At 70.9% G+C, this 55,914-nt stretch carries 55 protein-coding genes and 1 pseudogene (1 of these 56 only partly in view); 37 read left to right on the plus strand and 19 right to left on the minus strand.

Translation table 11 applies throughout. The annotated features are described in order from the left end of the window. Positions 1 to 338 (plus strand): annotated as a pseudogene (locus AC1DYG_RS11085) (hypothetical protein); the annotation flags it as partial. Between the two features lie 153 nt (positions 339 to 491). On the opposite strand, the gene AC1DYG_RS11090 reads toward AC1DYG_RS11085, so the two are convergent. From AC1DYG_RS11090 to AC1DYG_RS11100, 3 genes are all read right to left on the minus strand, one after another. Beyond that, the gene (locus tag AC1DYG_RS11090; protein WP_477639923.1) at positions 492 to 1,544 is read right to left on the minus strand and encodes a DUF695 domain-containing protein; all 1,053 of its coding nucleotides are present in this window, start codon (positions 1,542 to 1,544) and stop codon (positions 492 to 494) included. A gap of 95 nt (positions 1,545 to 1,639) precedes the next feature. Further along, positions 1,640 to 2,863, minus strand: coding sequence for an acetyl-CoA C-acetyltransferase (locus AC1DYG_RS11095; RefSeq protein ID WP_477639924.1), 1,224 nt, complete (start codon positions 2,861 to 2,863; stop codon positions 1,640 to 1,642). A gap of 41 nt (positions 2,864 to 2,904) precedes the next feature. Beyond that, entirely contained in the window at positions 2,905 to 4,182 is a 1,278-nt protein-coding gene (locus AC1DYG_RS11100; protein ID WP_477639925.1) for an SGNH/GDSL hydrolase family protein, read from the minus strand. Between the two features lie 141 nt (positions 4,183 to 4,323). On the opposite strand from AC1DYG_RS11100, the gene AC1DYG_RS11105 reads away from it, so the two are divergent. Beyond that, the gene (locus tag AC1DYG_RS11105; protein ID WP_477639926.1) at positions 4,324 to 5,700 is read left to right on the plus strand and encodes a cystathionine beta-synthase; all 1,377 of its coding nucleotides are present in this window, start codon (positions 4,324 to 4,326) and stop codon (positions 5,698 to 5,700) included. A gap of 52 nt (positions 5,701 to 5,752) precedes the next feature. On the opposite strand, the gene AC1DYG_RS11110 is transcribed toward AC1DYG_RS11105, so the two are convergent. After that, complete coding sequence (locus AC1DYG_RS11110) at positions 5,753 to 6,643, minus strand: cobalamin-binding protein (RefSeq protein ID WP_477639927.1); 891 nt, start codon at positions 6,641 to 6,643, stop codon at positions 5,753 to 5,755. Between the two features lie 178 nt (positions 6,644 to 6,821). Between AC1DYG_RS11110 and AC1DYG_RS11115 the strand changes: the two genes are divergently transcribed. The 3 genes from AC1DYG_RS11115 (at position 6,822) to AC1DYG_RS11125 (ending at position 9,460) form a co-directional block, all read left to right on the plus strand. Further along, entirely contained in the window at positions 6,822 to 8,297 is a 1,476-nt protein-coding gene (locus AC1DYG_RS11115; protein ID WP_477639928.1) for an MFS transporter, read from the plus strand. Between the two features lie 11 nt (positions 8,298 to 8,308). Then, positions 8,309 to 8,872, plus strand: a complete 564-nt coding sequence (locus tag AC1DYG_RS11120; RefSeq protein ID WP_477639929.1) for a universal stress protein — start codon at positions 8,309 to 8,311, stop codon at positions 8,870 to 8,872. A 63-nt stretch (positions 8,873 to 8,935) separates the two neighbouring features. Then, positions 8,936 to 9,460 (plus strand): DnaJ family domain-containing protein, encoded by a 525-nt coding sequence (locus AC1DYG_RS11125; protein WP_477639930.1) that lies wholly within the window; start codon positions 8,936 to 8,938, stop codon positions 9,458 to 9,460. Here the strand turns inward: AC1DYG_RS11125 and AC1DYG_RS11130 are convergent. Further along, positions 9,375 to 9,863, minus strand: a complete 489-nt coding sequence (locus tag AC1DYG_RS11130; RefSeq protein ID WP_477639931.1) for an N-acetyltransferase family protein — start codon at positions 9,861 to 9,863, stop codon at positions 9,375 to 9,377. The genes AC1DYG_RS11125 and AC1DYG_RS11130 overlap by 86 nt on opposite strands. A 194-nt stretch (positions 9,864 to 10,057) precedes the next feature. Beyond that, complete coding sequence (gene msrA, locus AC1DYG_RS11135) at positions 10,058 to 10,780, minus strand: peptide-methionine (S)-S-oxide reductase MsrA (RefSeq protein ID WP_477640261.1); 723 nt, start codon at positions 10,778 to 10,780, stop codon at positions 10,058 to 10,060. 119 nt (positions 10,781 to 10,899) lie between these two features. Here msrA and AC1DYG_RS11140 point away from each other — a divergent pair, with 119 nt between their 5' ends. From AC1DYG_RS11140 to ilvA, 6 genes are all read left to right on the plus strand, one after another. Next, positions 10,900 to 11,403 carry an MOSC domain-containing protein gene (locus tag AC1DYG_RS11140; protein ID WP_477639932.1) on the plus strand — a complete coding sequence of 168 codons (504 nt, stop codon included), beginning with the start codon at positions 10,900 to 10,902 and terminating at the stop codon, positions 11,401 to 11,403. A gap of 21 nt (positions 11,404 to 11,424) precedes the next feature. Beyond that, positions 11,425 to 12,612, plus strand: coding sequence for a cystathionine gamma-synthase (locus AC1DYG_RS11145; RefSeq protein WP_477639933.1), 1,188 nt, complete (start codon positions 11,425 to 11,427; stop codon positions 12,610 to 12,612). Positions 12,613 to 12,689: 77 nt separating this feature from the next. Beyond that, entirely contained in the window at positions 12,690 to 14,009 is a 1,320-nt protein-coding gene (locus AC1DYG_RS11150) for a glutamate mutase L (protein WP_477639934.1), read from the plus strand. Between the two features lie 181 nt (positions 14,010 to 14,190). Next, a complete protein-coding gene (locus AC1DYG_RS11155; RefSeq protein ID WP_477639935.1) occupies positions 14,191 to 15,165 on the plus strand; it encodes an ATP-binding cassette domain-containing protein in 975 nt (324 codons plus the stop codon). Continuing rightward, positions 15,162 to 16,019, plus strand: coding sequence for an ABC transporter permease (locus tag AC1DYG_RS11160; RefSeq protein WP_477639936.1), 858 nt, complete (start codon positions 15,162 to 15,164; stop codon positions 16,017 to 16,019). The genes AC1DYG_RS11155 and AC1DYG_RS11160 overlap by 4 nt, the downstream gene beginning before the upstream one ends. Positions 16,020 to 16,081: 62 nt before the next feature. Beyond that, entirely contained in the window at positions 16,082 to 17,308 is a 1,227-nt protein-coding gene (ilvA, locus tag AC1DYG_RS11165) for a threonine ammonia-lyase (protein ID WP_477639937.1), read from the plus strand. 12 nt (positions 17,309 to 17,320) lie between these two features. Here the strand turns inward: ilvA and greA are convergent, their stop codons facing one another. Next, a complete protein-coding gene (gene greA / locus AC1DYG_RS11170; protein WP_477639938.1) occupies positions 17,321 to 17,815 on the minus strand; it encodes a transcription elongation factor GreA in 495 nt (164 codons plus the stop codon). A gap of 293 nt (positions 17,816 to 18,108) precedes the next feature. On the opposite strand from greA, the gene AC1DYG_RS11175 reads away from it, so the two are divergent. Beyond that, complete coding sequence (locus AC1DYG_RS11175) at positions 18,109 to 18,555, plus strand: hypothetical protein (RefSeq protein ID WP_477639939.1); 447 nt, start codon at positions 18,109 to 18,111, stop codon at positions 18,553 to 18,555. Here AC1DYG_RS11175 and AC1DYG_RS11180 read toward each other — a convergent pair. Next, positions 18,511 to 18,876, minus strand: coding sequence for a DUF4307 domain-containing protein (locus tag AC1DYG_RS11180; protein ID WP_477639940.1), 366 nt, complete (start codon positions 18,874 to 18,876; stop codon positions 18,511 to 18,513). The two genes, AC1DYG_RS11175 and AC1DYG_RS11180, sit on opposite strands and share 45 nt — an antisense overlap. Before the next feature lie 96 nt (positions 18,877 to 18,972). On the opposite strand from AC1DYG_RS11180, the gene mca reads away from it, so the two are divergent. The 3 genes from mca to AC1DYG_RS11195 are packed head-to-tail and all read left to right on the plus strand — an operon-like array spanning position 18,973 to position 20,632. Beyond that, on the plus strand, positions 18,973 to 19,908 hold the full coding sequence (mca, locus tag AC1DYG_RS11185) for a mycothiol conjugate amidase Mca (protein ID WP_477639941.1): 936 nt from the start codon (positions 18,973 to 18,975) through the stop codon (positions 19,906 to 19,908). Then, the gene (locus AC1DYG_RS11190; RefSeq protein ID WP_477639942.1) at positions 19,905 to 20,207 is read left to right on the plus strand and encodes a hypothetical protein; all 303 of its coding nucleotides are present in this window, start codon (positions 19,905 to 19,907) and stop codon (positions 20,205 to 20,207) included. The genes mca and AC1DYG_RS11190 overlap by 4 nt, the downstream gene beginning before the upstream one ends. A gap of 41 nt (positions 20,208 to 20,248) precedes the next feature. Next, the gene (locus AC1DYG_RS11195) at positions 20,249 to 20,632 is read left to right on the plus strand and encodes a VOC family protein (RefSeq protein ID WP_477639943.1); all 384 of its coding nucleotides are present in this window, start codon (positions 20,249 to 20,251) and stop codon (positions 20,630 to 20,632) included. Between the two features lie 26 nt (positions 20,633 to 20,658). Here AC1DYG_RS11195 and AC1DYG_RS11200 read toward each other — a convergent pair whose 3' ends face one another. After that, positions 20,659 to 21,585, minus strand: coding sequence for a helix-turn-helix transcriptional regulator (locus AC1DYG_RS11200; RefSeq protein WP_477639944.1), 927 nt, complete (start codon positions 21,583 to 21,585; stop codon positions 20,659 to 20,661). Positions 21,586 to 21,742: 157 nt separating this feature from the next. Here AC1DYG_RS11200 and AC1DYG_RS11205 point away from each other — a divergent pair, with 157 nt between their 5' ends. After that, on the plus strand, positions 21,743 to 22,729 hold the full coding sequence (locus tag AC1DYG_RS11205) for an aldo/keto reductase (RefSeq protein WP_477639945.1): 987 nt from the start codon (positions 21,743 to 21,745) through the stop codon (positions 22,727 to 22,729). A 60-nt stretch (positions 22,730 to 22,789) separates the two neighbouring features. Here the strand turns inward: AC1DYG_RS11205 and trhA are convergent, their stop codons facing one another. Beyond that, complete coding sequence (gene trhA, locus AC1DYG_RS11210) at positions 22,790 to 23,488, minus strand: PAQR family membrane homeostasis protein TrhA (protein ID WP_477639946.1); 699 nt, start codon at positions 23,486 to 23,488, stop codon at positions 22,790 to 22,792. An 89-nt stretch (positions 23,489 to 23,577) separates the two neighbouring features. Then, positions 23,578 to 24,384 (minus strand): thioesterase family protein, encoded by an 807-nt coding sequence (locus AC1DYG_RS11215; RefSeq protein ID WP_477639947.1) that lies wholly within the window; start codon positions 24,382 to 24,384, stop codon positions 23,578 to 23,580. A 99-nt stretch (positions 24,385 to 24,483) separates the two neighbouring features. Here AC1DYG_RS11215 and AC1DYG_RS11220 point away from each other — a divergent pair, with 99 nt between their 5' ends. The 3 genes from AC1DYG_RS11220 to AC1DYG_RS11230 all read left to right on the plus strand — a co-directional run bounded on the left by AC1DYG_RS11220 (position 24,484) and on the right by AC1DYG_RS11230 (position 28,003). Further along, entirely contained in the window at positions 24,484 to 25,245 is a 762-nt protein-coding gene (locus AC1DYG_RS11220; RefSeq protein WP_477639948.1) for an isoprenyl transferase, read from the plus strand. A 383-nt stretch (positions 25,246 to 25,628) separates the two neighbouring features. Next, positions 25,629 to 26,957, plus strand: coding sequence for a PhoH family protein (locus AC1DYG_RS11225; RefSeq protein WP_477640262.1), 1,329 nt, complete (start codon positions 25,629 to 25,631; stop codon positions 26,955 to 26,957). Between the two features lie 395 nt (positions 26,958 to 27,352). Continuing rightward, complete coding sequence (locus AC1DYG_RS11230) at positions 27,353 to 28,003, plus strand: aggregation-promoting factor C-terminal-like domain-containing protein (protein ID WP_477639949.1); 651 nt, start codon at positions 27,353 to 27,355, stop codon at positions 28,001 to 28,003. Between the two features lie 107 nt (positions 28,004 to 28,110). Here AC1DYG_RS11230 and AC1DYG_RS11235 read toward each other — a convergent pair whose 3' ends face one another. Both AC1DYG_RS11235 and coaA read right to left on the minus strand, forming a co-directional pair. After that, positions 28,111 to 29,535, minus strand: a complete 1,425-nt coding sequence (locus tag AC1DYG_RS11235; protein ID WP_477640263.1) for a class II fumarate hydratase — start codon at positions 29,533 to 29,535, stop codon at positions 28,111 to 28,113. A gap of 71 nt (positions 29,536 to 29,606) precedes the next feature. Continuing rightward, a complete protein-coding gene (coaA, locus tag AC1DYG_RS11240; RefSeq protein WP_477639950.1) occupies positions 29,607 to 30,578 on the minus strand; it encodes a type I pantothenate kinase in 972 nt (323 codons plus the stop codon). Between the two features lie 91 nt (positions 30,579 to 30,669). Here coaA and glmS point away from each other — a divergent pair, with 91 nt between their 5' ends. From glmS to tsaD, 9 genes are all read left to right on the plus strand, one after another. Beyond that, on the plus strand, positions 30,670 to 32,529 hold the full coding sequence (gene glmS / locus AC1DYG_RS11245; protein WP_477639951.1) for a glutamine--fructose-6-phosphate transaminase (isomerizing): 1,860 nt from the start codon (positions 30,670 to 30,672) through the stop codon (positions 32,527 to 32,529). Between the two features lie 30 nt (positions 32,530 to 32,559). Beyond that, complete coding sequence (locus AC1DYG_RS11250) at positions 32,560 to 32,910, plus strand: holo-ACP synthase (RefSeq protein ID WP_477633092.1); 351 nt, start codon at positions 32,560 to 32,562, stop codon at positions 32,908 to 32,910. A 37-nt stretch (positions 32,911 to 32,947) separates the two neighbouring features. After that, complete coding sequence (locus AC1DYG_RS11255) at positions 32,948 to 34,405, plus strand: bifunctional ADP-dependent NAD(P)H-hydrate dehydratase/NAD(P)H-hydrate epimerase (protein WP_477639952.1); 1,458 nt, start codon at positions 32,948 to 32,950, stop codon at positions 34,403 to 34,405. Between the two features lie 162 nt (positions 34,406 to 34,567). Continuing rightward, positions 34,568 to 35,746, plus strand: a complete 1,179-nt coding sequence (gene alr / locus AC1DYG_RS11260; protein WP_477639953.1) for an alanine racemase — start codon at positions 34,568 to 34,570, stop codon at positions 35,744 to 35,746. Continuing rightward, positions 35,743 to 36,915, plus strand: a complete 1,173-nt coding sequence (locus tag AC1DYG_RS11265; RefSeq protein ID WP_477639954.1) for an alpha/beta fold hydrolase — start codon at positions 35,743 to 35,745, stop codon at positions 36,913 to 36,915. Before alr ends, AC1DYG_RS11265 begins: the two co-directional genes overlap by 4 nt. Beyond that, positions 36,908 to 37,381 carry a tRNA (adenosine(37)-N6)-threonylcarbamoyltransferase complex ATPase subunit type 1 TsaE gene (gene tsaE / locus AC1DYG_RS11270; protein WP_477639955.1) on the plus strand — a complete coding sequence of 158 codons (474 nt, stop codon included), beginning with the start codon at positions 36,908 to 36,910 and terminating at the stop codon, positions 37,379 to 37,381. Before AC1DYG_RS11265 ends, tsaE begins: the two co-directional genes overlap by 8 nt. Further along, positions 37,381 to 38,037, plus strand: a complete 657-nt coding sequence (gene tsaB / locus AC1DYG_RS11275) for a tRNA (adenosine(37)-N6)-threonylcarbamoyltransferase complex dimerization subunit type 1 TsaB (RefSeq protein ID WP_477639956.1) — start codon at positions 37,381 to 37,383, stop codon at positions 38,035 to 38,037. The genes tsaE and tsaB overlap by 1 nt, the downstream gene beginning before the upstream one ends. Beyond that, positions 38,034 to 38,486, plus strand: coding sequence for a ribosomal protein S18-alanine N-acetyltransferase (gene rimI, locus AC1DYG_RS11280; protein WP_477639957.1), 453 nt, complete (start codon positions 38,034 to 38,036; stop codon positions 38,484 to 38,486). Before tsaB ends, rimI begins: the two co-directional genes overlap by 4 nt. After that, positions 38,483 to 39,532: a tRNA (adenosine(37)-N6)-threonylcarbamoyltransferase complex transferase subunit TsaD gene (gene tsaD, locus AC1DYG_RS11285; RefSeq protein ID WP_477639958.1), complete on the plus strand. Its 1,050-nt coding sequence runs from the start codon at positions 38,483 to 38,485 to the stop codon at positions 39,530 to 39,532. Before rimI ends, tsaD begins: the two co-directional genes overlap by 4 nt. A gap of 6 nt (positions 39,533 to 39,538) precedes the next feature. Here tsaD and AC1DYG_RS11290 read toward each other — a convergent pair whose 3' ends face one another. Further along, complete coding sequence (locus AC1DYG_RS11290) at positions 39,539 to 40,789, minus strand: glycoside hydrolase family 3 N-terminal domain-containing protein (protein WP_477639959.1); 1,251 nt, start codon at positions 40,787 to 40,789, stop codon at positions 39,539 to 39,541. 82 nt (positions 40,790 to 40,871) lie between these two features. Between AC1DYG_RS11290 and AC1DYG_RS11295 the strand changes: the two genes are divergently transcribed. Both AC1DYG_RS11295 and AC1DYG_RS11300 read left to right on the plus strand, forming a co-directional pair. Beyond that, the gene (locus AC1DYG_RS11295) at positions 40,872 to 41,855 is read left to right on the plus strand and encodes a nucleoside hydrolase (RefSeq protein ID WP_477639960.1); all 984 of its coding nucleotides are present in this window, start codon (positions 40,872 to 40,874) and stop codon (positions 41,853 to 41,855) included. Next, positions 41,855 to 42,694, plus strand: a complete 840-nt coding sequence (locus tag AC1DYG_RS11300) for a ribokinase (RefSeq protein ID WP_477639961.1) — start codon at positions 41,855 to 41,857, stop codon at positions 42,692 to 42,694. The genes AC1DYG_RS11295 and AC1DYG_RS11300 overlap by 1 nt, the downstream gene beginning before the upstream one ends. On the opposite strand, the gene AC1DYG_RS11305 is transcribed toward AC1DYG_RS11300, so the two are convergent. From AC1DYG_RS11305 to AC1DYG_RS11315, 3 genes are all read right to left on the minus strand, one after another. Beyond that, complete coding sequence (locus AC1DYG_RS11305; RefSeq protein ID WP_477639962.1) at positions 42,691 to 43,398, minus strand: VldE C-terminal domain-containing protein; 708 nt, start codon at positions 43,396 to 43,398, stop codon at positions 42,691 to 42,693. The genes AC1DYG_RS11300 and AC1DYG_RS11305 overlap by 4 nt on opposite strands. A gap of 162 nt (positions 43,399 to 43,560) precedes the next feature. Continuing rightward, positions 43,561 to 44,793, minus strand: a complete 1,233-nt coding sequence (locus tag AC1DYG_RS11310; protein WP_477639963.1) for a class I SAM-dependent methyltransferase — start codon at positions 44,791 to 44,793, stop codon at positions 43,561 to 43,563. A gap of 115 nt (positions 44,794 to 44,908) precedes the next feature. Then, entirely contained in the window at positions 44,909 to 45,712 is an 804-nt protein-coding gene (locus tag AC1DYG_RS11315) for a GNAT family N-acetyltransferase (RefSeq protein ID WP_477640264.1), read from the minus strand. A gap of 377 nt (positions 45,713 to 46,089) precedes the next feature. Between AC1DYG_RS11315 and groES the strand changes: the two genes are divergently transcribed. The 3 genes from groES to AC1DYG_RS11330 all read left to right on the plus strand — a co-directional run bounded on the left by groES (position 46,090) and on the right by AC1DYG_RS11330 (position 49,723). Beyond that, on the plus strand, positions 46,090 to 46,383 hold the full coding sequence (gene groES / locus AC1DYG_RS11320) for a co-chaperone GroES (protein ID WP_056916628.1): 294 nt from the start codon (positions 46,090 to 46,092) through the stop codon (positions 46,381 to 46,383). 103 nt (positions 46,384 to 46,486) lie between these two features. After that, on the plus strand, positions 46,487 to 48,106 hold the full coding sequence (groL, locus tag AC1DYG_RS11325; protein WP_477639964.1) for a chaperonin GroEL: 1,620 nt from the start codon (positions 46,487 to 46,489) through the stop codon (positions 48,104 to 48,106). Between the two features lie 108 nt (positions 48,107 to 48,214). Further along, on the plus strand, positions 48,215 to 49,723 hold the full coding sequence (locus AC1DYG_RS11330; RefSeq protein ID WP_477639965.1) for an RNA polymerase sigma factor: 1,509 nt from the start codon (positions 48,215 to 48,217) through the stop codon (positions 49,721 to 49,723). A 9-nt stretch (positions 49,724 to 49,732) separates the two neighbouring features. Here the strand turns inward: AC1DYG_RS11330 and AC1DYG_RS11335 are convergent, their stop codons facing one another. Together AC1DYG_RS11335 and AC1DYG_RS11340 are read right to left on the minus strand one after the other, a co-directional pair. Beyond that, entirely contained in the window at positions 49,733 to 49,957 is a 225-nt protein-coding gene (locus AC1DYG_RS11335) for an RNA-binding S4 domain-containing protein (protein WP_477639966.1), read from the minus strand. Positions 49,958 to 49,976: 19 nt separating this feature from the next. Further along, positions 49,977 to 50,270, minus strand: coding sequence for a WhiB family transcriptional regulator (locus tag AC1DYG_RS11340; protein ID WP_477614773.1), 294 nt, complete (start codon positions 50,268 to 50,270; stop codon positions 49,977 to 49,979). Positions 50,271 to 50,483: 213 nt separating this feature from the next. Here AC1DYG_RS11340 and guaB point away from each other — a divergent pair, with 213 nt between their 5' ends. From guaB to AC1DYG_RS11360, 4 genes are all read left to right on the plus strand, one after another. After that, positions 50,484 to 52,067 carry an IMP dehydrogenase gene (gene guaB / locus AC1DYG_RS11345; RefSeq protein WP_477639967.1) on the plus strand — a complete coding sequence of 528 codons (1,584 nt, stop codon included), beginning with the start codon at positions 50,484 to 50,486 and terminating at the stop codon, positions 52,065 to 52,067. Positions 52,068 to 52,214: 147 nt separating this feature from the next. Next, entirely contained in the window at positions 52,215 to 53,591 is a 1,377-nt protein-coding gene (locus tag AC1DYG_RS11350) for a S8 family peptidase (protein ID WP_477639968.1), read from the plus strand. 246 nt (positions 53,592 to 53,837) lie between these two features. Next, entirely contained in the window at positions 53,838 to 54,959 is a 1,122-nt protein-coding gene (locus AC1DYG_RS11355) for a GuaB3 family IMP dehydrogenase-related protein (RefSeq protein ID WP_477639969.1), read from the plus strand. Positions 54,960 to 55,083: 124 nt separating this feature from the next. After that, positions 55,084 to 55,914: the 5' portion of a succinic semialdehyde dehydrogenase gene (locus AC1DYG_RS11360; protein ID WP_477639970.1), read on the plus strand. The gene runs 762 nt beyond the window's last position; only the first 831 of its 1,593 coding nucleotides appear in the window; its start codon is at positions 55,084 to 55,086; its stop codon lies beyond the right edge, outside the window.

Raw genomic sequence — 55,914 nt, forward strand, 5'->3', positions numbered from 1 at the left:
ACGCCGCGTTGTTGTGCGGGCGGCACCACACGATCGTGCACAACAAGGGCTACCACGGCGAACTCGTCGACGGCCAGGTCCGGTGGGACCTGACCCCCGGCGCCTACGACCAGTGGCTGGCCAGCCGGACAGGCCCACCCCCGGACCCAGGCCCGGACTCAGGCCCGGACTCAGGCCCGGACTCAGGCCCGGACTCAGGCCCGGACTCAGGCTCGAGTCGTGGTTTCGGAACGCCACCGGCGATCAGGACCTACGACGTGTGGGACCAGCTCGAGACCGCCGCCGCCGGGCAGACACCCGCCGCGGGTTCGACCCCCGCCCCACCGTGGCAACCATGACCCCGCCCCACAGCCCGCCGCACCCGGCGGGCCCGCCGGCATGCCCTGCGGCGGATCGGCTAGTCGAGGAACTCTTCTCCGGCCGTTCACCGGCGCCTGGAACTGGCCTGACCGGCACGTGCGCCGCCCCGACCCAGCGCCGCGTGCGAGCTCTCAGGTGCGCAGGTGGGCGACGTTGGCCCACCCGGGATCCGGGGTGACCCGAATCCGCACGTCCTGCGGCCAGGGGTCGCAGATGCTCGCCAACAGCGGGACGGCGTCCGCGGCTCCGTCGAGGTAGACGTGCAGGACGCGGACCCCGGCCTGGGACTGGTGCGCGACCACCCTGCCCGTGTCGCCGAGGGCGTCGGTGATCGAGTCCTCGAGGGTCCGCAGCGCGGCCAGGGCGTCCTCTCCCGGAAGGCCCCGCTCGGTCTGGTCGTCGTAGGGGACGACGACGGCGGCATGGGTGTCGAGCTCGGGCGCGGTCGCCGACGCCAGCGGCACCTGGGTCATGGCAAGGACCGGCCCGCCGTCGCCGTCCCCGCTCAGGATCGCCCACCCCGGCCGGCCCTGTGCGTCGGTGTTCTCCGCCTTGAGGTCGCGCACGACGGCGCGCAGGCCGGCCAGCCCGAACCCGTCGAGGGGGGCGACCATCGCGGGCGAGACCTCTCCGACCCACAGCTCCACGTCGGTCTCGCCAAGGGCGTTGTCGAGGGCGAGGAACGTCACGGTGATCCGACCGTGTTCGTCCAGGGTGGGGAAAGCCGGGTGGTGGACGCTGACGTCGACGCGATGACCTTCTCGCCGCGCGCCGACCACGACGTCGGCGAAGGCGATGCGTTGTCCGCCGATCTCGAGCTCGAGCGCCTCTGCGTCCGGGTTGGCCTGTCGCGAGTCCGCGAACTCCCACGTGGCATCGGCGGCCGGAGCGGCCTTCAGCCAGCGACGGGCGGGGGCGCGAAGGGTTGCGTCCCCCTCGGGACTCACGACGAGGCAGTGTCTGGCCGCAGACCCGGGACTGAGCTCCCAGGCGAGGCCGGGATGGATGCCGGAGACCCCACGGCTCATCTGCGCCACCAGGGCGTCGTTGCCGCCGCCGCCGATGCTGTCCTCCGCCAGGGCCCTCCCCTCGGTGGCCCACCACGACCAGAAGCCTTCGATCGACTCCTGCGCGGCCTGCGCGCTGCGGTCGTCACGGTCCTTGCTGCGACGGAAGATCCCCATGAGGACAGTCTTGCGCGTGAGCGTAGGCGAGAGGCCCGGATTCCTTCCAAGTTCAGACTGGAACGTGGAAGGAACCCGGGCCTCTCGGCCGAACCTCAGCTGAGGCGTTCGTAGATGATGGCCATGCCCTGGCCACCGCCGACGCACATCGTCTCGAGACCGAACTGGCCGTCACGGGCAGCCAGGCCGTTGAGCAGCGTCGTGGTGATGCGCGCGCCGGTCGAGCCGAAAGGGTGGCCGAGCGCAATCGCGCCACCGTGGACGTTGAGCTTGTCGAAGTCCATGCCCAGGTCGTCGGCCGACGGCAGCACCTGCGCCGCGAACGCCTCGTTGATCTCGTAGAGGTCGAGGTCGCCGATCGTCATGCCGGCCCTGGCCAGCGCCTGGCGCGAGGCCTCGACCGGGCCCAGGCCCATGATCTCGGGGGACAGGCCGGAGACGCCGGTCGACACGACCCGGGCCAGTGGCGTCAGCCCGAGCTCCTTGGCCTTGGTGTCGCTCATGACCACGACGGCCGCGGCGCCGTCGTTGAGTGGGCAGCAGTTGCCGGCCGTGATCGTGCCCTGCTCGCGGAACACCGGGTTGAGCCCCTGCAGCGCCTCGAGCGTCACGCCTGCCCGCGGACCGTCGTCCTTGCTCACGACGCTTCCATCACCCAGGGTCACGGGAGCGATCTCGCGCTCGAAGAACCCGTCGGCGATGGCCTTCTCGGCGCGGTTCTGCGACGAGACGCCCCACTCGTCCTGGCGCTCGCGCGAGATGCCACGCAGGGTGGCGACGTTCTCGGCGGTCTGTCCCATCGACAGGTAGACGTCGGGCAGGAGGTCGTGCTCGCGCGGGTCGGTCCAGGTCTCGTTGCTCGTGGCGATCTGCTCGCTGCGGGCGGCAGACCCGGCGAACAGCGGGTTCTGGTCGTCACCCGACGAGCCGCCGGCCCCGGCCCAGTTGGTGTACTGCGAGACGCACTCGACCCCGCCGGAGATGAAGATGTCGCCCTCGCCGGCCTTGATCGCGTGGTAGGCCATCCGGGTCGTCTGCACCGACGACGCGCAGAACCGGTTGATCGTGGAGCCCGGCAGTCCGTCGAACCCCGCCAGCACGGCGATGACCCGAGCCATGTTGGACCCGTGTCGACCCGACGGCTCGGCGCAGCCCCAGTAGAGGTCCTCGACAAGGCGCGGGTCGAGCTCGGGGATCTTCGCCAACGCGGCACTGATCACCTGCACGGACAGGTCGTCGGGACGCATGTCCTTGAGCGAGCCCTTGAACGCCCGCCCGATGGGCGTGCGGGCAGTCGAGACGATGACGGCTTCGGTCACGGGATTCCTCCTCGTCGAGCGGCCGCGAGATAAGCGGTCGCTTAGTCAGCCTCGATGGTATGCCGTGTGGCTGGGTCGGTGGGTGTGTCCTTGCTCTCGCTCGAGTCGGCCACGAACGGGGTCGCAGCCGGAGCCGCAGCCGGAGCCGCAGCCGGAGCCGCAGCCGGAGCCGCGGACGGGTCGGAGGCCCGGGTCTCGACGTCGGTCGGGCTCTGCGCGGCGTCGTCGGTCGGGCCCCGCGTCGCGCCGGCCCCCTGCTCGTGGCGGTCCGGCACCGGGTTGTGGGGGCGACGCAGCAGCATCGCCCAGCGACCGCGGGGCCCGCGGCTCTGGCCGGCGATCTGGGTGGCGCTCACCTCGGTGCCGGGGTCGCGCACGGCATACACCGCTGCGACCGCCACCGGACCCACGCCCTCGCCGCGGCGGGTGTCTGGTGCACGGTCGTCGGACCGCTCGCCCGACCACACGCCCAAGGCGGCATAGACGCTGGGCAGCAGCGCGGAGGCGGCCCGGGCATAGCCGGCGGGGGAGGGGTGGAACCGGTCGGCGCTGAACATCTCGTGGGGGCGCTCGGCGAACTCGGGGCCGAGCAGGTCCCCGAGCGAGACGGTGCGACCACCAGCCTCGACCACGGCGACGGTCTGGGCGGCGGCCAGGTCGCGCGACCAGCGCCGTCCGATCAGCCGGAGGGGCTGCGGGATGGGCAGGATCGTCCCCAGGTCGGGGCAGGTGCCGACGACGACCTCGGTGCCGAGGGCCCGCAGCGCCCGCACCGTCGTCTCGAGGTGGCGGACCGCCACCGCCTTGTTGATGCGGTGCGTGACGTCGTTGGCGCCGATCATGATGACGGCGACGTGGGGACGCGCCACCTGGTCCAGGGCGTTGGCGAGCTGGAGCTCCAGCCCCGACGACTCGGAGCCCACGACGGCAGTGTTGGTGAGGCGGACGGGCCTGCCGGTCAGCGCGGAGACGCCGTTCGCGATGATCGCGCCGACCGTCTGGTAGCGGTTGTCCGCGCCCATGCCCGCGGCAGAGGAGTCGCCGAGGACGATGAGCTCGACCGGCTCGCCCACGCCGGCGCCGTAGGTGCCGTTGTCGTCGGGTGAGCCGTCGAAGGGCTGGCCGACGATCCGTCGGGCGACCTTGGCCTCTGCCTTGAGCACGCCATATCCCAACGCGCCCAGGGCCCCGATACCCGCAGCGAGGCCGCCACCGCCGTAGGCAGCAGTGGCCGCGATCTTGCGTGCGCGTCGAGCCCGGCCCATCGGCAGTCCTCTCTCCTCGCTGGTCTCCCTGACGTTAACGGCTGTCCCCGACATGGTGTGCCCCCTCCCCCTCCGATGGTGCGCCGGGGGTCTGCCCAAGGGCTCCACCAACTGTGGGAGATGACACCAGCAGAGGACGTGACGCCTCCCGCCCGGCCGTGCGGGGCGATGTCCAGCATCTGAGAGGATGGGCGGGTGAAGTACGCAGAGCACATCGCCGACCTCGTCGGGAACACGCCCCTCGTCAAGCTGAACTCGGTCACCGAAGGGGTCGCCGCGACGATCCTGGCCAAGATCGAGTACATGAACCCCGGTGGGTCCGTGAAGGACCGCATCGCGCTGAAGATGGTCGAGGCGGCCGAGGCCTCCGGCGAGCTCAAGCCCGGCGGCACCATCGTGGAGCCGACCTCCGGCAACACCGGCGTCGGCCTGGCGCTCGTGGCCCAGCGCAGGGGCTACAAGTGCGTGTTCGTGTGCCCCGACAAGGTCAGCCAGGACAAGCGCGACGTGCTGAAGGCCTACGGCGCCGAGGTCGTGGTCTGCCCGACCGCCGTGGCCCCTGACCACCCGGACTCCTACTACGAGACGTCCGATCGCCTCGTGCGCGAGATCGAGGGCGCCTGGAAGCCCAACCAGTACGCCAACCCCATGGGACCTGCCTCCCACTACGAGACCACCGGCCCCGAGATCTGGGACGACACCGACGGCCGGGTGACCCACTTCGTCGCCGGCGTCGGCACCGGCGGCACCATCACCGGCACGGGCCGCTACCTGCGTGAGGTCTCCGACACCCGCGAGGGCGGTCGTGTCCAGGTCATCGGTGCAGACCCCGAGGGTTCGGTCTACTCGGGCGGCACCGGGCGCCCCTACCTCGTCGAGGGCGTCGGTGAGGACTTCTGGCCGACGGCCTACGACCCCAAGGTCGTCGACGAGGTCATCGCGGTCAGCGACGCCGACTCGTTCGAGATGACGCGCCGCCTCGCCAAGGAGGAGGGCCTGCTCGTGGGTGGCTCCTGCGGCATGGCCGTCGTCGCCGCCCTGCGCGCGGCCAAGGACCTGCCCGCCGACGCCGTGGTCGTCGTGCTGCTGCCCGACAGCGGTCGCGGCTACATGTCCAAGATCTTCAACGACGACTGGATGAGCTCCTACGGCTTCATGCGGTCCGTCGACCAGAGCACCGTCGGCGAGCTCCTGCACAAGAAGGCCGGCGACATGCCCGCCCTCGTCCACACTCACCCCACCGAGACAGTGCGCGACGCCATCGAGATCCTGCACGAGTACTCCGTGTCGCAGATGCCGGTCGTCAAGGCCGAGCCCCCCGTGATGGCGGGCGAGGTGGCCGGGTCGGTCAGCGAGCGAGCGCTGCTCGAGGCGCTGTTCAACGGCTCCGCCCACCTCACCGACTCGGTCGGGAAGCACATGGAAGCCTCGCTGCCCCTCGTCGGTGCGGGCGAGCCCGTCTCGGTGGCCCGGCACGAGCTCGAGAAGTCCGACGCCATCATGGTGGTCGAGGACGGCAAGCCGGTCGGCGTGCTGACCCGCGCCGACCTGCTGATCGCCCTGGTCGACTAGCGCTCGGGTCCCGCGCGGACAGCCCTAGCGCAGCAGCACTACCGAAGCAGCCCTACCGCAGCCGTCGTGCCATCGCCTGGTGCGGCGGCTGCGTCGCGTCCGGGTGCAGGATGGCGGCCAGCGCCTCGACGCCGTCGACGAGGCGCGGTCCGGGCCGCGCGAAGCTCGCGTTCGCATCCACAGCCCAGACAGGTATGCCGGGCGGCAGCTCGCCGTCGTCGATCGCCTTGCGTGCCAACGCGACCGAGCCCTCCAGGTCGTAGCCGCAGGGTGCGCACACGACGACCTCCGGGGCGCTCGCCCGGACGGCGTCCCAGGTCACCCGGACCGACTTCTCGCCGGCGTCCCCGAGCGTGTTCAGGCCACCGGCCAGCGTCACCATCTCGGGCACCCAGTGCCCCGGGGCGAACGCGGGGTCGGTCCACTCGAGGACCAGCGCCCGCGGGCGGGGCATGTCGCGCACGGCCTGCTCCACGGCATACAGGCGCTGGCGCAGGCTGACCACGAGCCGGCCGGCGGTGCCCTCGCAGCCGGTGGCGGCGCCGAGGGTGGTGACGGAGTCGAGGACCTCGTCGAGGGTGTGCGGGTCGATCGTCAGGACCTCGGCGCGGCAGCCGAGGTAGGCGAGCGCGTCGTCGACGACCGAGACGTCGACCGCGCAGACGGCGCACAGGTCCTGGGTGACCACGAGGTCCGCGTCGAGGGCGCCCAGGGCTCCTGCGTCGAGGTGGTAGAGGTCTTCGCCGGCGGCCATCGCGCCGGTCACGAAGGCGTCGATGTCGCGGGGCGACAGGCCCTCCGGAATGGCCGTCGTCGAGACGATGGTGCGGCTGCGCGCCTCGACCGGGGTGTCGCACTCGAAGGTGACGCCGACGACCTGGTCGCCTGCCCCGATGGCGAAGAGGATCTCCGTCGTCGAGGGCAGCAGGGACACGATGCGCATGGACCAGACCCTACGCAGGGGGTCGCAGCAGGGGCGTCGGAGGCGGGTGCGAGGGAATCGCCGCGCCTGTTTGCGCAGGTCAGGACGTTGTTCAACATGCGAATCGGACGAACCGGGCGTAGGTTCTCCCGGCGGGTGTGTTGCGCAACCACCTGACGTGAACAGCGAGGAGTGACCGATGACGACAGCTTCAGTCCCGACCGAGTCCGAAGCGGTGCGGAGCCTGATCCCGTTCAGGATGGACCGGCTGCCCTGGGCTCGGTTCCACTGGCTGGTGGTGGTCGGTCTGGGCGTCTCCTGGATCCTCGACGGGCTCGAGATCCAGCTCGTGTCCAACGCGGGCTTCCAGGACAGCCTCCACATGAGTTCCACGGAGGTCGGCTTCGCCGGCACGATCTACCTCATCGGGCAGGTCGTCGGGGCACTCACCTTCGGCCGCCTCACCGACCGGCTCGGTCGCAAGAAGCTGTTCATCATCACGCTGGCGATCTACCTGATCGGATCCGGCATCGCGGGTCTCGCCTGGACGCCGTGGTTCCTCTACCTGTGGCGGTTCGTGGCGGGGCTGGGCATCGGTGGTGAGTACACCGCGATCAACTCCGCCATCGACGAGCTGATCCCCGCGAAGTACCGCGGCCGCGTCGACATCGCCGTCAACGGCACCTACTGGGCGGGGGCGCTCCTCGGTGCCTTCGCGAGCTTCTGGCTGCTGGACACCGACCACGTCGCCGAGAACGTCGGGTGGCGGGTGGCCTTCTTCATCGGACCGGTGATGGGCCTGGTCATCATCTGGCTGCGCCGGCACATCCCCGAGAGCCCGCGCTGGATGGTGACCCACGGGCAGGGTGAGGAGGCCGAGCGGATCGTCGACGAGATCGAGGCGTCGGTGCAGGCCCAGGGCAAGACCTTGGCCCCGGTCGACGAGGACAAGGCGATGAGCATCAAGGCCAGGGAGAGCATCCCCTTCCGTGACCTGCTCCACGTCTTCGTCAAGAAGTACCCGTCGCGCACGGTGCTCGGGCTGACGATGATGATCACCCAGAGCTTCCTCTACAACGCGATCTTCTTCACCTATGCGTTGGTGCTGCAGAACTTCTACCACCTGGACAAGTCTGCGGCCGCGATCTACTTCATCCCCTTCGCCGTCGGCAACCTCGCCGGGCCGCTGCTGCTCGGGCACCTCTTCGACACCATCGGCCGGCGCAAGATGATCTTCGCGACGTACATGATCGCCGGGCTGGTGCTGCTCGTGTCGGCGTTCCTGTTCAAGGCCGGCACGCTCAATGCGACGACCCACACGATCTTCTGGTGCGTGTCGTTCTTCTTCGCCTCGGCGGGAGCGTCCTCGGCCTACCTGACGGTGAGCGAGATCTTCCCGCTCGAGGTGCGGGGTCAGGCGATCTCCTACTTCTTCGCCATCGGCCAGATCTTCGGCGCCCTCGGACCGGTCCTCTTCGGCGCCCTCGTGGGAGAGGGCAAGGAGCGCACCCCGCTGTTCTGGGGCTACGTCCTGGCGTCGGCGATCATGCTCATCGGCGGCCTGGTGGCCATCCGGATCGGCGTCGACGCCGAGGGCAAGGGCCTGGAGGACATCGCCGAGCCGTTGAGCGCGGTCAGCGACGGCGACCCGCAGCCCGAACCGGTCCGCGCGTAGGAGGGGTCCTGATGGGAGTTCTCGACGAGATGCAGCCCTACACGATCGTGGTCGGCGTGAGCGCGACCTCCAAGTCGCCCACCGCGTTGCACTGGGCCGCCGAGCTCGCGGCCCTGCGAGGTGGGCGCGTCGTGGCGGTGCGCGCCTGGCGTGCCACCCCACCGCAGACCGCGTCACGGGTCACCCCGTCGCCGATCACCGAGGACGCCGGCGCCGCGCAGGAGCAGGCACTGGCGGACCTGCAGGCCGATGTCGCAGAGGTGCTCGGGGGCGGCCACGGCGTCGAGGTCCGGCTGGTCCACGGCGGCAAGCGAGCCGGCCTGCTCGCGGCGGCTGAGCACGCGGACCTGCTCGTCGTCGACGCACCCCGACGGCTGGACCTCACGGCACTGCCGGGGTTTGCCATGCGCCTGGTCAACAGCGCGAGCTGCCCCGTGGTGGTCATGCCCCCGAGAGTCTCGGGAGCGCCCCGCACGCCGCTCGAGCGCGCCGCCGAGAGTGTGGCCCGCAACGTCACCGAGGCGGCCGGCCGCGCTGGCCGGCCGGGTCTGAGCCATCCCGCCCCACCCACCTAGGCGAGGTATGCCACGTGGTCGCCGCGCGGCATGCCTCGTGTGTGCGCGAGTTAGGTTGGCACCATGGAGAACTGGGAATCTCCGGTGGAACGGGCCATCCGTGAGGCACAGGAGCGCGGGGAGTTCGACAACCTGCCCGGCACGGGGAAGCCGCTGCGCAGCCTCGGCGACCCGGAACGGGAGGACCCGGACTGGTGGGTCAGGCAGCTGGCCGAGCGCGAGCACCTCGACCTGTCGGGCGCGCTGTCGCCGCCGCTGGCGCTGCGCAAGGAGGCGGCTGCGTTTCCCGCGTCGCTGCTCGACCTGCGCACCGAGGCCAGCGTCCGCGCCGTGCTCGACGACTACAACCACCGCGTGAAGACCGACCGGCTCCGTCCGGGCGTCGGGCCGCGCTATCCGATCTGGGCGCCTCTGGTCGACGTCGACGACATGGTGGGGCAGTGGCGCGCGCTCCGTGAGGCGGCCCAGCAGGCTGTCGGGGTCGGCCCGGATCCCGCGGACGTCAGAGCTCCAGCAGCATCACGTGGAGGCCGACCCGGCCGTGCGTCCTGGATTCGAAGGCTGCTGGGATCGTCCCGAGGATCCTGAAGCCCAGGTCCTGCCACAGCTTGACCGCGGCGGTGTTGGTCTCGACCACGGCGTTGAACTGGATCGCGGCGAAGCCCTCGCCCCGGTGCCACTCGACCATGTCCTCGGCGAGTGCCCGCCCGACTCCACGGCCCCGCGCCGCCGGGCCCACCATGAAGCTCGCCGTGCCGATGTGTGAGCCGCGCCCAGGTCGGTTGGGCCCCATCTTGGCGCTGCCGAGCAGGGTGCCGTCGTCGTCGACCGCCACCACGGTGCGCCCCGGGGCGGCCTCGAACCACAGGTCGCGAATCGCGTCGTCGCCGAGCCCCGCGGGATAGGCGTAGGTCTCACCGGCCTCGACGATCTCGCGGAAGATCGGCACGAAGGCGTCGAGGTCGGCGTCGGTGATGTCACGGATCTGCACGGCACGACCGTAACCGGAGAGCCCACACGCCGCGGGACCAAACCCTTTGTCCGGGACCAGACCTCTTGTTCATGACCAGACCTTCCGTCGGGGACTGAACCTCGGGAAGCGAAACCAGCCTTCGCTTTTCCGAAGGCTGGTTTCGCTTCCCGGGCCTGCACTTGCCAACAGGGCTGGCACGCGCGGACGCCGGGTCAGCCGCTGAGGTCGCTGGAGTCGTTGACGCGCAGCACGCTCTCCTGCGAGGGCAGCTGGTCCTGCTTGACGAGGCCGACGGGGCAGGTCATGCCGTTGGGCCCGTGGTTGCAGTAGCCACCGGGGTTCTTGTAGAGGTACTGCTGGTGGTAGTCCTCGGCGTAGTAGAACGGGCCGGCATCCTGCGCAGACCGCAGCTCGGTCGTGATGGTGCCGAACCCGTTGTCCGACAGCACCTTCTGGAACGCCTCGCGGGTCGCCTCGGCTGCCCGCTCCTGGTCCCCGGTGGTCCAGTAGATGGCGGACCGGTAGGCCGTGCCGATGTCGTTGCCCTGCCGGTTGCCCTGGGTGGGGTCGTGGTTCTCCCAGAACTCCTTGAGCAGCAGCTCCGGCGTCGTCTGCTCGGGGTCGTAGGCGACCAGCACGGCCTCGGCGTGCCCGGTCAGGCCCGTGCAGGTCTCCTCGTAGGTCGGGTTCGGCGTGAGCCCGCCCAGGTAGCCGGCCGCGGTCGTGATGACGCCGGGCAGCCGCCAGAAGATGCGTTCGGCACCCCAGAAGCAGCCCATCGCGATGTAGAGCACCTCCGTGCCCTCCGGCCACGGACCCTCGAGCGGGGTGTGCAGGACGACGTGGTCGTCGGCGATGTGGAAGGGGCGCTGCTCGCGACCTCGCAGGGCGGTCTCGGCGGTGGGCAGGGTCGTCTTGGCACGCGATCCGAATATCACGACTGGTCCAACGCGGGTCACCCCACGACTGTTCCGGGGTCGGACCTTACGACCAGATGACGTGCCGTGGTGCAAAACCGCTGGCCCCGCCCCGTTCGCTCGGGGAAGGTGGAGCCATGGTCACCATCACCCTGATCGACGACCCGGTCGACGTCGACCTCGGCACAGTGCTCTCGATCCACGTCGCGAAGGCGACCAAGCTCCCGATGCGACCGGTCGAGTCGGTCGTCGCCGAGGCGGGGGCCGGGCTGGTGGGCGACCGCTACCACGGGTCCAAGCATCGCCACGTCACGGTGCAGTCGGTCGGGGCGCTCGCGGAGGCGAGCCAGGCGCTGGGGTCCGAAGTCGAGCCCGGAGCCACCCGTCGCAACATCACCGTCTCAGGTGGGCCGGTCCCCGGTCGACCGGGGACCCGGATCCGGATGGGGGAGGCCCTGCTCGAGGTCGTCCGACCCGCGGCGCCGTGCCGGCTGATGGACGACCTGATCGGGCCGGGGGCCATGAAGGCGCTGCACGCGAGGGGTGGCACGGTGTTCCGGATCCTCGAGGGCGGGGTGGTCCGGGTGGGCGACCCGGTGGTGCGGGAGGACCCTCGGGAGGGCCCCCGGGAGGGCCACTGAGCGGAGGCTAGCCTTGCGACCATGAGCGACCAGAACAACAACCACGGCTTCTCCACGCGTGCGATCCACGCGGGCCAGGAGCCCGACCTGGGGACCGGTGCGGTCATCACCCCGATCTTCCAGGTCTCCACCTACAAGCAGGACGGGATCGGTGGGTTCCGCGGCGGCTACGAGTACAGCCGCTCGGCCAACCCGACCCGCACAGCCCTCGAGGAGTGCTTCGCCGCGCTCGAGGGGGGCGTCCGCGGGTTCGCGTTCTCGTCGGGCCTCGCGGGGCAGGACACCGTCCTGCGCGCCCTGCTGCAGCCGGGTGACCACGTCGTCGTGCCGAGCGACGCCTACGGCGGCACGTACCGGTTGTTCAACACGGTCCTGGCAACCTGGGGCATCGAGCACACGATCGCCAAGATCGCCGACGTCGAGTCGGTGCGCGCGGCGATCCGCCCCGGGCTGACCAAGATCGTCTGGGTCGAGACGCCGACCAACCCGTTGCTCGGCATCGCCGACATCACCGCCCTCGCCGAGGTGGCGCACGAGGCGGGCGCACTGCTCGTCGTCGACAACACGTTCGCATCGCCGTACCTCCAGCAGCCGCTGTCACTGGGGGCCGACATCGTCACGCACTCCACGACCAAGTACTGCGGCGGCCACTCCGACGTCGTCGGTGGCGCCGTCGTCGTGGGCCACGACATCACGGTGCCCGGCTTCGAGGACGCGGTGGATCGCGTTGCAACCCACCAGAACTCGATGGGTGCAGTGGCCGGCCCGATGGACGCCTGGCTGGTCCTGAGGGGCCTCAAGACGCTCGCGCTGCGCATGGAGCGGCACAGCGACAACGCCGAGCGCGTCGTCGACTTCCTGCTCGGACACCCTGCCGTCAGTGCAGTCCACTACCCGGGCCTGGAGAGCCACCCGGGGCACGAGGTCGCCAAACGCCAGATGAAGCGGTTCGGCGGCATGATCTCGTTCCAGGTCAAGGCCGGCGAGGACGTCGCGGTCAAGGTCTGCGGCGAGACCCAGCTGTGGACCCTCGGCGAGTCCCTCGGCGGGGTCGAGTCCCTCATCGAGCACCCGGCCCGGATGACGCACGCCTCCGTCGCGGGCACCGAGCTCGAGGTGCCGGCCGACCTGATCCGCCTGTCGGTCGGCATCGAGGACGTCGAGGACCTCATCGCCGACCTCCAGCAGGCACTCGACCGGCTCGGCTGAGCCGACCGGGCGAGCGCAGACCGGGCGAGCGGGCACAGGGCGAGCGGACACAGGGCGAGCGGACAGGGGGGAACCACATGGTGCAGCTGCTCTGTGTCGACTTCGGGTCGACCTTCACCAAGGCGGTCCTCGTCGACGGACTGGGGTCGGTCGTCGCCACGGCCTCCACGCCGACGACGATCGGCACCGACGTCCTGGACGGCTACCGCACCCTGCGTGCAGAGCTCGCGATCCACGGCCCCGTCGACGAGGTGCTCGCCTGCTCGAGCGCGGGCGGCGGCCTGCGGCTGGCCGTCGTGGGCTACGAGCGCGACGTCACCGCCCAGGCCGGCCACCGCGTCGGGCTGAGCGCCGGCGCCCGGGTGTCCCACGTGACGTCGGGACCGTTGTCGGGTGCCGATGTCGCCGAGCTGAGGCACAGCCGCCCTGACCTCGTCCTCCTGGTGGGCGGCACCGACGGAGGCAACGCCGAAGTGTTGCTGCACAACGCATCTCGCCTCGCCAAGGCCCGGATCGGTGCACCCGTCGTCGTGGCCGGCAACGCCGACGTCCAGGCCGAGGTCGTCGCGATCCTGTCCTCGACCGGGCGCTCGTTCACCGTGGCCGACAACGTGCTGCCGGCCATCGGGGTCATCGTCCCAGAGCCGGCCCGCGCCGCGATCAGGCAGGTCTTCCTCGACCACGTCATCGGTGGCAAGGGCCTGTCCAAGGGGCCGGACTTCGCGGCGATGGTGCGAGCCCCCACACCGGACGCCGTCCTGGACGGGGTCGCGGTGCTGGCCGAACATCTCGACGGCGACGTCCTGGTGGTCGACATCGGCGGAGCGACCACCGACGTCTACTCCGCGCTGCGACCGCAGGGCGAGGACGCCGGACTGGCCAAGGACGTGGTCGCCCCGCTGTGGCACGCACGCACGGTGGAGGCGGACCTCGGCATGCGGTGGAACGCCGAGGGGATCGTCGAGGCCGCCCACCGTGAGCAGGTGCCCCTCCCCACAGGCATCGAGGGGTATGCCGCGCGCCTGGTCCGCGACACGGGTCACCTGCCGAAGGACAGCGACGAGTGGGCGATGGACCTGGCTCTGGCCCGGGCCGCCGCCGTCGTGGCGGCCCGGCGACACGCCCGACCGTCCGGGCCCGGCGCCGGCGCCCGACCGTTGGCCGACGTGCAGGTCGTGGTCGGCTCCGGAGGGGTGCTCCGGCACGCCACGACGGCCGGCCGCAGCGAGGTGCTCCAGTCGGTCGCCACCGACCACGCCGGCGGCTGGAAGGTTCCTCGGGAGGCCGCGCTGGTGACGGACACGGCCTACCTGCTCTTTGCTGTCGGCCTCCTGCGTGAGCGGCACTCTGTGGCCGCTCGGGCGCTGGCGAAGGCCGTTGTCGGTGGTGGGGCGTAGCGTCGTCAAGACCGGGGTGCGTGCTGCGGGGGTAGGTGCTGCGGGGGTAGTGGCTGCGGGGAGGGGTTGCGGGGTGGAAGACAGACGCGATATAACGTGTCTCGACAAACGCGATATAACGCGAATTGGAGGACTGGAAAATGACTGGTTGTGCGAGCAAACCCCGGCCTAGGGTCGAGGCATGACCTCCCTGGCGATCGAGGCCGAGCACCTCGTCAAGCGATTCGGTGACCAGACGGCCGTCGACGACGTGAGCTTCTCCGTGCCCGAGGGGTCCGTGCTGGGCCTGCTCGGCCCCAACGGCGCAGGCAAGACGACGACGGTGCGGATGATGACGACGCTCGCCAGGCCCACGAGCGGCACGGCCAGGGTCGCCGGGCACGACGTGCTGCGCGAGCCCGACGCGGTGCGCCGGTCCATGGGCCTCACCGGCCAGGCGGCCACGGTCGACGAGCTCCTGACCGGTCGCGAGAACCTGCGGCTGATCGGCTCGCTCTACGGACTGTCGTCGGCCTACGTCAAGGGAGCCGGCGCCGACCTGCTGGAGCGGTTCTCGCTGACGGAGGCGGCCGACCGGACGGTCAAGACCTACTCCGGTGGCATGCGTCGACGGCTCGACCTCGCCGTCAGCCTCATCGCCACCCCGCCCGTCCTCTTCCTCGACGAACCCACCACCGGGCTCGACCCCCGCAGCCGTGTTGAGCTGTGGGAGGTCCTGCGCGGGCTGGTCCAGGACGGCACGACGCTGCTGCTCACGACGCAGTACCTCGAGGAGGCCGACCAGCTGGCCGACCGCATCGTCGTCATCGACCGGGGCAAGATCATCGCCGAGGGCACACCGCTGGAGCTGAAGGACCGCAGTGGCAAGGCCAGCCTGGTGCTCACCGTGTCTCGGGCCGAGGACCTCCAGACCGCTGCCGAGATGCTGCGCCAGCGCGTGTCCGAGGTGCACGTCGACGAGGCCGCCCGCCAGCTGACCGCGCCGGCCGAGGGGCTGCGCGACATGACCCGGATCGCCGCGATCTTCGAGGACAGCGCCATCGAGCTCGACGACCTCGGCCTGAAGCGGCCGAGCCTCGACGACGTGTTCCTCCACCTCACCGGCCACCGGGCCGAGGACGTTCCCGAATCCACCGACGAGGAGCAGGCGTCATGACCACCGACACGACGACGCGCAAGTCCGCGAGCGGCATCGCCCGACCGGAGATCAAGCCGACAGGCCTGCTGCGGCAGTCCCTGGCGATCACCCGACGCAACCTCATCCACATCAAGCGGATGCCCGAGATGCTGATGGACGTCACCATCCAGCCGGTGATGTTCGTCCTGCTGTTCGCCTACGTCTTCGGCGGCTCCATCGCGGTGCAGGGCTCGCCCGCCGGCTACCGGGAGTGGCTGATGGGCGGGATCATGGGGCAGACCATCGCCTTCGCGTCCTTCATCGTCGCCGTCGGCCTGACCGCCGACATCGACAAGGGCATCGTCGACCGGATGCGGTCGCTGCCGATCAACCCCTCGGCGGTGCTCGTGGGTCGGAGCATCTCCAGCCTGATGCACTCCAGCATCGGCATCCTGGTCATGTCCGTCACCGGGCTGTTCGTCGGCTGGCGGATCCGGGGCAGCTTCGCCGAGGCCGTGCTGGCCTATGCGCTCCTGCTGCTGTGGGGCTTCGCCATGATCTGGATCGGCATCCTCGTCGGGTCTGCCATGCGGTCGGTCGAGGCCGTGAACGGGCTGATGTTCACCACCATGTTCCCGATCACCTTCCTGGCCAACACCTTTGCGCCGACCGACAACATGCCGCACGGGTTGCGGGTGATCGCCGAGTGGAACCCCATCTCGTCGCTCGTCCAGGCGGTGCGCCAGCTGTGGGGCAACGACATCCCGGTGCCTGCAGATGCCCAGCTGCCGATGCACCACCCGGTCGTGACGACGCTGATCTGGACCATCGGACTGACCCTGGTCATCGCCCCACTGGCCATCCGGGCCTTCAACAAGCGCACCCAGGGCTAGCGCACCCTGGGCTGACTCACCGATGGCGTCGGGGTGCCATGGAAGGGACTAGCCTTCCGGCCATGGCATCACCGACGCTGTCTGTCACCCTCGACGACGTGCGCGCTGCGCAAGACCTGCTCAGTGGCATCGTCCGTCCCACGCCCCTCGAGTACAGCCGCGCGTTGTCCGACCGGGTCGGCGCGGAGGTCTTCCTCAAGTGCGAGAACCTCCAGCGCGCCGGGTCGTTCAAGATCCGCGGTGCCTACACCCGGATGGCCAGGCTCTCCGACGAGGAGAAGGCGCGGGGGGTGGTCGCGGCCAGCGCGGGCAACCACGCCCAGGGCGTGGCCCTCGCAGGACAGCTCCTCGGCATCGACGTCAAGGTCTACATGCCCCACGGCGCACCCATGCCCAAGCTGCTCGCGACGAAGGCCTACGGAGCCTCCATCGAGCAGGTCGGCACCACGATCGACGAGTGCCTGGTCCAGGCCCGCGCCTGGGAGGCCAGCAACGGAGCCGTCCTCATCCACCCCTTCGACCACCGCGACATCGTGGCGGGTCAAGGCACCGCCGGGCTGGAGATCCTCGACCAGTGCCCGGACGTCAGGACCATCGTGGTCAGCACCGGCGGCGGGGGCCTGCTCGCCGGGATCTCCGTCGCCGTCAAGGCTGCCCGCCCCGACGTGCACATCGTCGGCGTGCAGGCCGAGCAGGCCGCGGCATACCCCTTGTCGTTGGCGGCGGGCAAGCCCGTCGCCTTCGAGAACATGCAGACGATGGCCGACGGCATCGCCGTCGGCATGCCGGGCGATGTGCCCTATGCCCTCGTGCGCGACCTGGTCGACGCGATCGAGACGGTCAGCGAGGAGGAGCTGTCGCGGGCCCTGCTGTTCGTCCTCGAGCGCGCCAAGCTCGTCGTCGAACCCGCCGGCGCTGCCGCCGTCGCCCACCTGCTCGACCGTGCCGGTCAGCAGCAGCTCGACGGACCAGTGGTGGCGGTCCTCTCGGGTGGCAACATCGACCCCCTCCTGCTGCTGCGGATCATCCGGCACGGCATGGCGGCCGCGGGACGCTACCTGCAGTTCCGAGTGCGGGTCTCGGACCGCCCCGGCCACCTCGCCAACCTGCTCGCCGACTGCGCTGCCGTCGACGCCAACGTCCTCGAGGTCGAGCACATCCGCACGGGCACGACGATCACCGTCGACGAGGTCGAGATCGGGCTGCAGCTCGAGACCCGGGGCAGGGAACACTGCGACGAGGTTCTTCGCACCCTGCGGGACAAGGGCTACCTGCTGAAGTTCAGCTGACGGGCGACCTGCTCAGGCGGTGTAGGGCGTTGCCGACTTGACGCGGACCTGGATGGTCTTGCCGTTGGGAGCCTTGTAGGACGCCTTGTCGCCGACCTTCTTGCCGTTGATCGCAGCGCCGAGCGGCGACTTCTCGCTGTAGACCTCGAGGTCGGTGCCCTCGGCGATCTCGCGCGAGCCGAGCAGGAACTCCACGTCCTCGCCGAACATCTCGACGGTCACGACCATGCCCTGCTCGACCACGCCGTCGTCGGCCGGCTTGGTGCCCACGATGGAGTTCTCGAGCAGCTGGGTCAGCTGGCGGATGCGGGCCTCCATCTTGCCCTGCTCCTCCTTGGCTGCGTGGTAGCCGCCGTTCTCCTTCAGGTCGCCTTCGTCGCGCGCGGCCTCGATCTTCTTGGCGATCTCCGTACGGCCGGTGCCGGAGAGCTGGTCCAGCTCGGCCTTCAGACGGTCGAAGGCCTCCTGGGTCAGGTAGCTCGCGGTGGGGGTCGCGGTCTCGCTCACGGTGTACTCCTTGATTGGGTCTCCGCCGGACGCGGACGCGTCTCGGAGATGGTGGTACGTGGTACGCACAGCGGCCCGGACCCCGACCACGTTCGCAGTGGCTTCGCAGTGTCGGGTCCAGACCGCTCGGTGAAAGGACAAGACTACATCGCTGTGCTCGAAAGGGTCCATTTCGTCGAGTCTGTGGACATTGCGGCGGGCCTACTCCAAGCAACTCCGAAGTCGGCCCCAAGTGGGCCCCGCCACGCTGCTGTCCGACGGGAAACGCCCGTCCCGACCCAAGGAGACCCAGCATGCACGAGAAGAACCCTGCACCCTCAGCCCGCCGTCTGCGGATCGCGATGGCGGTGTTGCTGGCGACGGACCTCGTCGGCGGGCTCCTCGCGGTCCGCGCCGGGGTCAACACGTGGGGTGAGGCCTGGGGCCCGGAAGCCCTGCTGGCGGCGCCCGTGCCGATGATCCTCGCCCAGCTCCTGCTCGTCTGGCTCGGCACCCGCGGGCGCGGGTGGGCCGCCATCGCGGCAGCAGGCCTGCTGGCCGCGGCGTGCCTGGTCAGCGTGGTGTCCGGCTTCTTCGACGGCGGCCTGGGCAACGCCGAGCTCACCCCCGGCCTCGCGGCGTTCCAGTACTTCCTGCTGGCGGTCACGACGTCGGTCGGCGTGCTCGCCCTTGGCCGTCTGGTCTCCCTCGTGCGCCTAGGAGGGCGCGCAGCTGCGGACACTGCCGCCGACGGCGCGTGAGGCGGTGCGGACCACCACCTGCTGGTGCACCGAACGCTCCGCGGACGGGGGCACCTGGACCTCGAGCACCCCGACGACGCCGTGCGCGGTGTCCTGCGCCTGGACCGTGCACGTGACAGCCTGGTCGGGGGACCGGTGCACGTCGAAGCCGACCTGGACGGTTCGGTCGTCGAGGACCTTGTAGTCGGTGTCGGTCCACGTGACGGCGCCCAGGCTGTTGGCCAGCCCGAGCCAGACCGCGAGGGCGACACCGATGGTGCAGCCGATCGTGCCGATGACCCACCAGCGACCGGTGCCTGGTGCGGGACGGGGGAGCGGCATGGGTGACCTTCCGCGGGTGAGAGGATGGCAAACGGTTCCGAGGGTCCGACGACTCCGGACAATGATTGTCGACGATGGACGGATGAGGTTGTGCAGGTGGCTGACCGGTTGCGACTGATGGCGGTGCACGCGCACCCCGACGACGAGTCGAGCAAGGGTGCGGCGACGATGGCGCGATACGCCGCCACGGGGTATGACGTGCTCGTGGTCTCGTGCACGGGCGGGGAACGCGGCGACGTGCTCAACCCGCGGCTCAAGGGCGATCCCCACATCGAGCGCGACCTCGCGCAGGTCCGCCGCGACGAGATGAAGCGCGCCCAGGAGATCCTCGGTGTCCAGCACACCTGGCTCGGCTTCGTCGACTCCGGACTGCCCGAGGGCGACCCGTTGCCGCCACTGCCGGACGGCTGCTTCGCCCTGGAGCCGATCGAGGTGACGACCGAGGCGCTGGTCCGCGAGATCCGCCGGTTCCGTCCCCATGTCGTGACCACGTACGACGAGAACGGCGGCTACCCCCACCCGGACCACATCATGACCCACACCGTGTCGATGGCGGCCTTTGCGGCGGCCGGCGACGCCGCGGCGTACCCCCATGCGGGTGAGCCGTGGCAGCCGCTGAAGCTGTACTACAACTCGCACAACCGGGCCAAGTACGCCGCCTTCCACGACGCGCTGCTGGAGCAGGGCGTGGAGAGCCCCTATGGCGACTGGCTCAAGGACTGGGACCCGGAGAAGGCGCGCACCATCACCACCCGCGTGCACTGCGCCGACTGGTTCGACCAGCGGGACCAGGCCCTGCTTGCGCACGCGACCCAGATCGACCCGGACGGCGCCTGGTTCCGCGTCCCGCGGGAGATGCAGGTGAGCGTCTGGCCGACCGAGGACTTCGAGGCGGCCCTGTCGTACCTGCCCATCACGCCGGTCGAGGACGACCTCTTCGCGGGCATCCCCGACGCGGCCACCGGCGACGAGCTCGCCACCAGTGGCGGCCTGGAGCTCGCCCACGACGGGCGCACCGAGGTGACCTCGTGAACGGCGCCCCCTCGGCGATGGTCTCGCCCGGCCTCTGGGGCTTCGTGGCCTTCTTCGTGCTGGCGGTCGCGCTCTACCTCCTGATGCGCAACATGAACGCCAGGATGCGACGGATGTCCTACCGTGCGGAGGAGCTCCAGCGTGATGCCGACGCGCAGGCTGCGGCCACGGAGTCCCGGACGGACGGGTCGGACGGGTCGGACGGGTCGGACGGGTCGGACGGGCGTCAGCCGGATCGGTCCTCCGAGACCGGTGACGAAGGCGCGGCCGGAGAGCAGACTGGGGATCCCAGAACGTAGCGTCCCGTCCCGGGCGGGGCGCCGAGCCAGGAGGCCCCGTCATGAGCGGTCGTATCGTCCACTTCGAGCTCCCCTACGACGACGGGGAGCGGGCCCGCGCCTTCTACGGCGAGCTGTTCGGGTGGGACCTGCAGTCCTACCCGGGCATGGACTACACGATGGTGTCGACCGGTCCGACCGGCGAGCAGGGGCCGACCGAACCCGGCTTCATCAACGGCGGGATGGGACCGCGGGCCAGCGCTGGCGAGGCGCCTCGGGTGGTCATCGACGTCGACGACATCGACTCGACGCTGGAGGCCATCGCGGCCAAGGGCGGGACCGTGTCGCTGCCCAAGCAGCCGGTGGGGGAGATGGGCTTCACGGCCTACTTCACCGACACGGAGGGCAACGTCGTCGGCCTCTGGGAGAACGCGCCGTCGGCCTGACGTTCGTGCGACTGGACGTGGACGGGTCAGGCGTCGTCGACCGTTGCTTCGAGCTGCGTGACTCGAGGGGCGGTCGCCCAGCTCGCGAGCAGGCCGAGGGCCTCTTGCGACGGTGACCCTGGCTCGGCGGTGTAGGTCAGGAGGCTTTGGCCAGGATCGCCAGGCAGGGGAATGAACTCGAAGGGTAGGTCCAGGTCGCCGACGGTGGGGTGGTGAATGGTCTTGCGGCCTGTGACGTGGAGCCGGACGTTGTGGTCGGCCCATCGCACCCGGAACTCGGCGCTGCGGGTCGAGAGTTCGCCGACGAGGTCGGAGAGGTCGCGGTCGTAGGGGTCACGGCCGGCCTCGGTTCGCAGCATCGCGACAGTGTCGTTGGCGACCTTGTCCCAGTCCAGCCAGAACAGGGTCGCCTTGGGGTTGAGGAAGATGAAGCGCGCGTTGTTCGGAGGGTCGGTGACCTCTTCGTAGATCGGCGCGTAGAGGGCGCGCCCGAGCTCGTTCGACGCCAACACGTCGAGCCTGCCGTTGAGCACGAACGCAGGCGTGCCGACCATCGAGTCGATGATCCGCTGGACGGTCGGCCGGACCCGCGCGACGGGCGGCCGACGTCGTGGAGTGCGCGGTCTGCTGGCTACGCGGAGGAGATCGAGGAGGTGGCTGCGCTCGGCGTCGTCCAGCTGCAGGGCATGCACGATCCCGTCGACCACCCCCTCGGAGATTCCGGTGGCATCGCCGCGCTCGAGCCGGACGTAGTACTCGCTGGAGATGCCCGCGAGCATCGCGGCCTCCTCGCGGCGCAGTCCTGGTACCCGGCGGCGAGCGGTGTCGAAGATCGGGAGCCCGGCCTGCTGCGGCGTGATCCGAGCACGTCGGCTAGTCAGGAACTCACGGATCTGGGCGCGCACGTCACCCCGCACGTCACCGCGCACATCCGGGCCCGTTTCGCTCGTCATGCCTTCACCCTACGGACCTGGCCCTGATCGCGGTGTCGTCAAGGGGGACACTGTCAGTACCCCTCCTGACAGTGTCTTCTTCCTCGTCGTGGGCGCTGGTTCTGTGGGTGAGTCGGCGCGACCGACGACCCCCGACAGCGAAGGAAGTACGACGATCATGAAGCTCGTTTCCCTGGGTGGCCTGCAGGTCTCCCGCATCGGTCTCGGTGCGATGACCATGGCCGGCACCTACACCAGTGAAGGTGCTCTCGACGACTCAGAGTCCATCCGGACGATCCGCCGTGCGCTCGACCTCGGCGTCACCCACATCGACACCGCGGAGATCTACGGCCCCTTCCACAGCGAGGAAGTCGTCGGCCAGGCCGTGAGAGGCCGACGCCACCAGGTGGTCGTCGCCACCAAGTTCGGTCTGGTGTCCCACGCGAAGGGCGAGGTCCGCCCTCGCGTCATGGACAGCAGCGCAGGCAACATCCGCGCCGCAGTCGAGGGCTCGTTGAAGCGTCTCGGTACCGACTACATCGATCTCTACTACCAGCATCGCGTCGACCCGAACACCCCGATCGAGGAGACCGCCGGTGCCGTTGCGGACCTCGTTGCCGAGGGTAAGGTCCTCCACTTCGGGCTCTCCGAAGCCAGCCCCGAGACGATCCATAGGGCCCACGCGGTCCACCCGGTGTCCGCGCTGCAGACCGAGTACTCGCTGTGGACCCGCGACCCCGAGGCGGAGATCTTGCCGCTGCTGCGCGAGCTCGGCATCGGGTTCGTCCCGTACTCCCCGCTCGGACATGGCCTGCTCACCGGTCAGATCCGCTCCGTAGCGGATTTCGCTGACGACGACTGGCGCAAGACCAACCCTCGGTTCACCGGCGAGAACTTCGTGCGGAACCTGGCCATCGTCGACGAGGTCCGTGCCATCGGGGCCGAGATCGGCGCTACCCCGGCCCAGACCGCCCTGGCCTGGCTGCTCACCCGAGGGGACGACGTCGCGCCCATTCCGGGCACCCGTCGCGTTGCCCGGGTCGAGGAGAACATCGCTGCGGACGGCGTCGAACTCTCCGTCGACCAGATCGACCGACTCGACAATCTGGCGCCCGCCGCCGGCGAACGCCACGACGAAGCCAACATGGCCTCGATCGACCAGTGACCATCAAGACGGGCGGGTGGTCAGGAAGGCGACCGGTGGGTCAGGAAGGCGGCCTGTGGGTCAGGAAGGCGAGCCGGCGCCGTAGACCGTCATGGACGCTGCGATGTAGTGCACCGTGAACGCGGCGACGGTCAGGGTGTGGAAGATCTCGTGGAACCCGAACCAGCGCGGTGACGGGTTCGGCCGCTTGATGCCGTAGACGAGGGCGCCCACGGTGTAGAGCAGGCCGCCGACGGCGATCAGGGTGACGATGGCCGGGCCGCCGAACTTGAGCAACGGGCCGAGGTAAAAGACTGCGACCCACCCGAGGGCGACGTAGACCGGGGTGTAGAGCCAGCGGGGGGCGCCGACCCAGAAGACGCGGAACAGCACGCCGGCGATGGCGCCGCTCCACACGATGATCAGCATGGTCCGGGCGTCGTCCCGGGGCAGCAGCAGCGTGAAGGGCGTGTAGGTGCCCGCGATGATCAGGAAGATGTTGGAGTGGTCCATCCGCTTCAGGATGCCGGCGACCTTCGGCGACCAGTTCCCGCGGTGGTAGACCGCAGAGGTGCCGAACAGGAGCCAGGCGGTGACGCTGAAGACCGCGGCGGCGATGCGCGCGGGAGTCGTGGGGGCCAAGGCGATCAGGACGATGCCTGCCGCGAGGGCGAGGGGGACCATGCCGGCGTGCAGCCAGCCGCGCAGGTGCGGCTTCACCGCAGCGACGACTGACTCGATGGGTCCCTGCTGAGAGCGAGGGGCGGGTGCCGTAGTCATGCCACCACTGTAACCTACGGTCGCGTAGGTTACCTGAGCGTAGGTTGTGAGGCTGGCCTCATCGAGGGGCTCGGAGTCTGGTCGGTCCGTCACTTCCGTACCGCTGGTCGCACCAGTAGCGCCTGCGCCGTTCGCCCCACGAAGCCGTGCTCGTCGAACACCTCTGCCTGCGCGAAGCCTGCGGCACCACCACCCAGCGTGGTCTCGGCCCGCAGGCCGATCCACTCCCCATCCGGCTCCCGGACCAGGTGGCCGGTCAGCTCGGTGTTCATGAACTGCCAGTCGCGGATGTCCAGCGCGGCGCTGGCCCCCGAGGCCGAGTCGACGCACACGAGGAGCCGCTGCAGCGGTGACAGCGGCTCATCGGGCACGAGGGTCACCCGCGGACGCATCCAGACGCTGGCAGGTCCGGGCTGCGCGAAGGCGCCCTCGACCCAGGACCACTCGATCGCGTCGAGGTAGCCGGCGTGCCAGCCAGGCGGCCGACCCAGCGTGACGCCCTCGGCAGGGCCTGGAGGCAGGGCGGGCAACCCCGCCACCGGCCCCGACTCCACGCGCGGCACCAGCCACATGGCCGCCCGCGCCACAGCACGCGACGTGGCCAGGTCGACGAGCTCGCACTCCACCAGCTCGACGGACCGCCCCGGCCGCATCACGCGAGCAATGACCCGCAGCCGCGCCACGGGCACCGGTCCGAGCAGGTCGCAGGTCACCCGGGCGACCACCCGCGACCCGTCGCCCAGCCGCTGCGCCTCGCGCGCCATCAGCGCCATGGGCGGCCCGCCGTGCTGGGCCTCGGCGGACCACGGCCCCGCGGTGTGGGGCGTGGCGGTCACGGTGCTGCTTCCCACTGCCGTCTCGTCGAGCTGGTAGAAGGATCCGGGCGCGGGCGACATGGTCGCCATCCTGCCTGACCGCGCGGGGCGCACGGGGGTAGCGTGGTGCGTTGGGACCGAGTGGGTCGTGTGCAGTTCGGGAGAAGGCGAGGAGTGACCGTGGCGTTGTCCGACCTCCTGTATGCCGCGTACGAGCGGCGACTGAGCCGTCGCCTCTCCCGGGAGACCCTTCCCCGGCACGTCGGCGTGATGCTGGACGGCAACCGCCGGTGGGCCAAGGCCCGCGGCCACGGCACCAAGGAAGGCCACCAGGCCGGGGCCGACAACATCGCGGGGTTCCTGGACTGGTGCGACGAGGCGCGCGTCGAGGTGGTCACCCTGTGGCTGCTCTCCACCGACAACCTCAGCCGGCCGGCGGCGGAGGTCGTCCCCCTGCTGTCGATCATCGAGAACACCGTGAGCGACCTGGCCCAGACCAAGCGCTGGGTGATCAACCCGGTCGGGTCGTTGGACCTGCTGCCCGCCGAGACCGCACGCCGCCTCAAGGAGAGCGCCGACCTCACCGAGGGCGTCAAGGGTATGACGGTCAACGTCGCCGTCGGATACGGCGGACGCCAGGAGATCACCGACGCGGTCCGGTCGATGCTCGTCGCGCACGCCGCGAACGGCACCACGATCGAGGAGCTCGCCGAGACGCTCCAGGTCGAGCACATCGCCGAGCACCTCTACACGAAGGGCCAGCCCGATCCCGACCTCGTCATCCGCACCTCGGGTGAGCAGCGGCTGTCCGGGTTCCTGCTGTGGCAGAGCGCGCACAGCGAGTTCTACTTCTGCGAGGCCTACTGGCCCGACTTCCGGCACGTCGACTTCCTCCGCGCGCTGCGCGCCTACGCCGACCGCAACAGAAGGTTCGGCAACTAGCCGAGCTCCACGGCATACCAACTCCTGAGACGCGCATCGGGCCAACGGGCCAACTCTGGACGACATGCGACGACATGCGGCGTGGTTGCGTCGCGCGGGCCGGACACGGTCGTACCGTCCGTAGTGACGCGGGGCACCCGTCCCACGTTCGGGGAGGCCGACCTATGGAGCAGATCCAGCTCCGTGCGGAGGGCCGGAACCGGCTCCACCGCAGTGGGAGAGCCTGGTCCCGGCACGTCGTTCGCGAGTAGGCGCATCGCGCCGAGCGCGCGCTGTGCCAAGGAGAGACATTGGCCTCGAACCACGACATCACCCGTCGTACCTCCTCCAGCTCATCGCCGCGCACCGCCAGCACCCCTGCTGGCGCCGGAGCCTCTCGCGCCATGCCGGTGCCGAAGGTGAAGGGCAAGCCCCAGGCGCCCGCGTTCCGGACGTTCGTGCTCGACACCTCGGTCCTCCTGTCCGACCCGCGCGCCATGCTGCGGTTCAAGGAGCACGAAGTCGTGCTGCCGGTCGTGGTCGTCACCGAGCTCGAGGCCAAGCGGCACCACCCGGAGCTGGGGTACTTCGCGCGTCAGGCGCTGCGGCTGCTCGACGACCTGCGGATGAGTGAGGGACGGCTCGATGCCCCCGTGTCGGTGGGCGACGACGGTGGCACCCTGCGCGTCGAGCTCAACCACACGGACCCGAGCTCACTGCCGGCCGGCTTCCGGCTGGGGGACAACGACACCCGGATCCTGTCGGTCGCCAAGAACCTGTCCGACGAGGGCTTCGCCGTCACCGTCGTCAGCAAGGACCTGCCCATGCGGGTCAAGGCGTCGGCCGTCGGCCTCGAGGCGGAGGAGTACCGCGCCGAGCTGGCGATCGACTCCGGCTGGACCGGCATGGCCGAGCTCGACGTGACGACCGTGGAGATGGATGCCCTGTACGAGCACGGCCGCATCGAGAACGCCGCGGCCGCCGAGATGCCCTGCCACACCGGCCTGGTCCTGCTCTCGCCGCGGGGAAGCGGTCTGGGGCGGGTCGGCGCCGACAAGCAGATCCGGCTGGTGCGCGGCGACCGCGACGCGTTCGGGCTGCACGGCCGCAGCGCGGAGCAGCGCATCGCCCTCGACATCCTGCTCGACCCGGACGTGGGCATCGTCTCGCTCGGTGGGCGGGCCGGCACCGGCAAGTCCGCGCTGGCGCTGTGCGCCGGCATCGAGGCGGTCATGGAGCGACGCCAGCACCGCAAGGTGGTCGTCTTCCGGCCCCTGTATGCCGTGGGTGGCCAGGAGCTGGGCTACCTCCCCGGCTCCGAGTCCGAGAAGATGGGTCCGTGGGCCCAGGCGGTGTTCGACACCCTGGGCGCCCTGGTCTCCCACGAGGTCGTCGAGGAGATCATGGACCGCGGGATGCTCGAGGTCCTGCCGCTGACCCACATCCGGGGTCGTTCCCTGCACGACGCGTTCGTGATCGTCGACGAGGCGCAGAGCCTGGAGCGCAACGTGCTGCTCACCGTGCTCTCGCGCATCGGCCAGAACTCACGAGTGGTGCTGACGCACGACGTCGCCCAGCGGGACAACCTGCGGGTCGGGCGGCACGACGGGGTGGCAGCCGTGATCGAGGCCCTCAAGGGGCACCCGTTGTTCGCCCACGTCACCCTCACCCGCAGCGAGCGCAGTCCGATTGCGGCCCTGGTGACCGACCTGCTCGAGGGCCTGGAGGTCTGACCGAGGCGCTGCCGATGTGTCCGGAGGCACATCGCCCTGCTCACAGGGCGGTGTGCCTCCCCCAAAAGGATGAATCTGCTGTCACACCCGTCACAAGGGCCCCAATGGTATGGAGGCGATTGGAGTTCGTCTTCCAAGGTCGGGTAAAGTCTCGGTTTCATAACGTGCCGGGACGCCGTCTTTGTGTCTACGCAGCCTGTGGGGCTGCGCAGGGTTGGGCGACTTGGCAAAGACATCCCCCCGGCACCGATTGAGGCCACCACGTACGCGGTGGCCTTTCCTTTGGAGGAAACCGTATGAGTCAGCCCTACCAGGGTCGGCACCGCCATGGTGCGGCCCACGGCAGGAAAGCCTCTCGACCCTCCGCCCTCACCAAGGCAATCCGTCGTCCCGCCGTGACCTCGAGCGTGCTGCTGGCGGTCATCGCCACGACCGCCGCCGGTTACCAGGCCTCGGACCAGCGCCAGACCGGCGCTGCCGCGTTCACCGTCAGCACCGAGGCGATCGCCCAGGCGAACGAGCTCGCCGATGCCCAGATCGAGGACACCGCGCGGCTGGCCGCTGACCGCAACGAGACCAACGCCAGCATCGCCGCTGCGCAGGAGAAGGACCGCATCGCCGCGATCGCCGCGGCCCAGGCCGTCGCCACCGCGCGCCGCGAAGCCGCCGAGAAGGTTGCCCGCGAGAAGGCTCGCAAGGCGCTCGAGGCCAAGAAGCAGGCCATCCTCGAGAACGCCCAGAACGACCCCCGCGCCGCCGCTCGCGCGCTGCTCCCCGAGTTCGGTTTCGACCAGAGCCAGTGGAGCTGCCTGGACAGCCTCTGGATGGGCGAGAGCGGGTGGAACTACAAGGCCACGAACTCCTCGTCCGGCGCCTACGGCATCCCGCAGTCGCTGCCGGCCTCCAAGATGGCCACCGTCGGCGCGGACTACCTGACCAACCCGGCCACCCAGATCCGCTGGGGCCTGCAGTACATCAAGAGCTCCTACGGCACGCCGTGCGGCGCGTTGGACTTCTGGCAGAGCCGCTCACCGCACTGGTACTGAGCAGCCACGCTCCAGACTGACTCCGAGATCCCAGCTCTCGGCCTTCCCACCGCCCGGGGAGCCCGAGAGCTGGGATCTCGTCTCGGTTCGGTCGGCGCAGGCTGGGGTCAGCGGGGCGGGCGGGTCATGGCCAGCACGTCGAGCGCCTCGTCGAGCTGCTGCTCGGTGAGCTCGCCGCTGGCCACGTGGCCCCGCTCGATGACGACCTCGCGGATGGAGCGACGCTCCTTGATCGACTGCTTGGCCACGGCGGCAGCGGCCTCGTAGCCGATGTAGCGGTTCAGCGGGGTGACGATCGACGGCGACCCCTCGGCCAGGTCCTTGGCGCGCTCGACGTCGGCCTCGATGCCTGCCACGCAGCGGTCGGCGAGCAGTCGGGACGTCGCAGCCAGCAGCGAGGCGGACTCGAGGATGTTGCGCGCCATGACGGGCAGCATGACGTTGAGCTCGAAGGCGCCCGAGGCTCCGGCGAGTGTGATGGCCGTGTCGTTGCCGATGACCTGGGCGCAGGCCATCAAGGTGGCCTCGGGCAGCACCGGGTTGACCTTGCCGGGCATGATGCTCGACCCGGGCTGCAGGTCGGGCAGGTGGATCTCTCCGAGCCCCGACCGCGGGCCGGAGGACATCCAGCGCAGGTCGTTGCAGATCTTGGTCAGGCTCACGGCGACGACCTTGAGCGCCCCGCTGAGCTCGACGACGGCATCCTGCGCGGACTGCGCCTCGAAGTGGTCGGCGGCCTCGCGGAAGACCACCCCGGTCCGGGTGCTCACCCGCTCGATGACGGCCGGCGCGAACCCCGGAGCCGCGTTCAGCCCGGTCCCGGCAGCCGTGCCGCCCAGGGGTAGCTCGGCTGTTGCCCGTGCCGCTGCGACGACGCGTTCGGCGCCCAGCTCGACCTGCCGCGCATAGCCGCCGAACTCCTGTCCGAGCGTCACCGGCACCGCGTCCATCAGGTGAGTGCGGCCGGCCTTGACGACGTCGACGAACTGGATCTCCTTGGCCCGCAACGCTTCTGCGAGGTGCAGCAGACTGGGAGCGAGGTCGCGGTGCACGGCGAGGGTGGCCGCGATGCGCAGCGCGCTCGGGAACGTGTCGTTGCTCGACTGCCCGGCGTTGACGTGGTCGTTGGGGTGCACGGCGTCGCCGGTCGCCAGGTGCGCGATCCGGGCGACGACCTCGTTGACGTTCATGTTGGTCGACGTGCCCGACCCCGTCTGGAAGACGTCGATCGGGAACTGGTCGTCGTGCCCTCCCTGTGCCACCTCGGAGGCCGCGGCAGCGATGGCCTGGGCCATGGCGGGGTCGACCACCCCGAGCTCGGCGTTGACCTCTGCGGCGGCGGCCTTGAGCAGCGCGAGGGCGTGGATCACCCCGGCCGGCACGGGCTGGCCCGAGATCGGGAAGTTCTCGACCGCCCGCGCGGTCTGGGCGCCCCACAGCGCGTCGGCGGGTACCTCCACGTCTCCCATCGAGTCGTGCTCGGTGCGTGTGGCAGCGGCGGTGGGGTGCTCGCGGTCGGAAGCGGACGGCATACCCCCATCATGCGCGGAGCGGGGGACGGAGGCGAGGTATGCCGCGTGGCGGGCCACGCGACAGACGGCACCTAGAGCTTGCGGAGACGGATGCGACGCACGCTGTGGTCCTTGCCCTTGGCGAGCACCAAGGTGGCCCTGCTGCGGGTGGGCAGCACGTTCTCGCGCAGGTTGACCTCGTTGATCTCCCGCCAGATGCGCGCGGCGGTGTCGCGGGCCTGCTCGTCGGACAGGACGGCGTAGCGGTGGAAGTAGGAATGGGGATCGGCGAAGGCCGTCTCGCGCAGCCGCAGGAACCGCTCGACGTACCACTGCCGGATGTCGTCGAGGTGGGCGTCGACGTAGACCGAGAAGTCGAAGAAGTCGCTCACGGCCAGGCCGGTGCGGCCGTCCTCCTGCAGCCGCGGCGCCTGCAGCACGTTGAGCCCCTCCACGATGAGCACGTCGGGCTGGCGCACGACGACCCTCTCGCCGGGGACGATGTCATAGGTCAGGTGGGAGTAGACCGGCGCGCTGACCTCGGCCTTGCCGGACTTGACCTCCGCCACGAACCGCAGCAGGGCTCGACGGTTGTAGGACTCGGGAAAACCCTTGCGCTGCAGCAGGTGTCGACGCTCCAACTCTGCGTTGGGGTAGAGGAACCCGTCGGTGGTGATGAGCTCGACCTCCGGTGTCCCCGGCCAGCGGGACAGCAGCTCCTTGAGCAGGCGCGCGGTCGTGGACTTCCCCACGGCGACCGACCCGGCGACCCCGATGACGAAGGGCGTCTTCGCAGGGCTCTCGCCGAGGAAGTCGCCCGTGATCCGGTGCAGCCCGGCCGTCGCGCCGACGTAGAAGTTGAGCAGTCTCGACAGGGGGAGGTAGACCTCCTCGACCTCGGCGAGGTCGACCCGCTCGCCCAGTCCCTGGACCCGGCTCACGTCGTCGGCGTCGAGGTTGAGCGGCTGGTTCTCCCGCAGTCGGGCCCAGGCGGCACGGTCCAGCTCGACGTAGGGCGAGGGGAGGGCGCCGTTGCCGTTCGCGGGGTGGCTCACGGGCGCCATTCTTGCTCACCGAGGGCACGCCCCGGCCCGGCGTCCGCGCACAGGCCTGCTGATGGCGTGCCGGAGGCGGTCGACGGTTAGGCTGCCTCCCATGTGCGGAATCGTCGGATACGTCGGCCCGAACGCGGACGGCAAAGCGCTGGACGTCGTCATGGAGGGCCTGGCCCGCCTGGAGTACCGCGGGTACGACTCGGCGGGGGTCGCCCTCGTCACCACCGACGGGGTCTCGAGCGAGAAGCGCGCCGGCAAGCTGGTCAACCTCCAGGAGGCTCTCGACGCCGACCACCTCCCTGGAGCGACGACCGGCATCGGTCACACCCGCTGGGCGACGCACGGCGGTCCGACCGACCAGAACGCCCACCCGCACCGGGCCGGTCAGGACGGCAAGCTCGCCCTCATCCACAACGGCATCATCGAGAACTTCCACCAGCTCAAGAGCGCCCTCCTCGCCGACGGTGCGGTCTTCGAGAGCGAGACCGACACCGAGGTGGCAGCCCACCTCGTGGCCCGCGAGTACGCCACCACCGGTGACCTCACCGAGGCCATGCAGAACGTCGTGAACCGCCTGGAGGGCGCGTTCACGCTGCTGGCGGTGCACGCCGACAGCCCCGGCGTCGTCGTCGGAGCCCGCCGCAACAGCCCGCTCGTGGTGGGGCTGGGCGAGGGCGAGAACTTCCTCGGCTCGGACGTCGCGGCCTTCATCGGACACACCCGCCACGCCCTCGAGCTCGGTCAGGACCAGATCGTCACGATCACCCCCGACTCCTACTCGGTGATCGGCTTCGACGGCACGCCGGCCGAGGGCAAGCACTACGAGGTCACCTGGGACGCCGCCGCCGCCGAGAAGGGCGGCTACGCGACGTTCATGGAGAAGGAGATCTACGACCAGCCGCACGCCGTCGGCGACACCCTGCTGGGTCGCACCGACATCGACGGTCGGCTCGTGCTCGACGACATGTCGATCACCGAGGACCAGCTGCGGAACGTCGACCGGATCACGATCGTGGCCTGCGGCACCGCGGCCTACGCCGGCATGGTCGCCAAGTACGCCATCGAGCACTGGACCCGGATCCCCGTCGAGGTCTCCCTCGCCCACGAGTTCCGCTACAGCGACCCCATCGCCACCGAACGCACCCTGGTCGTCTCGATCAGCCAGTCCGGCGAGACGATGGACACCCTGATGGCGGTCAAGCACGCCCACGAGCTCGGCGCGCTGACCCTCTCCATCTGCAACACCCACGGTTCGACCATCCCGCGCGAGTCCGACGCGGTGCTCTACACGCACGCCGGTCCCGAGATCGCGGTCGCCTCGACCAAGGCCTTCCTCGCCCAGATCACCGCCTGCTACATCCTCGGCCTCTACCTCGCCCAGCTGCGTGGCGGCACCTTCGCCGACGACGCGCAGTCGGTGATGAAGGAGCTCCACGAGATCCCGGCCAAGCTCGAGGACCTGCTCGGCCGGATGGACCGGGTCAAGGAGATCGCCCGGTTCATGGCCGACACCCGCTCGGTGCTCTTCCTCGGCCGCAACGTCGGCTTCCCGGTCGCCCTGGAGGGCGCGCTCAAGCTCAAGGAGCTCGCCTACATCCACGCCGAGGGATTCGCCGCGGGTGAGCTCAAGCACGGCCCCATCGCGCTCATCGAGGCCGGGCAGCCGGTCTTCATCGTGGTCCCCGGCCCGGGCACCCCGCACGAGCTGCACAAGAAGGTCGTCTCCAACATCCAGGAGATCCGCGCCCGCGGCGCGCGCACCATCGTGGTCGCCGAGGACGGCGACGAGGACGTGGTGCCCTTCGCCGACGAGGTCATCCGGGTGCCCGCGACGTCGCCGCTGCTCGCGCCGCTGCTGACCGTCGTGCCGCTCCAGGTCTTCGCGCTGCACCTGTCCTCGGCCAAGGGCCTCGACGTCGACCAGCCCCGCAACCTCGCCAAGAGCGTCACCGTCGAGTGAGCGACCATCGAGTGAGCGGGCACTGATCCGGTGATCGTCGGAGTCGGGATCGACGTCGTCGACGTCGAGCGTTTCGGGCAGACGCTCGAACGCACGCCCGGCCTGCTCGACCGCCTCTTCACCGACGAGGAGCGCTCCCTGCCGCTCAACTCGCTCGCCGCGCGGTTCGCCGCCAAGGAGGCGCTGGCCAAGGCGCTCGGCGCGCCGGTCGGCCTCCAGTGGCACGACGCGACGGTGCGACGCGGTGACGACGGCCGCCCGCACCTGCAGATCACCGGCACCGTCGAAGCCCGCGCCGAGGCCCTGGGAGTGCACGCGATGCACATCTCGCTGTCCCACGATGCGGGGATCGCCTCGGCCGTCGTCATCGCGGAAGGCTGAGCTGTGCTGAGGGCGGGCCCGTGCTGAGGGAGTCGGCGTGCTGAGGGCGTGGTCCGCGCTGCGCGTCCGCGCGGCCGAGGAGGCGTTGATGGGAGAGCTCCCCGAGGGCGAGCTCATGGCGCGTGCCGCCGCAGGGCTCGCCGAGGTGTGCCGCGCCCGCCTGAAAGCCTCCAGGGGCACCCGCGTCGTTGTCTTCGCGGGGCCGGGCAACAACGGCGCAGATGCCTTGTATGCCGCGGCCCACCTTGCGGAGGACGGTTACCACTGCCTTGCGCTGCAAGGGAACTGGCCGTTGGCCATCGGCGACTCGGCATCGTGGCTGGCGGCCGCCGTGACGGTCGTGGCAGCGGACGGCGAGTGGGCGGTCCCGCTCGCCGATGCTGACCTCGTGATCGACGGACTGCTGGGGATCGGAGGTCGGCCAGGCCTGCCGGAGGCGGCCGTGGCGTGGGTCGACGCCATCCCCGAGTCGGCCTACGTCGTCAGCGTCGACCTCCCGTCGGGTCAGGACCCGGCAGGCGAAAGTGCCTCGGACACAGGGGTTTTCGCCGATGAGACGGTGACCTTCGGAGTGGCCAAGCCGGTGCACCTGCTCCCTGCGACCGAGGCTGCCGTGGGTCGGCTCACAGTCATCGACATCGGACTCGACGTGGACGGACCCCCCGACGTCGAACGCCTCGACTTCGCCGACGTGCGGCGCCTGTGGCCCGTCCCCACGTCCACCGACGACAAGTACTCGCGCGGCGTCCTCGGGGTGGTTGCGGGCGGCGAGGACTACACCGGGGCGGCAATCCTGTGCTGCGCGGCCGCAGTCGGTGCCGGCCTGGGCATGTTGCGCTACGTCGGCACCCCCACGCCGACCGGCCTGGTCCGGGCGGCGATCCCCGAGGCCGTGCACGGCGAGGGGCGGGTGCAGGCCTGGGTGGTCGGACCCGGCCTCGACACTGCCTCCCGGGCCGCGGGCAGCAAGGCCCAGCTCGACGTCGCCCGTGCCGCCCTGGGCTCCGACCTGCCGGTGCTCGTCGACGCCGGCGGTCTCGACCTCGTCGACGGGCGACGCGACGGCCCGACGCTGCTCACCCCGCATGCGGGCGAGCTGGCCCGGTTGCTCACCCGGCTGGAAGGCTCCGAGACCACGCGTGACGCGGTTCAGTCGGACCCGCTCGGCCAGGCGCGTCGCGCGGCCGACCTCACCGGGGCCACCGTCCTGCTCAAGGGGGCCACCACGCTCGTCGTCCCGCCCGCGGCGTCGGGTCTGCCGGTGCGCTCGCAGAACGAGGCGCCCGCGTGGCTCGCGACGGCCGGGGCCGGGGACGTGCTGGCCGGAGTCTGCGGCGCCCTGCTCGCCTCGGGGCTGACCCCGCTCGACGCGGGCAGCCTGGGCGCCCTCGTGCACGGTGTGTCTGCCGACCGGGCCAATCCGGGAGGCCCGGTGCGCGCGCTCGCCGTCGCCCACGGCATACCCGCGACCGTCGCGCACCTGCTCACGCGCTGACTGCAGGGATCTCATACAAATGGCAAGTTAGCGCCGGGTCGGGCGGCGCTAACTCGCCTTTTGCATGAGGAAGCGACGCCCCAGCCGGTGAACTCCCGCGCGCCACCCCCCGACGCACCTGCTCACGCGCTGACTCCCACGCTCGTGAAAGACTGGGCGGCGATGAGCGACACCACGAGCAGCACCCCCCCAGCCCCGGCCCCGCCGGGGCTGCCCGCGTGCGCCCAGGTGGACCTGTCCGCGATCAGCGCCAACGTCGCGGCCCTCAAGAGGTTGGCCGGCAGCGCCGAGGTGATGGCGGTGGTCAAGGCCGACGCCTACGGCCATGGCCTGGTGCCCAGCGCCCGGGCCGCCCTGCGCGGCGGAGCCACCTGGCTCGGCGTGGCCCAGCTGCCCGAGGCCGTCGAGCTGCGTCGCGCCGGGATCGACGCGCCGCTGCTGTCGTGGCTGCACGTGCCGGGTCAGGACTTCGTCGAAGCCGTCGAGCTCGGCGTCGACCTCGGCGTGTCCACGACCTGGGCCCTCGACCAGGTGCTCCGCGTTGCAACCGATACCGGGCGAACGGCGCGGGTCCACCTCAAGGTGGACACCGGCCTCGGTCGCAACGGCGCCTGGGACTCCGATCTCGACGACCTGCTGGCCACGCTGGCATCCGCCCAGGCGGAGCGCGCCGTGGAGTTCGTGGGGCTGTTCAGCCACTTCGCCTATGCCGACGCCCCGCAGCACCCGACGGTCCGGGCCCAGCAGGAGCGGTTCGAGGGAATCGTCGCCCAGGCGGAGCGCGCCGGCCTGACGCCCCAGGTGAGGCACCTCGCCAACTCGGCCGCCACGCTCACCAACCCGTCCGCCCACTACGACCTCGTGCGGCCGGGAGTCTCCGTCTACGGCCTCTCGCCCGTCCCCGACCTGGGGGCGCCCGAGGACTTCGGCCTGCGTGAGGCCATGCGGCTGGTCGCCCGCCTGTCCAGCGTCAAGGATTCCCCTGCGGGACAAGGCGTTTCCTACGGCCACGTCTACACCACCACCCAGGACACCAAGCTCGGTCTGGTGCCGATGGGCTACAGCGACGGCGTGCCGCGGCACGCCACCAGCGTCGGCCCGGTGCAGGTGGGCGGCCGCAGGTATGCCGTGGCGGGACGGGTCTGCATGGACCAGTTCGTCCTCGACCTGGGTCCCGACAGCAGTGCGGAGGCAGGGGACGAGGCCATCCTGTTCGGCGTCGGCGCTGCCGGGGAGCCGACCGCGCAGGACTGGGCCGCGGCGATCGACACGATCAACTACGAGATCGTCACGCGTGTCGGTGCGAGGGTGCCGCGGGTCTACCTCGGGGGTGAACAGTGAGCCCCACCAACCGCAGCCTCGCCGGTCTCGGGATCGGGCTGGCTGCCGCCGGAGTCGCCACCGCGGCCGGCATCGCGGCGGGCCGGGTCAGCAAGGAGCGCCACGCGCGCCTGTCCGTGCTGGCTCCCGTCGGCGCCTACGCCCACACGCCTGACAAGGAGCTCGTGGTCGTCGCGGACGACGGCGTGCCCCTGCACGTCGAGATCGACGAGCCGGCGGCCGACGCCGCGGGTCCCGACAAGCCGACGGTCGTCTTCTCCCACGGCTTCTGCCTCAGCCTCGAGAGCTGGGTCCTGCAGCGCAAGGCCCTGGTCCGCGACGGCCACCGCGTGGTCGCGTGGGACCAGCGCGGGCACGGGCGCTCCGGGCGCGGCAGCGAGGCGTCCTGCGACATCGACCAGCTCGGCCGCGACCTGCACCGGGTCATCGAGGAGGCGGCGCCCGAGGGCCAGCTCGTTCTCATCGGTCACTCGATGGGTGGCATGACGACGATGGCGCTCGCCGACCAGCACCCCGACCTGATCCGTGACCGGGTCGTCGCGACGGCGTTCGTCGCGACCAGCGCGGGTGGCGCCCAGCTGGTGTCGCTCGGCTTCGGCCAGTACTTCGGCAAGCTCGTGGGCCGCTTCGGTCCGGGCGTCCTCGACCGCCTCTCGTCGCGGCCCGGGCTGGTCCGGACCGCCCTGCGCGCCGGCCGCGACATCGAGGAGTTCCTCGTCGAGCGGTGGAGCTTCGCGTCACCGGTGCCGCCCATCGCGGTCCGGCTGACCGCCGACATGATCTTCGGGACCCCGCTCGATGTGATGGCGGACTTCCTGCCGACCTTCGACGAGCACGACAAGCGCGACGCGCTCGTGCACTTCCACGGCGTGGAGGTGTTGGTGCTCAACGGAGTTCACGACGTGCTCACCCCTCCTGACCACAGCGAGGAGATCGTCCGACTCATCCCGGGCGCCGAGCACGTGGTGATCGAGGAGGCCGGGCACATCATCATGCTCGAGCACCCCGAGGTGCTGAACGAGCAGTTCGAGGGCCTCATCGAGCGCGGGATGCGCGCTGCGGCCGAAGGCATCGAGGTCGCGCGCAAGCCGCGGGTCCGGCGCACGGTCACCGACCTGGCCAAGCGTCGCCGCGTCGCGAGGGCGCGACGCGGGCAGAGCCGTGCCTGACCTCGTCAGCCCCGACCTGCCCACCGCCGAGGACACCCGGGCCTGGGGCGTCCGGCTGGGGCAGGTCCTGCATGCGGGGGACCTCGTCGTCCTGACCGGCGGGCTCGGCGCGGGCAAGACGACGCTGACCCAGGGCCTCGCCGAGGGAGTGGGGGTGCGGGGCCCGATCACCTCGCCGACCTTCGTCATCGCCCGCGTCCATCCGTCGCTGGTCGGGGGTCCAGCGCTCGTGCACGTCGACGCCTACCGTCTGGGCGGCTTCGCCGAGCTCGACGACCTCGACCTCGACACGGCGCTGGAGGACTCCGTCACGGTCGTCGAGTGGGGTCACGGCCTGGCCGAGGACCTGGCCGAGGACCGCATCGAGGTCACCCTGTCCGGCGAGGACACCCGCCGCGTCCGCGTCGAGACCCACGGCATCCGGTGGGCCGACGCCGACCTCTCCGCGCTCGGTGGGGTCGCCTGATGCTCATCCTGGCCATCGACACGTCGACGACGGCGATCACGGTCGGTCTGCACGGTGGCGACCACGCGGTGACCGCGACGGTCCTGGACGCGCGCGGGCACACGGAACGCCTCGCCCCCCTCATGCAGCAGTGCTTCGACTCGACCGGCGCCAGGCCTGCCGACGTCACCGACGTGGTGGTCGGCACCGGTCCTGGCCCGTTCACCGGCTTGCGCGTCGGCATCACGACGGGGCTCGTCTTCGCCCACGCCCGCGCGGTCGCGGTCCACGGTGTCTGCAGCCTCGACGTGCTCGCCAGGGCCGCGGCCGGACGGGTGGGCGACGGTGCGCTCCTCGTCGCCACGGACGCCCGCCGCAAGGAGGTCTACTGGGCCCGGTATGCCGTGCAGGCAGGCCGCGCGACGCGCGTCACCGACCCGGCGGTGGACCGCCCGGCGGACCTGCCGGAAGCCCTGCGCGCGTTGCCGACGGCCGGTCGCGGGCCGGTGCTCTACCCGGACCTCTTCGAGCGACCCGTCGACGTGCTCGACGTGGACGCCGGAGTCCTCGCGGGCGCTGCCCGCGAAGGGATCGAGAACGGCTGGCCGATGCCGGTCGAACCCCTCTACCTGCGACGGCCCGACGCCCTCACGACTGCAGAGCGGGCGAAGCCGTGAGGGACCTGCGGTGGACCGACATCGAGGCGGTGACCGACATCGAGCACGACTTGTTCCCCAAGGACGCCTGGTCGCCGGGGAGCCTCTGGTCCGAGCTCGCTGCGCGCCCCCGACGTTCCTACGTCGTCGAGGAGGATGGCGAGGGAGCGGTCGTCGGCTATGCCGGAGTCGACCTCGGCGGTGAGGTGGCGGATGTGATGACCATGGCCGTCGCGCCCCGCGCCCAGGGTCGCGGCCTCGGCCGCCGGCTCCTCGAGGAGCTGGTGTCGCGGGCGCAGGCCGACCACGCGGCATACCTCATGCTGGAGGTGCGCGCCGACAACGGACCGGCCCGAAAGCTCTATGAGTCAAGGGGATTCGAGATCTTGACCGTCCGACGACGCTACTACCAGCCGGGTGACGTGGATGCCCACGTGATGCGACTGACCCTCCAGGAGGTGGCGCGGTGAGTGCCGACCAGCCGCTCGTGCTCGGACTCGAGACGTCCTGTGACGAGACAGGCGTGGGCATCGTGCGGGGCGAGACGTTGCTCGTCGACGCGATCGCCAGCAGTGTCGACGAGCACGCGAGGTTCGGCGGCGTGGTCCCCGAGGTGGCCAGCCGCGCCCACCTCGAGGCGATGGTCCCGACGATCGAACGTGCCACGCGCGAGGCGGGCGTCAGGCTCGCCGACCTCGACGCGATCGCGGTGACGTCGGGGCCCGGCCTGGCCGGGGCGCTCATGGTGGGCGTCGCCGCCGCCAAGTCGCTGGCGGTCGCGCTGGGGGTCCCGCTCTACGGCGTCAACCACCTTGCGTCCCACGTCGCCGTCGACATCGTCGAGCACGGCCCGCTGCCCGAGCCCACCCTGGCCATGCTCGTCTCGGGTGGGCACTCGTCACTGCTGCTCGTGCCCGACGTCACCCACGACATCCAATCGTTGGGGTCCACGATCGACGACGCTGCGGGCGAGGCGTTCGACAAGGTCGCGCGGGTGCTGGGACTGCCCTTCCCCGGCGGGCCGCACATCGACCGGATGGCGCGGGAGGGCGACCGGCTCGCGATCGACTTCCCGCGGGGGCTGACGACAGGGCGCGACATGGAGCGCTACCGGTTCGACTTCTCGTTCTCCGGGCTCAAGACGGCGGTGGCCCGCTGGGTGCAGGCCCGCGAGGCGGCAGGGGAGCCGGTGCCGGTGGCCGATGTCGCCGCGTCCTTCCAGGAGGCTGTCACCGACGTGCTCACCCGCAAGGCAGTCCTGGCCTGCAAGGAGCACGGCGTCAGGAACCTCCAGATCGGTGGCGGGGTGGCGGCCAACAGCCGGCTGCGCGCCATGGCCCAGGAGCGCTGCGACGCGGCGGGCATCATGTTGCGCGTGCCCCGGCCCGGTCTGTGCACCGACAACGGTGCGATGGTCGCCTCGCTGGGCGCGCAGATGGTGCTCAAGGGACGGGCGCCCTCCGACCTGGGGCTGCCTGCGGACTCCTCGATGCCGGTGACGCAGATCCAGTCGTAGAGCCGCTCAGCTGCACTTCACGAGGCCGAGGTCGGCCTTCAGGTCGAGCACTCTCGCCGCCGCGGCATCCACCTGGGCCGCGAAGGTCGGGCTGGCAGCCCGCTTGGCGGCAATCGCCCTGAGCATGGCGGGTGCCTGCGAGGCCCTGGCGGTCAGGACGATGTCGCCACCGGCCGCGATGAACCGGGTGGCGCGTTGGCCCACGGGGACCGCAGACACCGCCTTGGCGGCACCCACGTCGTCAGTGATCACGACGCCCGTGAAGCCCATCGTGTCGCGCAGCAGTCCCGTGACCACGGCCTTGGAGAACATCGCCGCGTTGTCAGGGTCCAGCCTGGGGTATCGAGCCGAGGAGACCATGACGATCGGCGCGTGGGCGGCGATCCCTGCCGCGAACGGGGCGAGGTAGGGATCGTCGGCGTCGGTCGTGTGGTCGGTGACGCCACTGCTCGTCACGTCGGTGTTGCCGGTGACGCGACCCAGTCCGGGGAAGTGCTTGAGGGTCGGCGCGATGCCGGCGGCGAGGGTCCCGCGGACGAAGGCCGCGGCATACGTCGCGTTGGTGGTCGGCGAACCGGGGGCGAAGTCGCGGCGGTAGCGTCCGATCGGCTGGTTGGCTGCGCCCAGCGACGAGGGCACGGTGTCCGCCACCGGCGCCAGGTTGACGTTCACGCCGGCGGCCGCGAGCTCGCGGGACCACTCCTCGACGTTCTGCTCCTCGCGGGCAACGCTGGAGGTGGCTTGGGTGCGGGCCGAAGGCATCCGGGTGAACCCGGGACCGCGCAGCTGTTGGACCTGCCCACCCTCCTGGTCGGCGGCCACCAACAGCCCGTGCGCGGCAGCAGTCCGCAGTCGCGTGGAGATGGTGGCCATGGATTCGGCCCCGCCGGACCATCCACCGAGGTAGATCACCCCGCCCAGCCGCTGCCTCTTGATCTGGGCGGCGAGCGCGCGGGAGCTGCCGGTCGGCTGGAGCCCGACCATGAGCAGCTGACCGGCCCGTTGGGCCGCGGTCATCGCCGCCGCGAGCTGCTCGCCACAGGTGGGGGCAGGGGTGGACGTGCTCGAGGAGCTCGATGAGGTCGAGCTCGTGCCCGATCCGGCTGAGGACCCGCCGGACCCAGTGGACCCGGGGGAGCCGGTCGAACCGGTGGACCCTGCTGGGCCTCCGGTGTTGCAGCCTGCGCTCGCCAGGAGCGCCGCGACCGCCAGGCCGACCAGGAGGAGGCGGGCGTGGCGCGCCGGATGAGCAGTCACGCACGGAACCTACCCCGCCTCCGCGGCCGCGACGAAACCCCGCACCGGACCGCCACCAACCCGCCTCTGGCAGGATCGCCACATGGCCATTCCTGTCGTCCTGGACGTCGACACCGGGGTCGACGACGCCTGCGCACTGCTGCTCGCAGCCCTGCATCCGGCGCTCGACCTGCGTGCCGTGACGTGCGTGGGGGGCAATGCGGCGGTGGACGCCGTCGTGGCCAACACCCTCACGGTGCTCGACGCGGCCGGGCGCCCCGACATCCCGGTGGCCAGGGGTGCCGAACGCCCGTTGCTGGAGGACCCGGTCGACGCCAGGCACGTGCACGGCCAGGACGGGATGGGCGACCTCGACTGGGCCAGGTCCGAACGCCGCGCCGACTCACGCCATGCAGTCGAGCTGCTCCGTGACGTGCTCCTGGAGGCTGCCGGCCACACCGACGACGCCCACCGGGTCACGCTCGTCCCACTCGGACCGCTCACCAACATCGCCCTCCTCCTGCGCACTTATCCCAGTGTTGCCAAGGGAATTCGCGAGATCGTCTTCATGGGCGGGGCGGTCCAGGTCGGCAATGCGACGGCCTCCGCCGAGTTCAACGTCTTCCACGACCCGGAGGCCGCTGCGGTGGTGCTCGATGCCTGTGCCGAGCTCGACATCCCGGTCACGATGTACGGCCTGGATGTCTTCTACGCGCCGCGGATCACCCTCGAGACCGCTCGCACCCTGGCGGCACCGGGCGGTCACGACGCGGCAGAGCTGGCCGGGCGCCTCATCGAGTTCCAGTGCGAGCGGTTCGGGTCCGCGGACGCGACGATCGGTGACGCCGGGGCCGTCTGCGCCGTCCTGGAACCTGCCGGGGTGCGCCGCGAGCGGCTCCCGGTGCGCGTCGAGCTCGCCGGCACCTGGTCTCGGGGGCGCACGATCGTCGACTCACGGGACTGGTCCGGAGGTCTGGCCCACGACCCGCACGGCCCGGCCCGGTCCACCCTCGACGTCTGCCTCGAGGTGGACGCCCAGCGCTACGCGACCCTGTGGCTCGACACCGTCAGCGGGGGGATGCGCTGATGGGGCTCGTGGTCGTCCTCGGCTCGCTCAACGCCGACCTCGTCGCCGCGGTCGAGCGGCACCCCAGTCCCGGCGAGACCGTCCTCGCCGACGGCCCACTGCACCGGTACGCGGGGGGCAAGGGCGGGAACCAGGCCGTCGCAGCCGCCGCAGCCGGCGCGCTCGTGCGGCTGGTCGGGGCGGTCGGGTCGGACGAGGCAGGCCGGGCCTACCTGCGCCGGCTCTCGTCCCGCGGCATCGACGTCTCCGGAGTCCGCATCGTCGAGGCCAGTCCCACCGGCCAGGCCTGGATCACCGTCGACGACGGGGGCGAGAACTCCATCGTCGTGATCCCCGGCGCCAATGCCCATGTCACCGCCGACGACCTGCCGGAGCACCTGGCCGACCTCGGACCGGGCGACGTCCTGCTGGTCCAGCTCGAAGTGCCCCTTCGGACGGTCGCGGCTGCCGCGCGCGCCGCCCACGGGCGCGGGGCGCGCGTGGTCGTCAACGCCGCACCGTATGCCGCCCTGCCGCGCGATGTCGTGGCCCTCGCCGACCCGCTCGTCGTCAACGAGCACGAGGCCCTCCAGCTGGCCGACAGCGATGCCGCGCCCACCTCGGTGCTGGTGACCTTCGGCGCAGCCGGGTGCAGCTGGGACGGGGAGCGGTCCGACGGCATACCCGTGGACGAGGCGGACGTCGTGGACACCACCGGTGCCGGCGACGCGTTCTGTGGGGCGCTGGCGGCGGCCCTGGCCCGCGGTGCCACCCGCGAGGAGGCGGTCAGGGCGGCGAGTGAGGCGGGAGCGGCGGCGGTGCAGCACCGCGGTGCGCAGCGGGACCCGGAACTGTCCTAGAGGACCGAGACGTGCACGTGGTCGTAGTGGTTGGCCGTGGGGCTGCCACGGTCAGCCATGCCCTGCCATGGGCCGCCGGGGTACCAGATGCGCTGACGCCAGATGAGGTACTTGATGTTCAGCGCTCCGGCGTTGGCCTGCAGGAAGCTGGCGATCTCGTTGCCCTCGGTCGTGCTGCACATGATGTCGACGGCGTGACCGGTGCCGTGGTCTCCCGGGTCGCCCGCACGGTAACCGCCGAACTGCCCGTCGAAGGCGGGGAACTGCTGCTTCACCGCGTTGATGACGGCGATCGCGTTGGGCGTCATGCCGCCGACGTTGGACAGGCCCGCGCGCGAGGTGTTGCGCGAGACGGCGGAGCTGGTGCGGGCCGGCGCCGCCGGCGTGCTGGCCTTGGGGCTCGCGGCCGGGTCGGCCTGCGCGGTGAACCCGATGACGCCGTAGCGAGTGACCCTGGCCGGTGCGGACACGGCCTCGGCTCGCGCCTCGACCGGGGGTCGAACCTGGGCCGACGTCAGCTCGAGGGCCGGGATGGCGGCCGGGGCCGCGAAGGCGGTGGCGACGCCGAGGGCTGAGGCGGCCACGCCGAGACCCTTGAGCGCAGACCGGTGGCTGGGGCGTCGCCACAGGCCCGACAGGATCGCCGTGCGGCGAGTCCTGGTGGCGCGGTGGCGGCCGGAGCCGGTGGTGTGAGGGGAAGGCATCGCCGCCGAGGATACGAGATGGTAACGGCGCAGGGCCAACTCCCGGCGTGTTCGGGCACCGCTTGGCCGGGAGTGCGTTCAGTTGCCTCCAGTTGACTCGCCGGATACGCCCCCGTTCGATCGCAACGCGCCGGCGATCCCCGGCGCGTTGACATCGAACCGTCAGGCGGGTCGGACGATGATCGCCACCTGGTTGCTGCGCACCCTCGTCAGGATCACGATCGCCTCGTTGTGCCCCTTGGCGGGCAGTCTCAGCTGGCGACGCAGCAGGTCCGCGTCGACGCTGACGCCGCGCTTCTTGATGGTCAGCCGGTCGATGCCGTGGTCGCGGAGCCAGCCACGCAGCGCCTTGACGTTGAAGGGCATCGCCTCCACCACGGCATACCGCTTGGCGAAGGGGACGTCGACGGACCGGCTCGACCCGACGTAGCCGACCCCCGCGTCCAGCTCGGCACCGTCGGTCGCGGCCGTCAGCGCTCCCACGAGACCGGCCCGAAGCACCGCCTTGTCGGGTTCGTAGAGCCAGCCGCCCACGGCGGCGAGGTTCTGCAGCGGGGGAGTGCTGCCGTCCCCGTCTGCCTCGGTCACGACCACGGCGGGTCCGGAGGCGCGCAGGAGGGCCGCGGTGCGCCCAGCCGTCCGCACCAGCGGTCCCCACCAGACGACGCACTCGACGACGTCGCCCTCCCACGACGTCCACTGCGCCTCGGCGCCCACGGGAAGTGCCGCGTGCGGGAAGGCAGGGCTGAGCTTGGCCCCGGTCGCCGGCAGCGCGCGGGCGACCTTCTGGACGCTGGTCCAGGAGGGCGAGATCTCGGCGAGGTTGAAGATCCTCCGGGTGCGGCCGCTCACGTCGGCCACGCCGGGCGTGCGCCTTGCCGGGTCGAGCCACGCCCCCACCCCGCGCGCGCCCTCACCAGAGGGCGCGGTGAACTCCTCCACCAGCCCTTGGTATGCCGTGGAGTCCGGCCAGTGCCGCAGGTTCACCGCCGCGATCCCCGCGGTGACCTCGTCGGCGTCGATGGCCCTGACCCGCAGGTCGAGCCCCGCCATCGCCATGGCGTCCGAACCGATGCCGCAGCCGAGGTCGTGCACCGTGTGGATGCCCGCGGCCCGGTAGCGCTGGGCGTGCTGGGCGGCCACCGCCAGCCGGGTCGCCTGTTCGAGCCCGTCGGAGGTGAGCACCATGCCGCGGGCGAACTCGCCAAACTTGTCGTGGGCCTTGGCACGGAGCCGGGCCTGGTTGAGGGCGGCCGCGACGAGGTCAGGGTCGAACCCGGCTGCCCGCAACCGGTGCTGCAGGGCCAGGGCGGCCGCCTCGTCGTAGGGCGGGAGGGACTGCAGCAGACCCCAGCCCTCGCCGGTGGTCAGCCGTCGCAGCAGGGCCAGATCCATGCCGGGCATTCTGTCGTACGCACAGTGCTGACCGTGCCACCCGCGGCGGCGCCAATCCATGCAAAAGGCGAGTTAGCGCCGCCCGTCCGCGGCGCTAACTCGCCTTTTGCATGAGTCAGCGCCGGCGCCATTCGTAGGGCGTGGTCGTGGAGACCTTGAGGAATCCGGAGCGCTCGAGGATCGGCCTGGAGAACTCGGTCGAGTCGCTGTTGATGTAGCGCTTGCCGTGGCGGATGGCCGAGCGTGCCCGGGCAGCGGTCAGGGCACGGTAGATCCCCCGCCCGCGGAACTCGGGTCGCGTCGCGCCGCCCCAGATGCCGGCGAACTCGGTGCCGGCGACGGGCTCGAGACGACCGGCGCTGACGATCTGGCCGTCGTGCTCGGCCACCCACATCTCCATGTCGTCGCGGGTCCGCAGCCGGTGCAGGATCTGGTCCGCATGGTCCCTGGCCTCGTCCTCGTCGTCGCCGAACACCTCGGCCTGCATGGCGCACATGGCCCGGATGTCGCCCTCCTCGGTCACCCGTCGGATGGCGACGCCTGCCGGCAGCTCGACGTCGACGGCGAGCAGCCGGGCCTCGCCGATCATGATCGACTCCGGCTCGTCGGGGGTGAAACCGTGAGCGACGAGAGCCTCGTGGAGGCCGGGGGCGCGGTCGTGGCCTCGTGACTTCCACTCGACCGCGGTGATCTCGGGCATCGCCTCGTAGTGCGCGAGGGCCTGCTCCACGAGCTGGGCGACCGAGTCCCCGGTGGCCGGTCCGGCGTCGGTGTCGAGGGTGCGGTAGGTGATGAAGCCATGCCCGCCCATGAACGTCGCGAGCACGAGCGGACCGAGCCGGGCGGTGGCCAACGACGAGGGCACCTCCCTCTCCTCGCGCAGCTGCTCGTCGTACGCTCGAAGGAGCGCGGCGCAGATGTCGCGGGAGGTTTCGGGGGAGACTTCGGGGGAGGTTTCGGCGGAGGTCTCGGGGGCGTCGGTCACCTGCCTGACCCTGCCGCCCGCAGCACCCGCCCGGCAACTGGTTTGTCGGTCTCCCACCCCTCCCTCGTCCGCTGGTGGCGAACGCGCCGACAAACTCTGGCACTCGAGTTGACCGAGTGCTAACCGCGAGCCTAGATTTGCGTTGGCACTCCGGTTCGCCGAGTGCTAACGCAGCCAGTCGGTCGATCCCCGCGACGGCGACCGCCAGGCCGTGACTGCTCCACCAAAAGCACAGTTGCACCCAGCACCACAGCACGACCTGCACCATCCACCTGTCCATCTTCGACATTCCCGAAGGGGAGGTCATCATCGTGTCGGTTTCCATCAAGCCGCTCGAAGACCGCATCGTCGTCAAGTCCGTCGAGGCCGAGCAGACCACCGCGTCTGGCCTCGTCATCCCGGACACCGCGAAGGAGAAGCCCCAGGAGGGCGAGGTCCTCGCGATCGGTCCCGGCCGGATCGACGACAACGGCAACCGCGTCCCGCTCGACGTCACCGTCGGCGACCGGGTCATCTACAGCAAGTACGGCGGCACCGAGATCAAGCACGGCGGCGAGGAGTACCTCATCCTCTCCGCCCGCGACATCCTCGCCATCGTCGGCTGAGCATCCGCACCGCGTGAGTGACGTGCCCTGTATGCCGGCCTGCCGGCATACAGGGCACGTTGCCTTCAATCCCCCTGAATCCGATTGCTAGAGAAGGACTTTCATGGCTAAGACGCTGGAGTTCAACGACTCCGCCCGCAAGTCGCTGGAGCGCGGCGTTGACGCGCTCGCGAACGCGGTCAAGGTGACGCTCGGCCCGAAGGGCCGCAACGTCGTCATCGACAAGAAGTGGGGCGCCCCGACGATCACCAACGACGGCGTGACCATCGCCCGTGAGATCGAGCTCGAGGACCCCTACGAGAACCTCGGTGCCCAGCTCGCGAAGGAGGTCGCCACCAAGACGAACGACATCGCGGGTGACGGCACCACGACGGCCACCGTGCTCGCCCAGGCCATGGTCAAGGAGGGCCTGCGCAACGTTGCCGCAGGTGCCGCCCCGGCCAGCCTGAAGCGCGGCATCGACGCGGCGGTCCAGGCCGTCAGCGCCAAGCTGCTCGAGACCGCTCGCGAGATCGAGGGCAAGGAAGAGATCGCCCAGGTCGCCGCGCTGTCCGCCCAGGACGAGACGATCGGGTCGACCATCGCCGAGGCCTTCGACAAGGTCGGCAAGGACGGTGTCATCACCGTCGAGGAGTCGTCGACGGCGACCACCGAGCTCGAGTTCACCGAGGGCATGCAGTTCGACAAGGGCTACATCTCGCCCTACTTCGTCTCCGACGCAGAGCGCATGGAGGCCGTGGTCGAGGACGCCTACATCCTCATCAACCAGGGCAAGATCTCGGCGATCGCCGACGTCCTGCCGGTGCTGGAGAAGGTCGTCAAGACCGGCAAGCCGCTGCTGATCATCGCCGAGGACATCGACGGCGAAGCGCTGTCGACCCTGGTGGTCAACAAGATCCGCGGCACGTTCAACGTGGTTGCGGTCAAGGCGCCGGGCTTCGGCGACCGTCGCAAGGCGATGCTGCAGGACATGGCGACCCTCACCGGTGGCCAGGTCATCTCCGAGGAGGTCGGCCTCAAGCTCGACCAGGCCGACCTCGACGTGCTGGGCCAGGCCCGCCGCGTCGTCGTCACCAAGGACACCACCACGATCATCGACGGCGCCGGCAACTCCGACGACGTCACCGGCCGGGTCAACCAGCTCAAGGCCGAGATCGAGCGCACCGACTCCGACTGGGACCGCGAGAAGCTCCAGGAGCGCCTCGCCAAGCTCGCCGGTGGCGTCTGCGTCATCAAGGTGGGTGCCCACACCGAGGTGGAGCTCAAGGAGAAGAAGCACCGCATCGAGGACGCCATCTCGGCGACCCGCGCGGCCATCGAGGAGGGCATCGTCGCCGGTGGCGGCTCGGCCCTCGTCCACGCCTCCACCGTCATCGACGACCTCGACCTCGAGGGCGACGAGGCGACGGGTGCGCTCATCGTCAAGAAGGCCTCGGCCGAGCCGCTGCGCTGGATTGCCGAGAACGCCGGCATGGAGGGCTACGTCGCCGTCTCCAAGGTGCGCGAGCTCACCCCGGGCAACGGCCTCAACGCCGCGACCGGTGAGTACGGCGACCTGATCAAGGCCGGGGTCATCGACCCGGTCAAGGTCACCCGCTCCGCGCTCGTCAACGCCGCCTCGATCGCGTCGATGGTGCTCACCACCGACACGCTCGTCGTGGAGAAGAAGGAAGACGAGGACGGCCAGTCCGCCGGCGGCCACGGTCACGGCCACGGTCACTGAGTCACCCGGCATACCTCACGAAGGCTCGTCCCCACAGCGGGGACGGGCCTTCGTCGTGTCGGGGCGGCATACGATGCGCAGAGCGGGTGGCGCAGAGCGAGGTGGCCCATGGCGGATCGGTTCGCCGAACCCCCCAGCTTCGACGAGTACGTCGTGGCCCGGGGCGCCGACCTGCTGCGGACCGCGTGGCTGCTGGTCGGTGACGACCGGGGTGCCGAGACCCTCGTCCGCGCCACCCTCGCCCGGAGCTGGCCGCAGTGGCACCACCTGTCCGAGGTCGGCGCCGGGTCATACGACGCGGAGCTGCGCAGGGCGTTGATGGCGGGCTACCTGCGGCGTCGGCCGCTTCGTCGCGGCCACGACGACCGCGCCGAACCCGTGGGGCCGCGAGGCACCGCCTCACCCCCTCCCACCAAGGCGGACGTGCTCGCCGCGCTCGCCGGGTTGTCCCGTCGCGAACGCGCGACGCTCGTGCTGTGGTCCTTCGACGGCCTGAGCGAGGCCCAGATCGCCGACGCCCTCGACGACGGCGTCGCCGCGGTGCACCGACACCGCGTGCATGCTCTGGCGACCGTGGGCGCGCTCCTCGCCCTCGACGAGGAGGGACTGCGTGCCACCCTCGCGGCCCTGCCGCCCCAGGACCCCTCCGTCAACGGTCTCGTCGACCCTCCGAGGTCGTATGCCGGGTGGCTGCGTGGTGTGCGCGGGTGGGCTCTCGCCGGGGCCGGCCTGGCGGTGGTGGCCCTGGTCGGGGGGCTGGTCTCGCGAGGTGGGGACGGGGTGGCCCCGACGCCGCCGCCCTCGGCACCGGTCGCGCTGGCCTGCCGGACCTCCTTCGGACCGCCGTCACCGCCCGTCGAGCGCAGCCAGCCGCTCAGCCAGACCGTCGCGGCCGTGCTGGTCTGCGCCCAGACCGACGAGGGCTCGGTCTGGGCTGGCTCGCTGCCGCCCGATGCCCCCGTGAGCGTGCCACCGGCCGTCGACGCCCTGACGCTGCAGCCACGCACCAGTGGCGTCGAGTGCGCTGCCCTCCCGCAAGGACCAGCCTTCCGGATGGTGTTGCAGGGCAAGGACGGCAGCATGACGACCTATGCCAACGAGGGTCTCGCGTGCAATGGCTGGCCGGCCCTGGCGAGCTACTACGTCGCGCTGGCTGAGCAGTCGGCGGAGGAACGGTCCGGACCGGGAGAGACCGGCGCCGGCTTCCTTGGGTGCCCGTCCCTCCTCGCCAGGCCCCCGGCCTCGCCCGTCGCCGCTGCACCGAGCCTGCCCCGGGGGACCGTCCTGGAGAAGGCCACGGCCTGCCTTCACCCACGACCCACACTCACGACGGTGCCGCGGTACCGCGCCATCCGGGTCAACGTCATGGGGGGACCACAGCTCGCCCAGCTCAACGCCGACCTCGCCAGGGCCGGGTCGAGCGCGGTCCCCGGCAGCTCCTGCACGGCCGGCAGCTCGCTCTTCGTGGTGCGGGGGATGACCGGAGACGGCCGGCTCGTCGAGCTCAGCAGTGTCTGCGCCGACCGGTTCACCGTCGACTGGAAGGCGAGGGACTCCTGGCCGGTCAGCACGCAGACGCGCGACATGCTGCGTGCCCTGCTCGTCGTCGCCGACTGAGCCACCGGCTCAGGCGTCGGTGACCACGGTCAGTCGCTGACCGGCATACCCGACGGTCTGGCCGGGACGCACCTGGGCGCCGCGGCGGACCTCGATCTCGCCGTCGACGGTGACTTCGCCGAGCTCGATGACGGACCGCGCCATGGCGCCGTCGTCGACGACGCCCGCGAGCTTGAGCAGCTGCCCGAGCCGGATGGACTCGTCACGGATGGGGACTTCGACGGGGCTGCTCACGCAGCCGAGTGTAGGTCGCTCAGCTGGCGGCCGGGACGGCGTGGCCGGCGTAGTACGCCTCGCGCTCGTCCTCGGTCATCGCGCCCCAGACGCCGTAGGGCTCGCGGACCCGCAGCGCGTGCTCCCGGCACTGCTTGAGGACCGGGCAGGCCAGGCAGACTTCCTTGGCCTGGGTGTCGCGGGAGCGGCGGGCTGGCCCACGTTCGCCCTCGGGGTGGAAGAAGACCTCTGGGTTGATCTGGCGACACGAACCGTCGAGCTGCCATTCCCACAGGTCGGCAACCGGTCCTGGAAGCCGTGACAACTCAGCCATGTCGTCCCTCTTCTTCCTGCGGCACGGTGCCGCACGTCTCGGACGCTACCGCCCTGTGACCTGCGGAAACAGGGCTGGAACGTAAGGACTTGTTCAAGGCCGCGCAGAGGGATGCGGGTTGTCCCGCATGCTGGACGGTGCCGGCGCAGTCCGTCTTCGGGCGGTTCGGGAGGTCGGTCAGGGGGTGGGGTCGGCGCCCGTTACGATTGGGCAATGAGCCTTGGTGTGGACCTCGATGACCTTCGGCGCCTGCAGGAGTCCGCTCCCGCCCCAGCCCCGGAGTCCGCTCCCGAGCCCGAGGAGCACGACCCCTTCGGCAAGCTGGGCCTGACCTACGACGACGTCCTGCTCCTGCCCGGTGAGACCGACGTGATCCCGTCCGAGGTCGACACCACCGCACGCCTCACCCGCGAGATCTCGCTGCGCACCCCGCTCATCTCGAGCGCGATGGACACCGTGACCGAGTCGCGGATGGCCATCGCGATGGCCCGCCAGGGCGGCCTGGGCGTGCTGCACCGCAACCTCTCGATCGAGGACCAGGCCTACCAGGTCGACCTCGTGAAGCGGACCCAGACGGGGATGATCAGCAACCCCATCACGATCGGTCCGGACGCCACCCTCGAGGAGCTGGACCGGATCTGCGGCGAGTACCGCGTCTCCGGCCTGCCCGTCGTGGCTCCCGACAACACCCTGCTCGGCATGATCACCAACCGCGACCTGCGGTTCACCCCCGTCGCCGAGTGGGCGACCACCCGGGTCCGCGACGTCATGACCCCGATGCCGCTGGTGACGGGCGCGGTCGGCATCTCCCGCGAGGACGCCACCGCCCTGCTGCGCCAGCACAAGCGCGAGCGGCTGCCCCTCGTCGACGGCCAGGGCCGGCTCGCAGGTCTGATCACCGTCAAGGACTTCGTGAAGTCCGAGCAGTTCCCCGACGCCAGCAAGGACGACCACGGACGCCTCATGGTCGGGGCCGCCGTCGGCTACTTCGGCGACTCGTGGGAGCGGGCGACCACCCTCATGGAGGCCGGGGTCGACGTGCTCGTCGTCGACACCGCACACGGGCACGCCCGCCTCCTGCTCGACATGATCCGCCGGCTCAAGGCCGACCCCGCCACTGCACACGTCCAGGCCATCGGCGGCAACGTCGCCACGCGCGCGGGTGCCCAGGCGCTTGTGGACGCGGGCGTCGACGCGGTCAAGGTCGGCGTCGGTCCCGGTTCGATCTGCACCACGCGCGTCGTCGCCGGGGTGGGCGTGCCGCAGGTGACGGCCATCCACGACGCGTCGCTGGCCTGTCGCCGCGCGGGGGTGCCGGTCATCGGCGACGGTGGCCTGCAGTACTCCGGCGACATCGCCAAGGCGCTCGTCGCCGGCGCCGACACGGTCATGCTGGGTTCTCTGCTGGCCGGGTGCGAGGAGAGCCCCGGTGAGCTGATCTTCGTCAACGGCAAGCAGTTCAAGTCCTACCGCGGGATGGGTTCGCTCGGCGCGATGTCGTCGCGCGGCAAGAAGTCCTACTCCAAGGACCGCTACTTCCAGGCCGACGTCACCAGCGACGACAAGATCGTCCCCGAGGGCATCGAGGGCCAGGTGGCCTACCGCGGCCCGGTGTCCGGTGTCGTCCACCAGCTCGTCGGCGGCCTCCACCAGTCGATGTTCTACGTCGGTGCGCACACCGTCCCCGAGCTCCAGGCGCGGGGCAGGTTCGTCCGCATCACCTCGGCGGGCCTCAAGGAGAGCCACCCCCACGACATCCAGATGACCGTCGAGGCCCCCAACTACAGCGGGCGCTGACCCAGCCGAGCCAGCAAGCCGAGGTATGCCGGGTGGTGGCCACCCGGCACACGTCTCCTACGCGTTCTGGTCGATCCGTGTGCAGGGGGGTCGTCCTAGCGTGGTCGTGCCCTCGMCGCGCGAGGGCACCGGGCCCGGAGGTGGACCATGCGCACATCCCACCGGCGACTCCTGACCGCACTCTCCGCGGTCGCCCTCGCCACGACCGCTCTGACCGGCACCGCGGTGGGGGCCACCCAGCGCACCCAAGCCGCCACGACGGGTGAGCTGACCGCGATCTGCCACGACCTGTGGGACGGCGTGTTCGCAGCTCCCAGCAGTGAACCGTTGGCCGCCTGCCAGTGGGACATGGCCCTGATCGGTGCCAACGACGCGACCCGGGCGCTGGCGGACGGCTCCGGCGTTCGCGTCGGCATCATCGACTCGGGGATCGACTTCCGCCACCCGGACATCACGCCCAACCTGGACCTCGCCTCGTCCTGCTCGTTCATCCGCAGCGACGACCCCGCCATCCTCGCGGGGCTTGCGGAAGCCGCCGAGGCCGGCAACGGCGACTGCACCAACAAGACCGCTGTCTATGACCGTTCGGGCCACGGCACGCACGTGGCTTCCGAGATCGCGGCCCCGGTCAACGGCATCGGCATCGCCGGGATCGCGCCCAAGGCCACCGTCGTCGCGCTCAAGGCCTGCACGATGCCGGGCTACTGCTTCGCCTACGCCGTCGCCGATGCCCTGCGTGCCGCGGGGGACCGGCAGCTCGACGTGGTGAACCTGAGCCTGTTCGCCGACCCCTACCTCTACTACTGCGGGAACGACGCCCAGCAGCGGGCGTTCGCGGCCGACATCGCCTCGGCCGCGCAGTACGCCCGCCAGCGCGGCGTGCTCATCGTGGCCTCGAACGGGAACGAGCAGGCTGACCTCAGGCACCCGGTCCTGGACGCCATCTCTCCCGACGGGCCCGACGACACCCCCATCGAGCGGGTGGTTCACAACAGCTGCCGGGTGTTGCCGGCTGAGCTGCCTGGCGCCGTGACGGTCTCGGCCACCGGCCCGGTCGGCTACCCCGGCTACACGAGGAACATCGCGGACTACTCCAGCGTGGGCGGCGACGTCGCGGCGCCGGGTGGCGACTACTTCTCGGCCACCGGAACCGTCCAGGACGCGATCCTGGGTGCCGTGCCCCCGGACAGCGACATCTGGGCGGGGTTCGACCCGCTCGAGGCGGTCTTCCCCGGGATCACGGTCATCGACAACGGGGCGACCTACGTGTACCTCAACGGCACCTCCATGGCCGCTCCGCACGCGACGGGCGTCGCGGCGCTGATCGTCCAGCGCCACCCGGGCTGGTCGCCCAGCGCCGTCAAGGCAGCGCTGGAGCGTGGCGCGACGACGATGGCCTGCCCCGCGGACTGGCAGCCGCTCGGGCCCGCCGACGAACGGCTCAGGTGCTACGGCGGCTCTGACGGCTGGACCTCCTTCTTCGGTCACGGCCTGGTGAGCGCCTCCGCAGCAGCCCGCTCCTAGCGTCCACCTCACCCGCCCGTGTGGGGCGGGCATACGCAATCTGGGTGAGTCGCGGGGCGCGCGGGCAACCTAGGGTGACGACACGAGCGCTTCCGCGTTTCGAGCAGGGGGATCGCCAGATACGTCGTTGCAACCGGCCGGCCACGGTCGCTGTGACGATAAAGGGCGTCCCGTCGCCGGCCGCCCCCTCACTCGGCGACGGGACGTCAAGCGCGCACGGGTCTGGGCGCCCGATAGCCTTGCGCGGTGACTGAGATCGAGATCGGCCGAGGCAAGCGCGGCCGTCGGGCCTACTCCTTCGACGACATCGCGGTGGTGCCCTCGCGGCGCACCCGCGACCCGGAGGACGTGTCCGTCGGCTGGCAGATCGATGCCTACCACTTCGACATCCCGGTCATCGCGGCGCCGATGGACTCGGTGATGTCCCCCGACTCTGCCATCGCGCTCGGCAAGCTGGGCGGTCTGCCGGTGCTCGACCTCGAGGGCCTCTGGACCCGCTATGACGACCCGACCCCGCTGCTGGCCGAGATCGCCACCCTCGACCCCGCCCTGGCGACCGCACGGATGCAGGAGATCTACTCGGCCGAGATCCAGCCGGAGCTGATCACCGAGCGGCTGCGCCAGGTCCGCGAGGCCGGAGTGACCGCAGCCGGTGCCCTCAGCCCGCAGCGCACCCAGCAGTTCTGGAAGACCGTCGTCGACGCGGGGGTCGACCTGTTCGTCATCCGCGGCACGACCGTCAGCGCCGAGCACGTCTCCGGCCGCGCCGAGCCGCTCAACCTCAAGCGGTTCATCTACGAGCTCGACGTCCCCGTCATCGTCGGCGGGGCCGCCTCCTACACGGCAGCCCTGCACCTCATGCGCACCGGCGCCGCAGGTGTGCTCGTGGGCTTCGGCGGGGGAGCCGCGCACACCACGCGACGCACCCTCGGCATCCACGCGCCGATGGCGAGCGCGATCGCCGACGTGGCCGCGGCCCGTCGCGACTACCTCGACGAGTCCGGCGGTCGCTACGTCCACGTCATCGCCGACGGCGGCATGGGCGACAGCGGCGACATCGTCAAGGCTGTGGCCTGCGGCGCCGACGCCGTGATGCTCGGCGCTGCGCTCGCGCGCGCCACCGATGCCCCGGGTCGCGGGCACCACTGGGGGTCCGAGGCACACCACCCCGAGCTGCCGCGTGGCGAGCGGGTCGAGGTCGGGGCCCTCGCACCACTGGAGCAGATCCTCTTCGGCCCCGGCCGCACCGCCGACGGCAAGAGCAACCTCATCGGGGCGCTGCGCCGGGCGATGGCCACGACTGGCTACTCCGACCTCAAGGAGTTCCAGCGGGTCGAGGTCGTCGTCGCCCCCTACCAGCGGAGCTGAGCACCCGCCGCTCTTCTCCGCAACCTGAGCACCCTATGCGGCGCCCAGGTTGCGGACAGCGGATGTGGGCAAGGTCGCCAACTTACTGCTGGTAACCAAGGGTCCACGGACCTAGGCTGCGTGCATGGCTCCGGACCTGATCGCCGACCCCGAGACCGATCCCACCGCGACGTATGCCGTGGACCCGGCTCTCGCCCGACGGCTGGCTCGCCGGGTGGTCGCGGCCCCACGAGCTGCCCAGTTCGTGAGCCACACGCCGCTGACCGGGGCGCCGTTGGCGTCGCTGCCGGTGTCGACCCGTGAGGACGTCGCCGTCGCGGTCGACGCCGCACGCTCGGCGCAGCGGTCGTGGGCGCGCACGCCGATGGAGCTGCGCGAGCGGATCTTCCTGCGCTACCACGACCTCGTCCTCGAGCGTCAGGTCGAGCTGCTCGACATCGTCCAGCTCGAGTCGGGCAAGACCCGTCGCCAGGCGTTCGAGGAGGTCGCCGACGTCGCCCTCGTGGCGCGGCACTACGCCCGCTCCGCGGCGGCATACCTGCGTCCGCGGCGCCGGGCGGGGCTCTTTCCCGTGCTCACCCAGAGCACGGTCCACCACCACGCGCGGGGGGTCGTGGGCATCGTCAGCCCGTGGAACTACCCGCTGTCGCTCGCGATCACCGACGCGATCCCCGCGCTCATGGCCGGCAACGCGGTCGTCCTGCGCCCCGACCAGCAGGCGTCGCTCACGGCGCTCCAGGCCGTGCAGCTACTGACCGAGGCGGGGCTGCCCGAGTCGGTGCTGCAGGTCGTCCTCGGCGACGGCCCCACCGTCGGGCAGGCGGTCGTCGACCTCACCGACTACGTCTGCTACACCGGTTCGACGCAGACCGGTCGAGCGGTCGCGTCCTCCGTCGCGGGCCGCCTCGTCGGCTACTCGCTCGAGCTCGGCGGCAAGAACTCGATGTACGTCGCG

The organism is Pedococcus sp. P1_H8 (genome assembly GCF_056405175.1).

What these genes read in the sequence shown, in the direction of transcription:
- AC1DYG_RS11090 (WP_477639923.1), bottom strand. Translation starts at nt 1,544, where the DNA reads ATGGGGATCTTCCGTCGCAGCAAGGACCGTGACGACCGCAGCGCGCAG.
- AC1DYG_RS11100 (WP_477639925.1), bottom strand. Translation starts at nt 4,182, where the DNA reads ATGTCGGGGACAGCCGTTAACGTCAGGGAGACCAGCGAGGAGAGAGGA.
- AC1DYG_RS11110 (WP_477639927.1), bottom strand. Translation starts at nt 6,643, where the DNA reads ATGCGCATCGTGTCCCTGCTGCCCTCGACGACGGAGATCCTCTTCGCC.
- AC1DYG_RS11115 (WP_477639928.1), top strand. Translation starts at nt 6,822, where the DNA reads ATGACGACAGCTTCAGTCCCGACCGAGTCCGAAGCGGTGCGGAGCCTG.
- AC1DYG_RS11120 (WP_477639929.1), top strand. Translation starts at nt 8,309, where the DNA reads ATGGGAGTTCTCGACGAGATGCAGCCCTACACGATCGTGGTCGGCGTG.
- AC1DYG_RS11125 (WP_477639930.1), top strand. Translation starts at nt 8,936, where the DNA reads ATGGAGAACTGGGAATCTCCGGTGGAACGGGCCATCCGTGAGGCACAG.
- AC1DYG_RS11140 (WP_477639932.1), top strand. Translation starts at nt 10,900, where the DNA reads ATGGTCACCATCACCCTGATCGACGACCCGGTCGACGTCGACCTCGGC.
- AC1DYG_RS11145 (WP_477639933.1), top strand. Translation starts at nt 11,425, where the DNA reads ATGAGCGACCAGAACAACAACCACGGCTTCTCCACGCGTGCGATCCAC.
- AC1DYG_RS11150 (WP_477639934.1), top strand. Translation starts at nt 12,690, where the DNA reads ATGGTGCAGCTGCTCTGTGTCGACTTCGGGTCGACCTTCACCAAGGCG.
- AC1DYG_RS11155 (WP_477639935.1), top strand. Translation starts at nt 14,191, where the DNA reads ATGACCTCCCTGGCGATCGAGGCCGAGCACCTCGTCAAGCGATTCGGT.
- AC1DYG_RS11160 (WP_477639936.1), top strand. Translation starts at nt 15,162, where the DNA reads ATGACCACCGACACGACGACGCGCAAGTCCGCGAGCGGCATCGCCCGA.
- ilvA (WP_477639937.1), top strand. Translation starts at nt 16,082, where the DNA reads ATGGCATCACCGACGCTGTCTGTCACCCTCGACGACGTGCGCGCTGCG.
- AC1DYG_RS11175 (WP_477639939.1), top strand. Translation starts at nt 18,109, where the DNA reads ATGCACGAGAAGAACCCTGCACCCTCAGCCCGCCGTCTGCGGATCGCG.
- AC1DYG_RS11180 (WP_477639940.1), bottom strand. Translation starts at nt 18,876, where the DNA reads ATGCCGCTCCCCCGTCCCGCACCAGGCACCGGTCGCTGGTGGGTCATC.
- AC1DYG_RS11195 (WP_477639943.1), top strand. Translation starts at nt 20,249, where the DNA reads ATGAGCGGTCGTATCGTCCACTTCGAGCTCCCCTACGACGACGGGGAG.
- AC1DYG_RS11200 (WP_477639944.1), bottom strand. Translation starts at nt 21,585, where the DNA reads ATGACGAGCGAAACGGGCCCGGATGTGCGCGGTGACGTGCGGGGTGAC.
- AC1DYG_RS11205 (WP_477639945.1), top strand. Translation starts at nt 21,743, where the DNA reads ATGAAGCTCGTTTCCCTGGGTGGCCTGCAGGTCTCCCGCATCGGTCTC.
- trhA (WP_477639946.1), bottom strand. Translation starts at nt 23,488, where the DNA reads ATGACTACGGCACCCGCCCCTCGCTCTCAGCAGGGACCCATCGAGTCA.
- AC1DYG_RS11215 (WP_477639947.1), bottom strand. Translation starts at nt 24,384, where the DNA reads ATGTCGCCCGCGCCCGGATCCTTCTACCAGCTCGACGAGACGGCAGTG.
- AC1DYG_RS11225 (WP_477640262.1), top strand. Translation starts at nt 25,629, where the DNA reads ATGCCGGTGCCGAAGGTGAAGGGCAAGCCCCAGGCGCCCGCGTTCCGG.
- AC1DYG_RS11235 (WP_477640263.1), bottom strand. Translation starts at nt 29,535, where the DNA reads ATGCCGTCCGCTTCCGACCGCGAGCACCCCACCGCCGCTGCCACACGC.
- coaA (WP_477639950.1), bottom strand. Translation starts at nt 30,578, where the DNA reads ATGGCGCCCGTGAGCCACCCCGCGAACGGCAACGGCGCCCTCCCCTCG.
- glmS (WP_477639951.1), top strand. Translation starts at nt 30,670, where the DNA reads ATGTGCGGAATCGTCGGATACGTCGGCCCGAACGCGGACGGCAAAGCG.
- alr (WP_477639953.1), top strand. Translation starts at nt 34,568, where the DNA reads ATGAGCGACACCACGAGCAGCACCCCCCCAGCCCCGGCCCCGCCGGGG.
- tsaB (WP_477639956.1), top strand. Translation starts at nt 37,381, where the DNA reads ATGCTCATCCTGGCCATCGACACGTCGACGACGGCGATCACGGTCGGT.
- AC1DYG_RS11295 (WP_477639960.1), top strand. Translation starts at nt 40,872, where the DNA reads ATGGCCATTCCTGTCGTCCTGGACGTCGACACCGGGGTCGACGACGCC.
- AC1DYG_RS11300 (WP_477639961.1), top strand. Translation starts at nt 41,855, where the DNA reads ATGGGGCTCGTGGTCGTCCTCGGCTCGCTCAACGCCGACCTCGTCGCC.
- AC1DYG_RS11305 (WP_477639962.1), bottom strand. Translation starts at nt 43,398, where the DNA reads ATGCCTTCCCCTCACACCACCGGCTCCGGCCGCCACCGCGCCACCAGG.
- AC1DYG_RS11310 (WP_477639963.1), bottom strand. Translation starts at nt 44,793, where the DNA reads ATGGATCTGGCCCTGCTGCGACGGCTGACCACCGGCGAGGGCTGGGGT.
- groL (WP_477639964.1), top strand. Translation starts at nt 46,487, where the DNA reads ATGGCTAAGACGCTGGAGTTCAACGACTCCGCCCGCAAGTCGCTGGAG.
- AC1DYG_RS11330 (WP_477639965.1), top strand. Translation starts at nt 48,215, where the DNA reads ATGGCGGATCGGTTCGCCGAACCCCCCAGCTTCGACGAGTACGTCGTG.
- AC1DYG_RS11340 (WP_477614773.1), bottom strand. Translation starts at nt 50,270, where the DNA reads ATGGCTGAGTTGTCACGGCTTCCAGGACCGGTTGCCGACCTGTGGGAA.
- guaB (WP_477639967.1), top strand. Translation starts at nt 50,484, where the DNA reads ATGAGCCTTGGTGTGGACCTCGATGACCTTCGGCGCCTGCAGGAGTCC.
- AC1DYG_RS11350 (WP_477639968.1), top strand. Translation starts at nt 52,215, where the DNA reads ATGCGCACATCCCACCGGCGACTCCTGACCGCACTCTCCGCGGTCGCC.